The sequence below is a fragment of the Pseudofrankia saprophytica genome, from assembly GCF_000235425.2.
In the GTDB taxonomy this organism is placed as follows: Bacteria; Actinomycetota; Actinomycetes; order Frankiales; family Frankiaceae; genus Pseudofrankia; species Pseudofrankia saprophytica.
Window position 1 is genome coordinate 195,171 of sequence record NZ_KI912266.1, and the last position, 51,853, is coordinate 247,023.

The 51,853-nt window shown below is 73.1% G+C and carries 30 protein-coding genes and 2 pseudogenes; 23 read left to right on the forward strand and 9 right to left on the reverse strand.

Annotated features, from left to right (window positions below; translation table 11 throughout):
• Positions 1-1,528: WD40 repeat domain-containing protein (locus FRCN3DRAFT_RS42030; RefSeq protein WP_007517754.1), on the forward strand; the 1,528-nt coding region annotated here is incomplete at its 5' end.
• 680 nt (positions 1,529-2,208) lie between these two features.
• Positions 2,209-3,546 carry an HNH endonuclease signature motif containing protein gene (locus FRCN3DRAFT_RS42035; RefSeq protein WP_232793879.1) on the forward strand — a complete coding sequence of 446 codons (1,338 nt, stop codon included), beginning with the start codon at positions 2,209-2,211 and terminating at the stop codon, positions 3,544-3,546.
• 208 nt (positions 3,547-3,754) lie between these two features.
• On the opposite strand, the gene FRCN3DRAFT_RS56990 is transcribed toward FRCN3DRAFT_RS42035, so the two are convergent.
• Positions 3,755-6,181 carry a hypothetical protein gene (locus FRCN3DRAFT_RS56990; RefSeq protein ID WP_007517750.1) on the reverse strand — a complete coding sequence of 809 codons (2,427 nt, stop codon included), beginning with the start codon at positions 6,179-6,181 and terminating at the stop codon, positions 3,755-3,757.
• An 88-nt stretch (positions 6,182-6,269) separates the two neighbouring features.
• Positions 6,270-9,239 carry a hypothetical protein gene (locus tag FRCN3DRAFT_RS0200860; RefSeq protein ID WP_007517748.1) on the reverse strand — a complete coding sequence of 990 codons (2,970 nt, stop codon included), beginning with the start codon at positions 9,237-9,239 and terminating at the stop codon, positions 6,270-6,272.
• Positions 9,240-9,746: 507 nt separating this feature from the next.
• Here FRCN3DRAFT_RS0200860 and FRCN3DRAFT_RS0200865 point away from each other — a divergent pair.
• The 5 genes from FRCN3DRAFT_RS0200865 to FRCN3DRAFT_RS0200885 all read left to right on the forward strand — a co-directional run bounded on the left by FRCN3DRAFT_RS0200865 (position 9,747) and on the right by FRCN3DRAFT_RS0200885 (position 19,154).
• On the forward strand, positions 9,747-10,898 hold the full coding sequence (locus FRCN3DRAFT_RS0200865; protein WP_007517746.1) for an ABC transporter permease: 1,152 nt from the start codon (positions 9,747-9,749) through the stop codon (positions 10,896-10,898).
• Positions 10,898-12,220, forward strand: a complete 1,323-nt coding sequence (locus FRCN3DRAFT_RS0200870) for an ABC transporter ATP-binding protein (RefSeq protein WP_007517744.1) — start codon at positions 10,898-10,900, stop codon at positions 12,218-12,220. Before FRCN3DRAFT_RS0200865 ends, FRCN3DRAFT_RS0200870 begins: the two co-directional genes overlap by 1 nt.
• The gene (locus FRCN3DRAFT_RS0200875) at positions 12,217-13,884 is read left to right on the forward strand and encodes a glycosyltransferase (protein WP_007517742.1); all 1,668 of its coding nucleotides are present in this window, start codon (positions 12,217-12,219) and stop codon (positions 13,882-13,884) included. The genes FRCN3DRAFT_RS0200870 and FRCN3DRAFT_RS0200875 overlap by 4 nt, the downstream gene beginning before the upstream one ends.
• 2,444 nt (positions 13,885-16,328) lie before the next feature.
• Positions 16,329-17,900: a glycosyltransferase family 4 protein gene (locus FRCN3DRAFT_RS0200880; RefSeq protein WP_035925686.1), complete on the forward strand. Its 1,572-nt coding sequence runs from the start codon at positions 16,329-16,331 to the stop codon at positions 17,898-17,900.
• Positions 17,901-17,963: 63 nt separating this feature from the next.
• Positions 17,964-19,154 carry a glycosyltransferase family 4 protein gene (locus FRCN3DRAFT_RS0200885; protein ID WP_027140131.1) on the forward strand — a complete coding sequence of 397 codons (1,191 nt, stop codon included), beginning with the start codon at positions 17,964-17,966 and terminating at the stop codon, positions 19,152-19,154.
• A 77-nt stretch (positions 19,155-19,231) separates the two neighbouring features.
• On the opposite strand, the gene FRCN3DRAFT_RS0200890 is transcribed toward FRCN3DRAFT_RS0200885, so the two are convergent.
• Positions 19,232-21,103: an MFS transporter gene (locus tag FRCN3DRAFT_RS0200890; protein ID WP_007517736.1), complete on the reverse strand. Its 1,872-nt coding sequence runs from the start codon at positions 21,101-21,103 to the stop codon at positions 19,232-19,234.
• Positions 21,104-21,452: 349 nt separating this feature from the next.
• Between FRCN3DRAFT_RS0200890 and FRCN3DRAFT_RS0200895 the strand changes: the two genes are divergently transcribed.
• Positions 21,453-21,800 (forward strand): YciI family protein, encoded by a 348-nt coding sequence (locus FRCN3DRAFT_RS0200895; protein ID WP_007517734.1) that lies wholly within the window; start codon positions 21,453-21,455, stop codon positions 21,798-21,800.
• 54 nt (positions 21,801-21,854) lie between these two features.
• Positions 21,855-23,195: an RNA polymerase sigma factor gene (locus FRCN3DRAFT_RS0200900; RefSeq protein ID WP_007517732.1), complete on the forward strand. Its 1,341-nt coding sequence runs from the start codon at positions 21,855-21,857 to the stop codon at positions 23,193-23,195.
• Positions 23,196-23,251: 56 nt separating this feature from the next.
• Here FRCN3DRAFT_RS0200900 and FRCN3DRAFT_RS0200905 read toward each other — a convergent pair whose 3' ends face one another.
• Positions 23,252-23,845: a peroxiredoxin-like family protein gene (locus FRCN3DRAFT_RS0200905; protein WP_007517731.1), complete on the reverse strand. Its 594-nt coding sequence runs from the start codon at positions 23,843-23,845 to the stop codon at positions 23,252-23,254.
• Positions 23,846-23,973: 128 nt separating this feature from the next.
• Between FRCN3DRAFT_RS0200905 and FRCN3DRAFT_RS0200910 the strand changes: the two genes are divergently transcribed.
• Complete coding sequence (locus FRCN3DRAFT_RS0200910) at positions 23,974-24,606, forward strand: TetR/AcrR family transcriptional regulator (protein WP_007517729.1); 633 nt, start codon at positions 23,974-23,976, stop codon at positions 24,604-24,606.
• Here FRCN3DRAFT_RS0200910 and FRCN3DRAFT_RS0200915 read toward each other — a convergent pair.
• A complete protein-coding gene (locus FRCN3DRAFT_RS0200915) occupies positions 24,603-25,163 on the reverse strand; it encodes a DUF6578 domain-containing protein (protein WP_007517728.1) in 561 nt (186 codons plus the stop codon). The two genes, FRCN3DRAFT_RS0200910 and FRCN3DRAFT_RS0200915, sit on opposite strands and share 4 nt — an antisense overlap.
• Before the next feature lie 211 nt (positions 25,164-25,374).
• Here FRCN3DRAFT_RS0200915 and FRCN3DRAFT_RS0200920 point away from each other — a divergent pair.
• A pseudogene (locus FRCN3DRAFT_RS0200920) lies at positions 25,375-26,079 on the forward strand (SDR family NAD(P)-dependent oxidoreductase); the annotation flags it as partial.
• Here FRCN3DRAFT_RS0200920 and FRCN3DRAFT_RS58055 read toward each other — a convergent pair.
• The 3 genes from FRCN3DRAFT_RS58055 to FRCN3DRAFT_RS42050 form a co-directional block, all read right to left on the reverse strand.
• The gene (locus tag FRCN3DRAFT_RS58055) at positions 26,029-28,278 is read right to left on the reverse strand and encodes a DUF6541 family protein (RefSeq protein ID WP_007517723.1); all 2,250 of its coding nucleotides are present in this window, start codon (positions 28,276-28,278) and stop codon (positions 26,029-26,031) included. The pseudogene FRCN3DRAFT_RS0200920 and the gene FRCN3DRAFT_RS58055 overlap by 51 nt on opposite strands.
• 176 nt (positions 28,279-28,454) lie before the next feature.
• Positions 28,455-29,381, reverse strand: a complete 927-nt coding sequence (locus FRCN3DRAFT_RS0200930) for an NAD(P)-dependent oxidoreductase (RefSeq protein ID WP_007517722.1) — start codon at positions 29,379-29,381, stop codon at positions 28,455-28,457.
• 147 nt (positions 29,382-29,528) lie between these two features.
• Positions 29,529-31,160, reverse strand: coding sequence for a hypothetical protein (locus FRCN3DRAFT_RS42050; protein WP_232793880.1), 1,632 nt, complete (start codon positions 31,158-31,160; stop codon positions 29,529-29,531).
• Between the two features lie 373 nt (positions 31,161-31,533).
• Between FRCN3DRAFT_RS42050 and FRCN3DRAFT_RS0200940 the strand changes: the two genes are divergently transcribed.
• The 3 genes from FRCN3DRAFT_RS0200940 (at position 31,534) to FRCN3DRAFT_RS42060 (ending at position 35,941) form a co-directional block, all read left to right on the forward strand.
• Complete coding sequence (locus FRCN3DRAFT_RS0200940; protein ID WP_007517718.1) at positions 31,534-33,246, forward strand: MDR family MFS transporter; 1,713 nt, start codon at positions 31,534-31,536, stop codon at positions 33,244-33,246.
• 116 nt (positions 33,247-33,362) lie between these two features.
• Positions 33,363-34,055, forward strand: a complete 693-nt coding sequence (locus FRCN3DRAFT_RS42055) for a TetR/AcrR family transcriptional regulator (protein ID WP_007517716.1) — start codon at positions 33,363-33,365, stop codon at positions 34,053-34,055.
• Between the two features lie 155 nt (positions 34,056-34,210).
• The gene (locus tag FRCN3DRAFT_RS42060) at positions 34,211-35,941 is read left to right on the forward strand and encodes an MDR family MFS transporter (protein WP_007517715.1); all 1,731 of its coding nucleotides are present in this window, start codon (positions 34,211-34,213) and stop codon (positions 35,939-35,941) included.
• A 377-nt stretch (positions 35,942-36,318) separates the two neighbouring features.
• Here the strand turns inward: FRCN3DRAFT_RS42060 and FRCN3DRAFT_RS42065 are convergent, their stop codons facing one another.
• Positions 36,319-38,334, reverse strand: a complete 2,016-nt coding sequence (locus tag FRCN3DRAFT_RS42065; protein WP_335341669.1) for an ArnT family glycosyltransferase — start codon at positions 38,332-38,334, stop codon at positions 36,319-36,321.
• A gap of 382 nt (positions 38,335-38,716) precedes the next feature.
• On the opposite strand from FRCN3DRAFT_RS42065, the gene rfbD reads away from it, so the two are divergent.
• The 9 genes and pseudogenes from rfbD to FRCN3DRAFT_RS55750 all read left to right on the forward strand — a co-directional run.
• Positions 38,717-39,595: a dTDP-4-dehydrorhamnose reductase gene (gene rfbD, locus FRCN3DRAFT_RS0200960; RefSeq protein WP_007519636.1), complete on the forward strand. Its 879-nt coding sequence runs from the start codon at positions 38,717-38,719 to the stop codon at positions 39,593-39,595.
• Positions 39,596-39,692: 97 nt separating this feature from the next.
• The gene (gene metG, locus FRCN3DRAFT_RS0200965; RefSeq protein ID WP_007519634.1) at positions 39,693-41,399 is read left to right on the forward strand and encodes a methionine--tRNA ligase; all 1,707 of its coding nucleotides are present in this window, start codon (positions 39,693-39,695) and stop codon (positions 41,397-41,399) included.
• A 341-nt stretch (positions 41,400-41,740) separates the two neighbouring features.
• Entirely contained in the window at positions 41,741-43,306 is a 1,566-nt protein-coding gene (locus FRCN3DRAFT_RS0200970) for an LCP family protein (protein WP_007519633.1), read from the forward strand.
• A 584-nt stretch (positions 43,307-43,890) separates the two neighbouring features.
• Positions 43,891-45,441 carry an LCP family protein gene (locus FRCN3DRAFT_RS0200975; RefSeq protein ID WP_007519632.1) on the forward strand — a complete coding sequence of 517 codons (1,551 nt, stop codon included), beginning with the start codon at positions 43,891-43,893 and terminating at the stop codon, positions 45,439-45,441.
• Complete coding sequence (locus FRCN3DRAFT_RS0200980) at positions 45,441-46,391, forward strand: TIGR03089 family protein (RefSeq protein WP_007519630.1); 951 nt, start codon at positions 45,441-45,443, stop codon at positions 46,389-46,391. The genes FRCN3DRAFT_RS0200975 and FRCN3DRAFT_RS0200980 overlap by 1 nt, the downstream gene beginning before the upstream one ends.
• 302 nt (positions 46,392-46,693) lie before the next feature.
• The gene (locus FRCN3DRAFT_RS0200985) at positions 46,694-48,136 is read left to right on the forward strand and encodes a UDP-glucose dehydrogenase family protein (protein ID WP_007519628.1); all 1,443 of its coding nucleotides are present in this window, start codon (positions 46,694-46,696) and stop codon (positions 48,134-48,136) included.
• A gap of 526 nt (positions 48,137-48,662) precedes the next feature.
• Positions 48,663-49,163 (forward strand): GtrA family protein, encoded by a 501-nt coding sequence (locus FRCN3DRAFT_RS0200990; RefSeq protein WP_035924180.1) that lies wholly within the window; start codon positions 48,663-48,665, stop codon positions 49,161-49,163.
• A gap of 596 nt (positions 49,164-49,759) precedes the next feature.
• A complete protein-coding gene (locus tag FRCN3DRAFT_RS53800) occupies positions 49,760-51,085 on the forward strand; it encodes a hypothetical protein (RefSeq protein ID WP_007519623.1) in 1,326 nt (441 codons plus the stop codon).
• A 332-nt stretch (positions 51,086-51,417) separates the two neighbouring features.
• Positions 51,418-51,853 (forward strand): annotated as a pseudogene (locus FRCN3DRAFT_RS55750) (hypothetical protein); the annotation flags it as partial.

Below are 51,853 nucleotides of genomic sequence, written 5' to 3' on the forward strand. Positions count from 1 at the left end.
CGACGCGGCGAGCGGGCCGGCCGGCGCCGGCGGGCACGGTCCCGAGTCGGGAAGTGACGGACCGGCCGGAGCCGAAGCCCGCGGTGGGTATCCTGGGCCGGCCGCGCGGACCTGGCGAGACCGGCTGCGCCACGGCTCCCTGATGATCACGCCGCTGCTCGCACTGATGCTGATCGCCGTCCTGATCCCGGTGGTGCTCGGGCGCTCGCCCGCGCCAAGCCCGACGCCGGCCTCGCTTGCCACCGAGGTCGCCACGTCCGCCGACAAGATCCGTTCCACCGACGCGAAGGTCGCCGACGCGCTGAGCCTCGCCGCCTTCCGGATCAGCCCGGCGCCGGCCGCCCGGGCAAGCCTGCGCACCTCGTTCGCCGGCGCCGCGGCGACCCCGTTGCCCGGCCACACCGCGTCGGTGCTTGGCGTCGCCGTGAGCCTCGACGGCCGGCTCGCCGCCACCGCCTCCGCCGACGGCACCACCCGTCTCTGGGACCTCGCGGCCCTGACCGGCCAGGCCGGGGAAGTGGGCTCCCGGGAAGCCGGCTCCCGGGATCCCGCTTCCCAAGAGGCTCTGCCAGCGGAGCCGGCCGCCCCGGCGGGGACGGCGGGGACGGCGGGGACGGCGACGCCGCCCAGGCCGCTCGCGGTCCTGCGCGGTCACGACGGCTGGGTCACGGCCGCCGCCTTCAGCCCGGACGGGACCCTGCTCGCCACGGCGGGCTATGACCGCACCGTGCTCCTGTGGAACGTGAGCAACCCGGCCAACCCGGTGAGGGTCGCGACGCTGACCGGCCATGAGGGCTACGTGCTGTCCGTCGCCTTCAGCCCGGACGGCGGGCTGCTGGCGACGTCCGGGTACGACGACACCGCGCGGATCTGGGACGTCGCCGACCCGGCACACCCGACACAGCTGAGCGTCCTGACCGGCCATACCGGCTGGGTACGTCAGGTGGCGTTCAGCCCCGACGGCCGGCTGCTGGCGACGGCCAGCACGGACCGCACGGCCCGTCTCTGGGAGATCGGCGACCCGCGCCATCCCCGCCAGCTCGCCACGCTGTCCGGTCACACCGACTACGTGTGGGCGGTGGCGTTCAGCCCCGACGGCCGCCAGCTCGCCACCGCCGGCTACGACGGCGTCGCGCGTCTCTGGGACGTCACCGATCCGGGGCACCCGCGCCCCCTGGAGACGATCAGGGCGGATTCCCACTGGGTGCTCGCGCTGGCCTTCAGCCCCGACGGCCGCACCCTCGCCACCGCCGGCCGTGACGACACGGTCCATCTCTGGGACCTCACCACGAGCGGTCGGCCAGCCCCCGTCGGGCAGCTCTCCGGCCACACCGACTGGATCCAGGACCTGGCCTTCACCCCCGACGGCCGGTCGACCCTCACCGTCGCCGCGGACCACACGGCGCGGCTGACCCCGCTCGATGACGCCACCCTCCTGGCGACCGCCTGCCGCACCGGATCCAACCAGCTCGATGCCGTCCAGTGGCAGCACTACATTCCCACCGCCCCCTACCGTCCCGTCTGCTGACGGCGGCCCCGCAGGCACCGCGCACTAAGCTGGCACGACCGCCGCCGTTCTTTGCTCTATTTATGCACCGACTTTCGGGCCATGGTTCGTCACGGCTTACTTCGACTCGCTTCAGCGCGTCACGGCAGACGGTCAACCATCGACGCGACTACCGCGCCAGCCGAATCGGCCCTAATACTCGACCAGCCGATATTACAGCAAAGCTGGCCTCGATCGTCAAATGAGCGGACCGGGGGTGCATTCTGACTACCCCCTCCATTCAAGCTGGGGAGGGCAGCGGGAATGACCGGTCCGGCACGACTGAACGTACCCGGCCCGCATTCCGAACTGGTTGATTTTTCCCTTCCCCGAGTTATCATGAACACATGTTCGATACGCGTGACGGCCATGCTCCGTCGTCGCCCGACGCACCGGCGGTTTCCACGGATACCGCTCCACCGCGAAAGGGTGTCCGATCCGGGCCCCCCTCCCGGCCCACCGGTTCCAGACCATCCCCGTTCGGCTCCCCGGCCCCACGGCGGTCGTCGCCCCGATCGGTGGCGCGTCCCTCCCGCCCGATCGCCGCCGCCGCCCAGATGCCCGTCCCCGCGGCGGAAGAGCCGGACGCGATGTCTCTGGACGCGGGGTCTGCGATGTCTCTGGACGCGGGGTCTTCTGTCGCGGGGCCCGAAGGTGGACCGTTGAGGTGGCTCGCCCAGGCGGATACCGCCCTGGAGGCCGTACTGGCCGGGCTGGCTGGCTGCGCCGAGAGGGAGGCGTTTGACCTGGTGGCGGGGCTTGTCCGGCTGGCTTCCCGTCTGCAGGGGTTGACGATCCGGGCGCAGGTCCAGCTGGCGAGGCTGCGGCCGGCGCCTCCTGGCTGCGGCGATGAGGACGGTGGGCCCTACTCGGAGTTCCTTGCCGACGAGTTGGCCGCCGAGCTGGGTCAGTCGCCCCGCACCGCTTCCGACCGGCTCGCGCGGGCCTGGGATATCGCCCATCAGGTGCCCGACGCGCTCGACGCGTTGACGTCGGGCCAGCTGGACTACCCCCGGCTACTCGCGCTGCACGACGTCACCCAGGCACTGTCCGGCGGGCAACGAGCCACCGTCGAGACACAGATGCTGGCCGGCAGCCGGTTGAAGTCGCCGTCGCAGTGGCGCCGCAAGCTGCACCGGATGGTCGCTCGGATCGATCCGGACGCCGCCGCGCGGCGGCGCAGGGAAGCCCACGCCCAGCGCGGGGTCACCGTCCGGCCACTCGAAGACGGTATGGGCCTGCTGTCGGCGACGTTGACGGCCCAGGACGCACACGCGATCTTCGAGCGGATCGACCGGATCGCGAAAGCCGATGCCCGTGCCGACGGCGACAGACGGCCGATCGACGCCCGGCGCGCGGACGTTCTCGCGGCGCTGGTGCTGGGTAACCGCCGCGAGCTGGTGAAGGTCGAGATTCAGGTCATCGCCGCCGTCGGCACCCTCGCTGGGCTGGACGACAACCCCGCCGAACTCGTCGGACATGGCCCGATCCCGGCCACGGTCGGCCGGACGCTGGCCGCCGACGCGAACTGGCGCCGTGTCCTGACCGACCCGGAAACCGGCACGGTCCTGGACCTCGGACACCGACGGATCCCGACCCCGGCGCTTGCCCGGCTCATCCGACATCGAGACACCCGATGCGTCTTTCCCGGCTGCGGAATGCCCGCCACCTGCTGCGACATCGATCATACGGTCGCTCACGCCACGGGCGGTCGCACGGCGCTCGACAACCTTGGCCTGCTCTGCCGCCATCACCATTCGGCAAAACATCGAGGTGGCTGGACGTTGGGCCAACCAGAACCAGGAATCTTCATCTGGACCAGTCCAACTTCCCGGATCCACCGGGTCGACACCACCGCGAACGACGAGGAAGGCCTACTCCCTGACGAAGACACCAAGAACTGGACCACCAAACCCGCCGCCCCTTTGGCAAACTCACCGACCCGCCTCAGCGCCAGCGACAAGACTCGAACGCGCAGGGAAGCTCCCTGCCCCTTCTAGCTCCGTTTCTGTATAACCACTTTTCCGTCCAGCCCTGTTTCCGTGCGGCTCCGTTTCCGTCTAGCCCTGCGTCTTTGATGCGAAGCGCGGACACTCGCCACCCATGCCAGGTCCTCCCCTATAGCCGCCAACTGCCGCGACCGGACTAGCCACAGGTGCCGGAGACAGGTGCCAGCCACAGCTACCAGCAACAGGTACCGGAGACAGGTCAGGAGGGGCGGTCGGGTTTCTGGTTGCGGTCGGAGGCCTGACCACCGTTGCGGCCGGAGGCCCGGTGGCGGGGCTCGTGCCGGTCGGCGGCGAAGGCACCGCGGCGGCGGCGGGGGACGCCAGAGCGGTCGAACAGGGGTGGCTGGCCGGGTGCGCCGAGCTCGGCCGGTCGGCCGGAGTCCGGCGGATGGACCGACGCGCCTGGCGGGATGGACTGGCCGGCGGGAATCGGCCGACCCGGCTGGATCGGCGTCACCGACTGGGCCGGGCTCGACGGTCCCCCACCGGCCAGCGGCGGGGGAAACGGCGACGACACCGGCGACCGGACGGACGCGCCACCGGTCGAGGACGGGTCGAACAAGGCCGGGTCGAGCATGGACGGGGCGGCCAGGGGCGACAGCGGTGGCGACGACGGAAGCGGGGACGGCGAGGGAGGCGGTAGTGACGGAGCGGGTAGTGACGGAGTCGGTATCGGCGCCAGCGGCGACGGGGTCAGCAGGACGGCGCCGGCGCCCGCGCCCGGCGGGACCGACAGCGCGAGCGGCTCACCCGGAGGCGGCACGGGCGGAGGCGGTGGCACGGGCGGCACGGGCGGAGAGGGCGGCACGGACCACCCGGCGCGGGCCCGCCGCGGCGGGTCGGCGGCGGACTGGCCGGGGGTCCACAGCGAGGGTTCCTGGTGGCCTGGGCCGCTGGCGACGATGTCCGGCCCGTCGGCGTGGTGATGTGGCCGGTGACGGCCGCGAAGTCGCTCGTCGGCTTCCTGGCCGGCGCCGGGCCTCCGGCTGGCGGTGCCACCGGCCGCCGGACCGCCGCCGGTGGAGCCTGGCGGAAGGGCCAACGCCCGAGCCCCACCGTCACCGTCGCCGCTCATGCCGAGGTCGCCGCCGAGCGAGCCGTGGACGGCGCCGTCGGGGCCGTCGGCGCCCGGGCCGCTGCCGGGCGGCAGGGCCAGCCGGCCGAAGGCGCCGGCCGCGGCCGGGTCTGCGAGCTGGGTGCGGCGGCGTTCCTCCTCCTGGGCGAGCCGGGCCCTGGCCTGCTCGTAGCGGCTCGGGCCGCGGCGCAGCCTCGCCCGCAGCCGGGAGTCGGCGGAGCGGGCGGCGGCGACCAGGCGCGGTTCCTCCAGCCGGGCGCCCAGTGCCTCGGCGGCCATCGCCCGCTCGGCGGCGAGTTCCCGTTCGAGCTGGGCGATCCGGTCGGACTTCTCGATGTCGAGCGCGACGAGGCGCATGCGCTCGGCGTCGAGCTTCATCCATTCCTGCTGGTGCAGCTGGGCGGCGGCCATCGCATCGTCACGGGTAGCCACGGCCCGCAGGTACAGCTCGATCCGGTTGCGCTCCAGCCGGGCCAGCAGCGGGTTGGCCACCCAGGGCGACAGCAGCTCGGCGACCCTGGTCGCGAACGGTGCCCGCCGGTCGACGACGACCCCGAGGCCGAGGACCGGCGCGACGGTGAAGAACCGAAGCTCGGGGTGGCCGGCGACGAACTCCTCGACGGCGGTGCGCACCCCGTTGCGCGGCCCGCCCTCGGCGAGCGCCCACGCGTAGGCGCCGCCGCCGCGCATCCCGCGGCCCAGGACGGCGTCGGACGCGTCGAGCGTCACTCCGGCGTCCCAGGAGTGCGGCTGAAGGTCGGCGTCGGTGAGGCGGTCGGGGGCCCGGTACTGGTCGCGCCGGCCGGTGGGCCAGCCGACGTCGTGGACGATGACCAGCGGGAACGTGGTCCGGCCGAACTCGTGGACGGCGTCGTCGACCGCGCCGAGCGTGGCGGCGACGGTGGCGTAGTTCGCGTCGCCGTCGATCAGGTAGGCGTCGGTCGGGGTGTGCCCCTCGAGCCCGGCGGCGCCGTGGTCGCGTACCACCTCGATGTCCAGGCCGCGCCCGGCGCTCGGCACCCGGCCCGGCTCGAGGTCGACGACGAGGAGCCGGCCGCCGCCGCCGGCGCGGAGCAGGTCGACGAGCAGGCTGGTCGTCGAGCCGTTCTCGGCGCCGAGCAGGGTGATGCTGCGGGCGCCGGCCGCGCCCAGCAAGGGCAGCCACACCTCCCGCAGGTCGACGACCGACCGCAGCGGCATCGGCTGGCTACCGCCGCGGTTCGCGGCGCTCGGGTCGTAGCCCTGGACCGCGCCGCGGCCGCCCGGGCCGTACACGGCGATCTCGCCAGCACCGGGTGCACCGGGCGAACCAGCCGCACCGGCCGCGTCGACGGCCGCCGCCAGGTCGGCGAAGCTCGCCCGCAGGGCGCCTTCCCCGGGCCCGGCGCCGTCGGTACCGGGAAGGCGCAGGGGGCCGGTGTTCGCCGACGCGGTCGAACGGACGTAGGGGCGCGCGGTGTGGGAGATGGGCTGGTCGTCCAGGCCATCCGGCCCGTCGAGGCCGTCGGGGCCTGCCGGCTCGGCCGGGACAGTGTTCGGTGTGTCGTTCACCGCGGGCCTCCCAGCCGGCCGTCTCGACCTGTCCAGGCCCGGCGCCGGATCCCGCGAGGCGGGTCGCCCGCCCGGGGCCTTCCAGCTGTCACCGCAGGCCTCCCAGCTGTCGCATCACCCGGCGGGCAGCCCGGCGAGGCAGCTGCGGCCCGGAGGCCGAGCCCGCCGCGGCAGGCGCGGGAGCGGCCACTGGGTCCCCCCGGATCCCCATCCAACCAAAGGCGAACTCGACGTCAATTGCGTACGTGCCACCCAACTCTGGCATGCCGGGCAGATCCAGGTTGTAGACGAGTTGCGGGTCGTCGTCGAGGATTTCGACCAAGTTGGGCTGCAGTATTCGCAGTCCCACCAGGTTGAGAACAATGCCGCGCCTACGGTCCGCCAATCCGGCGCCGCCGACCGCCCGGGCGGGGATACTGCCTCCCACCACATCCGGAAGCGAACCCGGCCCGTCGAACGCGGTGATGGTGATCTGTCGAGGCTCACCCGAGCCGACGACATGGAAGCCGAGGGTGAGCCAGTCGAGCCGGAGCAGGCCCCGCCGGCCGGCGGGATCGACCCGGACGCGGCGCACGCCGACGGCGTCGACGACCCGCAGCCGCACCAGCGACAGCCCGTCCCGGCCGGCGTAGGGCACCGCGGTGGCCTTGGGGCCGCGGGCGAAGTCCGCGCCGGTGTCCACGTACACCTCGACGGGGCCGGCCGCGGCCGGCGCGGACAGCTCCCCTGGGTCGATCCCCGCGGCGGCCGCGAGCTCGGTGACGACCGCCAGCGGCCGGTTCGCGACGGCGGCGACGGCCGCGGGCCAGGTCGCCTCGCGCAGCGGCAGCTCCGCCAGGCCCGCCGGGCTCAGATAGGGCATCCGCCTGATCAGCTCGGCGGGCAGCAGGCCCCGGCCGTCGTGCTCGGCGGGTTGGGCTGGCTGGGCGGGCCCACGCCGGCCGGCGGGTGCCGGGGCACTCGACGCCTGGATGCCGATCGGCTCGTCGTCGTCGCCGTCATGGCGCCAGGAACCGAATGCGGCGGCCTCCGCCGCCGTCGGTCGGGCGACGAAGCGGGCCAGCATGCGCAGCAGCGCGAGCCGGGCGCTGTCACCGCCCAGCGACGGCAGCGCGCTGTCGGGGCTGTCCAGGCTCTCCGCGCGCCGGCAGCGCAACCACTCCTGCTGGAAGGCGCGGGCGCCGTCCTGGGCCGCCGCCCGCTGCGCGAGCTGGGTGCGGCTGGTCCGGGTGAGGCCCAGCAGCGGGGTGGACGTCTCGTCGAACGAGGCGAGCCGACCCGTGTCGGCCATGGCGACCTGCTCGACGACCGCCGGGGCGCGCAGCAGCTGCCCGGCGAGGCGCGCTGGCTGGCCGCCGGAGGCGAGGTAGCCCTCCATCCGGTGGCCGGCGAGCCGGTGCTCGAGCGCGACGGGACCGGTCGCCAGGTAGAGCCCGACGGGTTTGACCTCGCGGCCGGTGGCGGTGAGCAGCCGGGCGAGCAGCGCCTGGGTGGTCCCGTCCCAGCCGAGATCGACGAGCACCGCCGGGCCCCGCTCGGGCAGCCGTTCGTCCAGGTAGCGCAGGAACCGTTCGCGCAGCCGCTCGGCGGCCAGCACGATCTCGCCGCGGACGCGGTCGTCCCGGCTGAGCGTCTCCAGCAGCTCGTCGAGGATCTCGTCGAGCAGCCCGGCCGGCACGTCCAGCCGGCGGCCGGCGAGGGCGGAGATCCCGGGGGCGGCGGCGAGGTCGACCCGTAGCCGGCGCAGCAGCGCCCCGACGGTGCCCACCGCGCCCCCGGCGCCAGGAGCCGGGCCGGGGCCGGCGTGCGCGGGGCCGGTGCCGGCATGCCGCAGGAAGGCTCGCAGCTCCTCGGGTGAGGCCTCGAAGACGTTCGCCAGCGCGCACACCTCGCGCGACGCCCACAGCGGCCGGGCGGCGACGCCGGCGTCGCGCCCGGGGCCCTCCAGCAGGCTCGCGACGAACCGGCCGGAACGCATCAGGCAGAACGCCTCGTCGGCGCCCAGCTCCCGGGTGCGCTCGACGACCCACTCGGCGAAGCCGGTGAACACCGGGCCGAACACGGTCGCCCCGGTGTCCCAGAAGCGGCGCAGCGCCCGGGGGACGGCGGCGGCGTCGGCCCGGTGCAGGACGCGGGCGCGCAGCGCGGTCAGCCCGAAGTCGCCGTACTCGAGATCGACGGGGGAAGCGTCGTCCGGGTCGTCGAGCAGTCCCTCCATCGCGAGCGTCGCGCGCAGGTCGCGGGCGGGACCGCCCCTGCGCATGATCGTGACGCTCCGCCCACCGCGGCCGTCATGGGCACCCGAACCGCCCGAACCGCCCAGCCCACCCGAACCACCCGAACCACCCAGCGCGCCCTGCCCACCGATCGGGTCCTGGCCGGCCGAGCCGGTGTGCTCGCCGACCGGGTCGCCGGCCAGGTATAGCAGCCTCGACGCGGGGGCGCCGGTCGCCGCGAGCACGTGGCCGAGCAGGCCGTCGGCCGTCCCGACGCCGATGTCGGCCGAGGTGAACGGGCCGGCGAACGGGATGCCCACGAGCTCCGGACGGGCCAGCAGGCGTTCCAGCTGCGCCGCGGACAGGCAGGTGTCGGCGACGAGGTAGACCGGCAGGCCCAGCTTGAGCGCGGCGAGCTCGGCGAGCTCGGCGGCGGCGAGGTCGACGCGGTGGGCCGCCCGCAGCGCGGCGACCTCGGCCTCCACCAGCGGGGCGAGCTCACCAGCGCCCGGCAGCGCGGGCAGCAGCAGCGTCCAGATCTCGTCCAGCCGCGGCGGGGGGCCGTTGTCATCGCCGGCGACGGCCGCGCCCTCGCGGGTGGCCAGCGCCCGGCGGCCGGCCTGGCGCTCGGCGAGGATCCTCAGCTGGGCGAACTGCGCGGGGGTGACGCCGGCCGGCAGCCGGCCGGCGGCGGCGAGCCGCTCACCGAGCAGCAGGAACACGTGCGCCGGGCGCGGTGCCAGCCGCCACAGCAGCGTGTCGAAGACGTCGACGACCAGCGCGTCGGCCCCGCCCGAGTCGAGGTGCGACCAGGCATCCCCCAGCCTCGCGTCGGTGAACACCGCGGTCACCCCCGTTCCAACGTCGTCGGCCAGGTGACGGCGCGGGAGACGGCCGGTGGCATCCCGGAAAGCCCCAGATGTCCGCGCCGCCGCGTACGGTCGCCTCCGACAGGTCACGAGGGAGGAGCCGGCCACCCTACCTTCGGCGGGGTGGACTGCACCGTCACGCCTCCTTCGGCCAGGGCGGGGACAAGGCGCCGACCGGTGCCGGAGCAGGCTGGCCGATACTATGAACCGCTTCCCGGATAGCGGGCACCGGCGTCAACGGCGACGCGGACGGTGGGGTGGCCGTGCGCCCACCGTGCTCTTCCCGTGCGACGGTGGTGCCATCCGGGTGCGACATGAACGCAGGGCGCTACCGTCGCCAAATCCGGACCTCACCCGCCTCGGTGGGCACAACCGGGACCATGGCACGATCTGGACAACAACCGGGGCCGCGCCAAGGCGCGTGACGGTCCCGCGACGTCCAGGGTCCGGCGTCGTACAGGGTCGAGAAGGAGCCGAGGAGTGCAGCTCGCAGGTGCTGGCCCCGCCGCCGACCCGGGCGGCGCGGCAGGAGCGTCCCCGGCACCGTCGCCGTTGACCACCGCGACGCCGCCGCCCTCACCGTCCGCGTCGCCGACGCCGGACGAGTCGTCGCCGACGCCCGCGTTCTCGCCGACGCCGCGGCCGACGCCGACGCCGACGCCGACGCGCAGGTCCGGCGCCGGGCCACGGCACGCGGCCAGGAACTCCCCGCAGGCCTCCCGGTCGGCCTTCGCGGGTCCGGGAGAGACCCCGGGCCCCGACGGGACGGGTGGAGCCCCAGGGGCGCTGGCCAAGCGGTCGCGCGCGCAGAGCAGGGTCCGCTGGGAGCTGCTGCGCAACCTGATCCGCAAGGACATCAAGGTCAAGTACAAGGGCTCGACCCTCGGCTTCGCCTGGTCCCTGGCGAACCCGCTGCTGCTGCTCGTGGTGTACACGTTCGTCTTCCAGGTCGTGTTCAAGTCGGGCGTGCCGCGGTTCGGCATCTACTTCCTGTCCGGCCTGCTCATCTGGAACGCGTTCGCGGGCAGCGTGTCGACAGCCTGCGGCAGCGTCGTCGGCAACGCGAACCTGGTGAAGAAGGTCCGCTTCCCGCTGCAGGTACTACCGCTGTCCGCGGTCGGCTTCGCCGCGGTGCACTTCGTGCTGCAGCTGCTGGTACTGCTGGTGCTCACCCTGGCGCTCGGCTACCCGCTGATCGGTGGCGGGCTGCTGCTGCTCGTCCCGGCCGGCGCGGTCGCGCTGGTGTTCACCATCGGGATGTCGATGCTGGTCTCGGCGCTGTCGGTGCGGTTCAAGGACGTGCCGCACCTCGTCGAGGTGGCCCTGATGGCCTGGATCTGGCTGAACCCGATGGTCTACGCGTTCGGGCTGATCCAGCAACGGCTGCACGAGTACACCTGGATCTACGAGCTGAACCCGATGGCCGTGGTGGTCATGGCGTTCCAGCGGGCCATCTACGTCGACGCCACCGCCACCAAGCCCGACGGCAGCCAGCTGCAGGTCCTCGCCGACCCGGGGTACCTCTACTACCTTGAGCGCCTGGCCATGGCGGGGACGATCTCCCTGGGCGTGCTGGTGCTCGGCGTCTGGGTGTTCCGCAAGCTGCAGGCCGACTTCGCCGAGGACCTCTAGTGAGCCAGACCTCCCCACCCCTGCCCGTCGGCGCGGCCGCGACGTCGGCGCTCGCCCGGCCGGCCGGCGGTGGCGCGACCGCCAGCGTCAGCGCCGGGGTGCTGCCGACCGGGGGCGCGAGCGCCAGGGGCGGCCCCGCGGCCGGGGCCGGCCCGACCGTGATCCGCGCGACCGGCGTCAGCAAGAAGTTCGTCTCGTACCACAAGCGGGCGACCAGCCTGAAGGAGGCGTTCGTCCGCCGCGGCGGCCTGGCCGGCGAGGACTTCTGGGCGCTGCGCGACATCAACATCGAGATCGCTCGCGGCCAGACCGTCGGCCTCGCCGGCGCGAACGGCTCCGGCAAGTCGACGACGCTCAAGGTGCTCGCCGGGATCCTGCGCCCGACCAGCGGCAAGGTCGAGGTGCACGGCCGGATCGCCTCGCTGCTGGAGCTGGGCGCCGGGTTCAACGGCGAGCTGTCCGGCCGGGACAACGTCTACCTGAACGCCTCCCTGCTCGGCCTGTCCAAGCGTGAGATCGACAAGCTGTTCGACTCGATCGTCGACTTCGCCGAGCTGTCACACAAGATCGACGACGAGGTGAAGCACTACTCGTCCGGCCAGTACGTCCGGCTCGGCTTCGCCGTCGCCGTGCACGTCGACCCCGACATCCTGCTCGTCGACGAGGTGCTCGCCGTCGGTGACGAGGCGTTCCAGCGCAAGTGCCTCGCCAAGATCGACGAGTTCCGGAACCAGGGCCGCACGATCCTGTTCGTCACGCACTCCCTCGACCTCATCGAGAACATGTGCGACCGGGTGGTCGTGCTCGAGGCCGGCAAGGTGATCCACGACGGCGCCCCGGCGGTCGGCACGAAGCTGCTGCGCCAGCGGCTGGGCAGCTCGCCGACCGAGGGCGCCGGCGCCTACGGCACGGCGACGGTCCGGCCGGAGACCGTCACCTTCAGCTCGTCGCCGGGCGGGGCGCCGCAGATCTCCTTCGACCCGGGCGACCCGATGACGATGAGCGTCGGCATCGAGGTCACCGAGGGCGCGCCCGAGCGGGTCCGCGCGCGCTGCGTCATCGTCGGCCAGAACGAGATCCCGATCTGGGTGATGGAGACTCCGCCCGCGGGTATCCCGGTCAGCCAGGGCTTCACCATCCTCGACTTCACCATCGGCTCGATACCAGCGCTGCTCGGCGCGTTCGCGGTGCGGGTGGAGGTCGCCGACGCGGCGACCGGCACGCCCATCACCTCCCGCCGCTTCCACGAGCTGTTCGGGATCAACAGCTCGCACGCCGAGGGCCTGGTCCACGTCGACTACGAGGCAAGGCCGCGGACATGAGCCACATCGCCGACCTGACCACCAGCGACCCAACCAGCAGCGGCCTGACCGGCAGCGGCCTGGCGCACGGCGGCCGCCACGGCGGCGGCCTGACGACGGGTGCCGCGCTCGGCCCGGCCCCCGGGACGGTGGCCGCGGGTTCGCTGACCAAGGCCACGCCGGACGCCCCGAGCGCCGGCGGCGTCTCAGGTGCCCCCACGGGGGACGGCGCGATGCCCGCCGCCGGCCACCCCGACGGCGGCGGGTCCGGCGCCGGCTGGGGTGGGCGACCGGTGGCGACCATCGTCATCGTCAACTGGAACGGCGCGCACCTGCTACCGCCCTGCCTGGACGCGGTCGCCAAGCAGAACACCGCCTTCGGCTTCCAGACCTGGGTCGTCGACAACGCGTCCAGCGACCACTCGCGGGCGATGCTCGCCGAGCGCTACCCCTGGGTGCGGGTGATCGAGTCGCCGAAGAACCTCGGCTTCGCCGGCGGCAACAACCTGGCGCTGCGCCAGGTGAACACCGCCTACGCGGTGCTGCTGAACAACGACGCGGTCCCGGAGCCGGACTGGTTGGCCAACCTGCTGGCCCCGTTCGACCAGCCCGGCGGGGACAAGCTCGGCGCCGTCACCGGCAAGGTGGTGTTCCTGCCGCGGTTCCTGCGGCTGCGCCTGGAGACCGCGACCTTCTCGCCGGGCCCGCACGACTCGCGCTCGCTCGGCGTGCGAATCTCGTCGGTGACGGTCAACGGCCGCGACGTGCTACGCGAGGTCCTCTGGGAGAAGCTGACCTTCGGGGCCGAAGGGCCGCCCACCGCGCCGTTCTTCTGGACGCGCGGCACCGGCGAGCTGCTCGTGCCCGTGCCCGAGCGCGGGTCGGTCACGCTCGGGCTGGCCTGGGCGGCCGAGGCCGCGAAGACGGTCATGCTCAGCTGGGACGGGCACACCGGCCCGGCCGACGGCGGCCCCGGCTGGGCGGAGGCCGACGGCGGCGCCGCCCGCTTCGCCGCGCTGCCGGTCACCGGCACCGAGCCGAACGCCGTCTCGGTGACGATCGACGACACCGCGCCCCGCGTCGACGTCATCAACAACGTCGGCGGGATCGTGCTGCGCGACGGCTACGGCGCCGACCGCGGTTACCAGGAGGTCGACACCGGCCAGTTCGCCAACCCCGAGGAGGTCTTCACAGCCTGCGGGAACGGAATGGCGATGCGCGCGGCACTCGGCCACGACCTCGGCTGGTTCGACGACGACTTCTTCCTCTACTACGAGGACACGGACCTGTCCTGGCGGATCCGCTCGCGGGGATACAGCATCCGCTACGTCCCCGGTGCCGTGCTGCGGCACGTGCACTCGGCGTCGAGCGTCGAATGGTCGCCGCTGTTCGTCTTCCACACCGACCGCAACCGGCTGCTCATGCTGACCAAGGACGCGACGCTGCCGCTCGCCCTGTCCGCGGTCGCGCGCTACCCGGTGACCACCACGTCGATCGCCGTACGTACGCTGCGCCAGGCGTGGCGGGCGCGCAGCCGGCCGGCGGTGCGGCCCACGCTGCTGCGACTCAAGGTGATCGGGTCATACCTGCGACTGTTCCCGGCCATGCTCGGGAGGCGCCGGGAGATCGGGCGCACCGCGAGCGAACGGCGTCGATCGCTGCAGGACTGGCTGGTGTCACGATGACGGACCGCCCCGACGACAGCACCCGCAGAGACCGCCCCTTCGACGCGCGCGGCCGAGACGGCCGAGACGGCTTGGACGGCGGCTGGTCCGGTGAGGAATGGTCGGCACAGCGGCCCGACTCGCTCGCCGCACCGGCGTCGAGGGAGTCGGCACCGATCGACTTCGACCCACTCGACCCGCTGGGCCTGAGCCGGCTCGGACGGCTGGACCCGCCAAACCGTGTGGACCCGCTGGACCTGCCCACCCGCTACGACGAGAGCGCGCGGCCAGCCCCCCTCGGCTCGTCCTTCGACCCGCTGGACCGGCCGGGCATGCTGGAGCCCCTGCGCGGGCTGGAGCCGCTGCCGCCGCTGGGCGCTCCCATCCGGTCGGACGAGGGCACCAGGCCGGCACCGCCGCGGTCACGCCCGGACCCGTTCTCCTCGCTGGAACGCCTGTCGCCTTTGGAGTCCATGCCGTTGTCCGAGGCATGGTCGTCCCGCGAGCCGCTGACGTCGCCACGGGCCGCCGCACCGACGGAACCGACCGACTCCGACTCCGCCGGCCAGGAGCCGTTCGGCCCGTCCTCCGGCCTGGAACCGCTCACGGGTCGTGGTGGCGGCATGCCGCTGGAAGGACAGGTCATCGACCGGGCCACCGGTCGCCCGGTCGACATCGCCGCCCAGGACGCCCGTCTGGCCGGCGCGTCGTACTTCGGCTCGAGAGCGTCCGCCGACGATGACCCCGACGCCAGGCTGGGCACGGTCGCGGCGCCGGGCGGTCACGGCCCCGCCGACGACGGCGACGACGACCACGGCGGCGTGTTCTCCCGTGTGTCCCTCGGGCTGGACGACGAGGCGCGTCAGATATTCGATGGCGCGGTACTCGACGAGGCGGTTCTCGACGAGGCGGTTCTCGACGACTCGGTCCTCGACGCGGTGGTACTCGACGCGGATCAGGTGATCGACGTCGACCCGGTGCTCGACGTGGACCTGCGCGAGCCACTCGACGAGCTGCCCCGCTGGGACCCCCTCTCCGACGACCTGCCGGACGAGCTGGCCGCGGGCCTCACCGCCGAGCCGACGCCGGCCGACGACCTGCTGGCTGGCCAACCGCCCGCGGTCATCCCCGACCCGGACGCGGCCCCGATCGGGTTCGTCCCGGACGGCGGGTTCGTCCCAGACGGCGGGTTCGTGCCAGACGACGGGTTCGTCCCGGATCCTGGCGCCGCCTCCGGCGGTGGGCTGGTGTTCGACGATGGCCGGATCTTCGACGACGACCTCGCGGCCCCTTCCACCGCCTTCAGCGGCCCGATGTTCGACGACGGCCAGGTCTTCGACAGCGGCCAGGTCTTCGACAGCGGCCGGGTTCTCGACAGCGGCCGGGTTCTCGACAGCGGCCAGGTTCTCGACGATGGTCCGGCGTTCCCCGCGCCCGGCTCGTTCGACGACATCCCGGCGTTCCCGGCCCCCGGCTCGTTCGACGAGCGGCTTGGCTTCGTCGGTGCTCTGGGCGGCGACTACGGTGACGCGCTGCCCGCCGATGTCCTCGGCCCCGTGCTCGACGACGCTCGGCTCGAAGACGCTCGGCCGGCATCGGCCGGTAGCGACACTTACGAGCCCGCGATCGAGCTGCCCGACGCGGAGGCGGACGACATCGCCGACTCCGACCTCGAGAGCGCCGACAACGTCGACGCCCTCTCCGGCGTCGATCTCCCCATGGACAGAGGCGTCTTCGAGGCCGTCGACGAGCTTCCCGCGAGCGAGCTTCCCGTCGACGAGCTTCCCGTCGACGAGATTTCCGCGAGCGGGCCGGCACCGACGGGCGGGGATGGTGCCGCCGAGGTCGTCGAGGCCCCGGAGACTCCCGCGGCCGTCGCGGCCGTCGCGGCGGACGACGCGGTGCACATAGACGACGCGGTGCTCGTAGCCGACACGGGCCTCTCAGATCTCTCAGATCTCCCGGACGAAGCGGGCATCGACGAGACGGGTACCGACGGCGCCGGACCTCGCGGCGAGGACGACGCCGCGGAACCCCCCAACCCATCAGCGCCGGTGCATCCCGGCCAACCGACCGAGCGGGCGTTCATGCTGTACTCCGGTTTCTCCGGTGAGCGCCGGCACGTCGGTTTCCAGATCGGGACCCTGCCGGAGCCGGCGATCCCGGAGCGCGCGGTGCCGAACCTGGCCGTGCCGTCGCCCGTGGCCGCCGAGCCGAGCGCCGCGGCACCCGTCTCCAGCGGCGGCGCCGTCCCGCTGCGCGCACGGTTCGCGGGCGGGCTGGCGGCCGGTGACGACCTGGCCGACGCTTACCGGGTGGCCCAGGACGAGAACGTCCCGACGCGGCAGCCCGCCCAGACGAGCGCGGCCACGACGACGCCCGCTGACGCCGCCGGCACAGCGACGGGCGCCGGCACAGCGGGTGTCGGCACTCCCGTGGCGGGCGAGGCGGCGGCGACCGGATCGATGATCATCCCGGCGGGCCGGCGGGTGCGGGCGGCCGTCTACAACCGGTTCTGGCACTCGATGGGCGGCGGCGAGCGCCACAACGGCATGATCGCCCAGGTGATGGCCGCGGACGGCGTCGAGGTCGACATCCTCGGTCACTCGGACGTCAATCTCGCCGACCTCGGCGCGCACCTCGGCCTGGACCTTTCGGACTGCCGCTACGTCCGGATCCCGGACCGCGGCGAGGAGGACCTGTCGGTCCGGTCCGGTGAGTACGACCTGTTCATCAACGGCTCCTACATGAGCCGGCTGCCGACCCGGTCGCGCAAGGCCGCCTACCTGTGCTTCTTCCCGACGCCGTTCGACCACGACATGGCGGCCTGGCGCAAGGCGGCCGTGCGCTCGGCCGGGCCGTTGCTGCGCGGGGTACGCCCGGCGGTCGACTTCGGCGTCGGCTGGTACCCGCCGGAGGGCGGCCGGGTGCGCCAGTGGCGCTGGTCGTCCGGGAACGCGGTGCTCTCGATCTCCCCCGGCAGCGAGCGGGTGCTGCGCGGAGACTTCGGCCGGCCCGGCGCTCCGACCGGCACCTCGCTGCGGATCATCGACGCCGACGGTGAGACGCTCGCCAAGATCGACGTGGGTGCGGAGTTCGTCGCGCACGAGATCCCGCTGCCCGAGTCGCCGACCGGCACCGAGATCACCCTGGTCTGCGAGCCGTTCACCCCCGGCCCCGCCGACGTACGCGAGCTCGGCGTGGCCATCAGCCGGCCGCGGGTGACCGACGCGGACGAAAGCCCGCGCGCCAAGGTGGCGCTGCGCTTCCCCTGGCTGCTGCGCGACCCGCACGACCTGGCCTGGCTCGACCGCTACGACGCGGTGATGGCCAACTCCGACTACACCCGCGGCTGGATCCGGCGGATGTGGCGGCAGGAGGCCGACGTCCTCTACCCGCCGATCCAGGTCGAACGGCTGCACCCGGCGGCCACGCGGGAGAAGACCATCGTCACCGTCGGACGGTTCTTCGCACCCGGCCTCGGGCACGCGAAGCGCCAGCTGGAGATGGTCCAGTGGTTCGGCGAGCTGCATGCCAGTGGGACGATGCCCGGCTGGACGATGCACGTCGTCGGCGGCATGGAGGACTCGCAGAAGCCGTACGTCGAGCAGATCAAGAAGGCCGCGGTCGGTCTGCCGGTCGAGGTGCACCCGAACGCGGCCCGCGGCGACGTCGAGCGGCTCCTGTCCACGGGCTCGGTGTTCTGGTCGGCGACCGGGTGGGGCGAGGACGAGCGGCGCCGGCCGTGGACGGCCGAGCACTTCGGGATGACGACGGTCGAGGCGATGGCCGGCGGCTGCGTTCCGGTGGTCATCGACCGCGCCGGTCAGCGCGAGATCGTCCGGCACAGCATCGACGGCTTCCGCTGGACGGAGCCGGACCAGCTGCTGTCGTTCACCCGCCGGCTCGCCACCGAAGAGGATCTGCGTGCCCGGCTGGCCACCGAGGCGGCCGGGCGGGCCGGGCACTTCTCCGACGCGGCGTTCGCCGAGCGCTGGCGTTCGATCGCCGCGCACCACCACCTGTACGAAGGCTGACGGGCGCTGAAGACGAACGGCAGGGTGACGAGCGGCCAGGTGCCGCCGCTCCAGGTGCCGCCGCTGCGAGTCGTGCTCGACGGCACCCCCCTGCTGGGCCGGCGGACCGGTGTCGGGCGCTATGTCGAGAACCTGCTGGCCGGGCTGGCCGACCCCGCCCGCGACGAGCCGGCGACGCGTCCGCTGGAGCTCGCCGCCACGGCGTTCACCTGGCGGGGCCTCGACGGTCTCGCCGAGGCGCTGCCACCGGGCGTCGCCCCCGCGGCGCGGCGGGTGCCGGCCCGGCTGCTGCAGGAGATCTGGGCCGGCGGCGAGCGGCTGCCCATCGAGCTGCTCACCGGGCGGGCCGACGTCGTCCACGGCACGAACTTCGTGCTGCCGCCGCTGCGCGCCGCGCGCGGCGTGCTGACCATCCACGACCTGTCCTACCTGCGCACCCCGGACACGGTCAGCGCCGCCTCCGCCCGCTACACCACGCTGGTCCCGCGCGGGCTGCGCCGGGCCGCGGAGGTCATCACCCCGAGCCAGGCGGTCGCCGAGGAGGTGATCGCGGCCTACCGGATCGACCGCGACCGGGTCACCGCCACTCCCCTCGGGGTGGACGACGCCTGGTTCGACGCGGTGCCGCCCAAGCCTGGCTGGCTCGAGGAGCGCGGTCTCCCCGAGCGCTACCTGCTGTTCGTCGGCACCGCCGAGCCGCGCAAGAACCTTCGGGTGCTGCTGTCCGCGCTGCGCGGCCTGCACGGGACCTACCCGGACATCCCGCCGCTGGTGCTGGTCGGCCCGCCGGGCTGGGGGGCGGCGCTCGACACCGCGGGGCTGCCCGCCAGGGCGGTCATCAGTGCCGGCTACCTCGACGAGGCCGACCTGCGTACCGCCGTCGCCGGAGCGATCGCGCTGTGCTTCCCGTCCCGCTATGAGGGTTTCGGCCTGCCGCCGCTGGAGGCACTCGCCGCCGGGACACCTGTCATCGCCGCGGACATCCCGGCGGTCCGCGAGGTGACCGGGCCGGTCGTCGGCGCCGCGGTCCGCCTCATCCCGCCCGCGGACGTCGACCGGCTGGCCGACGCCCTGCTCGACGTGATCGACGGTGGTCACGGCGGTCTGGCCGACGGCTCGGCGCGGGCCGGCGGCGCCGCCGTGGCCGGCCCCGCGGACCCGCGCCGCGCCGGCCGCGAACACGCCCGCACCTTCACCTGGCGCCGCACCGCCGCGCTGACCGCCGAGGTCTACCGCCGAGCCGCCGGCTCCTGAGCCGCGCGGCGAGCCGCTCGCCCGAACCCGCCCGGCCTCGCCCGGCCTCGCCCGAGCCCGCCCGGACGGCCGGCCGGCTAGTCGCCGGGTCGGGCAGTGGACTCGGCGGTGGCGGCCAGGACCTCCGGGCCGTCGATGACGGCCACCGTGGGCAGGATGGACGTCGCGGGTACGGGCTCCGTGGGTGTGGTCGGACCGTCCGCGTGGATATAGCGGCCGCCGCGCAGGAGGGACGCGGCGGCGGCGATCAGCGTCATGACGATCGACATCGTGAAGACGATCGTCAGACCGTGGTGGAACGGGCCGGTGATCAGGGAGGGGAAGAACTCCTTGCCGGTCAGGGCCTGGGCATCGCCCGGTGGCAGGTTCGCGAGCGTGTCCTGGCCTACGAGGTGCTCGATGGGGTTGTAGCCGAGGAACGCGGCGAACAGGCTGCCGACCGGGGGCAGCGAGCCGACCTGGCCCGCCACGTCCGCGGGCACGCCGTGGGAGGTCAGACCGTCGGTCAGAGTCCTGGGCAGCACCGAGGCGAGGCCCGCGATCATCAGCGAGAAGAACACGCCGATGGACAGCACACTGCCGGAGTTCATGAACGTCGACCGCATGCCGGACCCGCTCCCGCGCAGGTCGGTCGGTATCGAGTTCATGATCGCCGCCGAGTTGGGCGCGGCGAACAGGCCGGAGCCTATGCCGTTCAGCAGCAACAGCAGCGCGAACGGCACGTAGTGGAAGTTCGTGGGTATCAGGAGCAGACCGACGAGCGAGCACGCGGACAGCACCAGCCCACCCGTGGAGAAGACCCGGGCGCCGAACCGGTCGGACAGCGCCCCGGACACCGGCCCCGCGACGAGGAAGCCGAGCGTCAGCGGCAGCATGTAGATGCCGGCCCACAGCGGGGTCTGCTCGTAGTCGTAGCCGTGTAGCGGCAGCCAGATCCCCTGCAGCCAGATGATCAGCATGAACTGCAGGCCGCCCCGGGCGATCGCGGTCAGCAGCAGGGCGATGTTGCCCGCCGCGAAGGAACGGATCCGGAACAGCTGCAGCCGGAACATCGGGTGCGCGACCCTCGTCTCGATGACGGCGAACGCCCAGAGCACGGCCACGCCGCCGATCAGCCCCGTGAGCACCTTGGGGTTCGTCCAGCCCATCAGGTGGCCGCCGTATGGCTGGATGCCGTAGGTAACGGCGGCGAGCAGCGCGGTCAGGCCGACGGCGAACGTCAGGTTGCCCAGCCAGTCGATCTTCGACGCGGTGCGGCGACCGTTGTCCCGCAGGCTGATGTAGGCCCACACGGTGCCTGCCAGGCCGATCGGGACGTTCACCCAGAAGATCGCCCGCCAGTTCCACTCCGACAGCACACCGCCCAGGACGAGGCCGAGGAAGGAGCCGGCGAGCGCGGCGACCTGGTTGATGCCGAGCGCCATGCCCCGCCGGTTCGCGGGGAACGCGTCGGTGATGATCGCCGCCGAGTTGGCCATCAGCATCGCGCCGCCGATCCCCTGGAGGATCCGCACCACGATCAGGAACATCGCGGCCTTCGAGCCCGTCCACGGGGTGAGCGCCAGGGCCGCGGACGTGACGGTGAAGACGGCGAAGCCGGCGTTGTAGATCCGTACCCGGCCGAACATGTCGCCGAGCCGCCCGAGCGTGACGACCAGCACCGCGACCGCGACCATGTATCCCATCAGCATCCAGAGCAGGTAGCTGATGTTGCCTGGTTCCAACGGGTCGAGACCGATTCCCCGGAAGATCGCCGGCAGAGAGATGATCACAATGGACGCGTCGATCGACGCCATCAACACGCCCACGGTCGTGTTCGACAGCGCGATCATGGCGTAGTGCCGCCCGCGGTCGGGTGACGCCGCGCCGCCACCCCCGGTGGAGTCGGCGTCGGCGGAGTTGGCGCCGGGGGCGGCCGGGCTGGCGGGTGAGGGCGGCCTCGCGGTCATCGTCGGTGCTGCTCCCCTCCGGGCCGGCATTCAGCGCCGTCAGAGGTGAACCCGCGGACGCGCGCCCCCGACCAGGCCCGGCGAGTCGGCGGCACATACTTGCTTAACACAAGCTAACGATCGACATGTCCTCCCGGCCAAAAATCTGACGTTCACGTAACTGATCGACTCCAGGGGCGTCACACCCGAGGTCACGCCGCGTCCGGTGGTGGGCACAGACGGGCGGTCGGACGGTCGGGCGGGGGCGGTCGGGCAGAATTTTCCCGGACGGTGTCGATCCGGCCAGAGGTCGTTCGTCGGATCGGTGAGCGGCCCGAGAGGCGGGCCGCGCGACAACTGGGGACGCGCGATGACACAGTACCTGATCCTGATCTACGAGGACGAGGCCGGCTACGTCGCCGGCGGCGAGGCCGCGAACGACCGGGCGATGCGCGAGCACACGGCGTTCGGGGAGAAGAACGGGGCGTCGCTGCGCGGCGGCAACGCCCTGCAGCCGGTCAGCACCGCGACGTCGGTCCGCGCGGACGGCGCCGGCGGGTTCACCGTCACCGACGGCCCGTTCGCCGAGACGAAGGAGGCCCTCGGCGGTTACTACCTCGTCGAGGCCGCCGACCTCGACGAGGCGATCGCGATCGCGAAGGAGGTCCCGGCGCCGTACGGCGGTGTCGAGGTCCGCCCGATCATGACCTTCGAGTAGGCCGGGAACACCTGGTGGGCGCGGACCTGTTCTGAGTGTTTCCGGAGGTCCGAGATGCGTTCCGCCGAGGTCGCGGCCGCGGTCGCCGACGCGCACCGGCGCGAGTGGGCGTACGTGCTCGCGGCGACCGTCCGCGTCACCCGCGACCTCGACCTCGCCGAGGAGTGCGTCCAGGAGGCCTACGCCCGAGCGCTGACGGCCTGGGCGGACGAGGGGATCCCCGCGCGGCCGGGCGGCTGGCTGACGACGGTCGCCCGGCGCCGCGCCATCGACCTGCTCCGCCGGGACGCGGCCCTGCGCCGCAGCCTGCCGCTGCTCATCGAGAACGAGGCCGCGCCAGGCCCGGAGGACGAGGTCGCCTCGCTCTCCGGGCCGCGTCCCCGGTCACGGCCCGGGATGCCGGCGCTGGACCTCACCGACCTGCCGGTGGTCGAGGGCGCCGCCGACGACCGGCTTCGGCTGATCTTCACCTGCTGCCACCCGGCGCTGGCGCCCGAGACGCGGGTGGCGCTCACCCTGCGGCTGCTGTGCGGGCTGACGACGGCCGAGGTGGCGCGGTCGTTCCTCGTCAGCGAGCCGACGATGGCCGCCCGGATCACCCGGGCCAAGAAGAAGATCACGGCGGCCCGGATCCCGTACCGGGTGCCGCCGCCGGCCGAGCTTCCCGAACGGGTCGACGCGGTGCTCGCCGTCGTCCACCTGCTCTTCACGACCGGCCACACCGCGCCCGCCGGTGCCGACCTGGTCCGCCGCGATCTCGTCGAGCGGGCGCTGGATCTGGCCAGGATGCTGCGGCTGCTCCTGCCCGACGACCCGGACGTCGCCGGCCTGCTCGCCCTGATCCTGCTCACCGATGCCCGGGCGGCCGGGAGGGTCGGCCCCGACGGGCGGCTGCTGCTGCTCGCCGAGCAGGACAGGGCTCAGTGGGATCGGGCCGCGATCGACGAGGGCGTCGCCCTGGTCCGCGAGGCGCTGCGTCGGCGCGGGCCGGGCCACGGCCCCGGCCGGCTACCCGGCCGGTACCCGCTGATGGCCGCGATCGCGGCGGTGCACTCCGGCTCGCCCAGCTGGGCCGACACCGACTGGCGGGAGATCGTCGGCCTGTACGGACTGCTGGCCGCGCGCTGGCCGTCGCCGGTGGTGGCTCTCAACCGGGCGGTCGCGGTCGGCTTCGCGGACGGGCCAGCCGCCGGCCTCGCCGCGCTGGACGACCTCGCCGCCGAACCCCAGCTCGCCGGCTACGGCTACCTCCCGGCCGCCCGCGCCGACTTCCTGCGCCAGCTCGGCCGCTCGAGCGAGGCCCGCCTCGCCTACGAGGAGGCTCTGGCCCTCACCGACAACGCCGTCGAACGCGACTTCCTCACCACCCGCCTCCACCAGCTCGACCGACCCTGAGGCCCGGGGCTCGAAGGGCGGGGGCAGAGGGCGGAGAGCGGAGGGCGGAGGAACCGTCAGCCGGCCTGGGCCAGCTCCCGTGGGGCGGCGGCCAGGGCGAGCAGCTCGTCGACGGACCACTGGTCGTAGGCGTGCTCGCCGTACTTGACGGCGAGCACCTTGCCGTCTGGCGTGATCAGGAAGTCGCCGGGCAGGCCGACGCGGCCGTGCGGCTGGCGCCGGGCCGGCGGGCGGTCCCGCCCCCGCAGGACTGCCCAGGTGCTACGGGCGACCCCGCCGATGACCGCCCCCCAGGCCCGCGGGTCGAGCAGCGCGCGGGCGGCCGACTCGACCCCGAAGTCGGCGTAGAGCCGCTTGTCCGGGTCGGCGACCAGCGTGAAGGGCAGCTCGTCGGCGTAACGGGCGAGCTCGGCCGCCGGCGAGTGGAAGACGACGACCTCCCGTACCCCGGCCTCTTCGATCTCCGCGATCCGCCGGGCGACCGAGCGAAGGTGCAGGTTGCAGATGGGACAGCCGGCGAACCGCCGGAACTGCAGGTGGACCAGCCGGCCAGCCGGGTCGGGCACGGGTACGGGCGGGCCGGCGACGGGCACAAGCTCGCGGGCGGCGACCAGGTCACCGGGCCGCACCGGGTTTCGCGGGGTGTACATCAGGTGCTCACTCCCACCGTAGGCGTACGGGGTACGCCTACCAGAGTAGGCGTACGTTGTACGCTGTCAACCCCAGCTCGGCGGCCGCCGACCGTCGAACCGCCCCGACTACCCGATGGACGGTCACGATGCCGCGCCGCCCCTCGCTCACCCACCTGCAGCTGGCGTCGGCGGCCCTCGACGTCGTCGACCGGGACGGCCTCGCCGGACTGACCATGCGAGCCGTCGCCACCCAGCTCGGCGTGAGCACGATGGGGCTCTACCGATACGTCCAGGACCGGGACGAGCTGGAAGCGCTGGTCGTCGAGACCGTCCTCGGCGAGATCGACACCGACCAGCCGGGGCCAGGCGACGCCGCGTCCTGGCAGGAGCAGCTCACGGTGATGGCCAGGCGGCTGCGCGCCGCGGTGGGCACCCACCCGTCGACCGTCCCACTGGCGCTCACCCGCCGGTACCGTTCGACGGCGATCATGCGCTGGTCGGAGACGGTGCTCGCCATCCTGGCCGGCGCCGGCATCGACGGCGAACGGCGCGTGATCGCGTTGCGCAGCCTCCTGGCCTACGCGATCGGCGCCATCCAGCTCGAGCACCTCGGCGGCCCATCCGGCCTCGACGCCCTGGCCACCGCCCCGATCCCCGGCCCCGTCGCCTCGTCGGAGTTTCCGTTCCTGGCAGACAGCGCGGCCGTGGCGGCCGCCGTCAGCCGCGACGACGAGTTCGTCGGCGGCGTGGCCCTTCTCCTGGACGGCCTGACTCCCTAGGAGGCGGGATCGGTTCCTACGTCGAGGTCGACGAGGATGCCGGTCTGCACCGTCCCTATCTGCCCTGGCCGCAGGGCGGTCTGGAACCGTTTCGGTGCGGTGGTCACGTCTTCGTAGGACGGCGGCTCGTCGGTGGGCTGCCAGCTTTTCGGCCCGACCTCGATCATGCGGCGAGTCTGGACCCGAATGCCGCGGATGGTGCCGTGGGTCTCCGGGAACGACTCCGGAACACCGGCGTGATGGTCCTCACCGATGTAGCCGGTAAGCCGGACCGGACCCGCCGTGGGCTGGCGCGCCACCCAGTAGAGCGACAGACCGTCGGCGACGTCCGGAGCTCCCAGCCAGGTGCCGTAGCGGGGACTGTTCGGCGGCATCGGCGCCGTCGGGGAGTCCAGGTGCGCGGCGACCAGGTCCAGCTCGACCAGCCCGGCCCCGTCGGAGCCGTTGCGCCCCGACTGTTCGGTGAACACGAGCTGCCATCTCACGCGGTCTCCCACCGAGAACGGGTCCATGCAGCACTCGATCTGCCAACTTTCGACGTGCACAGGCAGGCGCATGTCTACATGGTCCCGGGCTGATGGCCACGACATTCGGCATATCCCCTCAACAGCACGGTCGACTTTCGCGGGCCGACCGGGGCGGGGCGCGCCGCCTGTGCGTGTCTTGACGCGCGTCTTGCGGCCCAGGCGTCGTCCGGCGACGCTTCGAACCTGTCCTGGTTTGTTTCCCAGGGGATCCCACTCGAAGCGGATGTTGAGAGGCGTGAGCATGGCGACGGAAGGCAGCGGGTCCGCTGGTCCGTTAGCGGGCAAGGCCGCGATCGTGACCGGCGGGGGGCAGGGAGTCGGCCGTGGCATCGCGCTCGCGCTGGCAGCGGCCGGGGCGCGAGTGGTCGTCTGCGGCCGGACCGAGTCGACGCTCGATGACGTCCGCGAGGAGATCGGGGCGCGCGGCGGCACCGCCCGCTCCATCCGCTGCGACGTCACCGTGCCCACCGACCTCGACCGGCTCGTGGAGCTGACGGTCGCCGCGTTCGGGACCGTCGACATCCTCGTCAACAGCGCCATGATTGTGCCGCACGGAACGCTGCTGGACATCGGCGACGAGACGATCGCGGCCGGCTGGGAGTCGGGCCCGCTCGCCGCGCTCCGCCTGATGCGCCGGTGTCATCCGTACCTGCGTGGTGGCGGCGCGATCGTCAACGTCTCGTCCGGCGCCTCGATCGCGCCGATGACCCACCACCGGGCCGTCTACGCGGCGACGAAGGCCGCGCTGAACGCGATCTCACGCGGCGCGGCGGTCGAGTGGGGCCCAGACGGCATTCGCGTCAACACGATCATGCCGTTCGCGCACTCCCCCGCCCTCGACCGCTTCGCCGCCGACGAGCCTCAAGCCCTGGCGGACGTCCTCGCCGCCATCCCGCTACGGCGCACCGGCGACCCCGAGTCCGACATCGGCCAGGCCGCGGTCTTCCTCGCGAGTCCCGCGGCCGCCTACATCACCGGCGCCATCCTTCCGGTCGACGGCGGCGCGGCCTACGTGCGGTAGCCGCCCAGGCGACCGCGGGACGGGCCAGGTGGGGACGGCGGCGATGGACAGGGACCACATCGCGACGGTGAGGAGGGCCAGGCCGAGGAGCGCGACGAGGCCGAGGGTCCAGAGCGTGAAGGTGGGCTCCGGGACGCCACTGAGGACCAGCGCCGACCGGAGGCGTCCGACCGTGTCATAGAGGTGCAGCGCCGGGAGCTTGAAGGCGAGCTCTCGTGCTGTCATGACGCCGGCCGCGGTGGCGAGCGCGGCGACCGCGGCGACGGTGGGCAGGCCGCGGCGGGCGCCCGGCAGCGCGGCGAGGGCGGCGGCGAGGAGCAGGGCCCCGATCGGCACGGCCGGCAACAGGTAACGGGCGAACCAGGCGCCACCGGCGGCGACGTAACCGACGAGCGTGGCGGCCACGACCGCGACATGCAGCACGATCAACGCCCACGCGACCACGCCAGGGGCCCGGCGTCGCAGCCACGGGCGAGTCAGCCAGGGGCCAGGCGGCCACGAACCGAGGAGGCCCGTCGCCGCGCCGTCTCCCTTCCCGTCCAGCCCGGTGGCCCCGCGCGCGGCGCGCGGCCACCGGGCCGCGCACCAGCGCGCGGCGCGGCGCAGCGCGGCGAGCACGAGGCCCGTGACGAGCACCAGCAGCACCAGTTTCGTCCCGTCCGTCAGGTCACGTCCGTCGGCGAGCAGGCGCGGACGGCCGTAGAACCCCCGGTAGATGGCCCAGGCGAAGGTGCGCGAATGCAGGATCTCGTCGACCGTCATCGGCTTTTCCGAGATCGGAAACATCTTGGCGATCAGCCCGCTCGCCGTGGGATCGCCGTAGAGCTGGTCGTTCCGCCAGTAGAACCAGCCGATTCCCGCGCACACGCCCGCCGCGCCGCCCGCCACGGTGGCGATTCCGAGCCCGAGCCGGCGCCACCGCCCACCGGTGTGAAGAGCTACGGCGATCCCGGCGGCGGGCAGGAGCAGCCCCGCCACGAGCAGGCCGCTCGCCCGGGTCGCCGCCGCGGCGAGCACCACCACGGCCAGGCAGAACAGGCGCGGCGCGGACGGCCCGCGCCGTAACAGGGCGACCGTGGCCGCCAGGCCCGCGATGATCGTGGCGAGAGACAGCCCGTCGTTGTAGATCTGACCGCAGGAATTGATGAACATTCCGACGGTGCCCATGACCGCCGTGGCGCCCACGGCCAGGTCCGGGCGCGTGGGTAGGAGTTCGCGCACCAGCCAGGCGACCGCGGCCAGCGCCGCGATGCCCATGACGACGTTGAGAAGCCGGGCCGCGCGGAAGCCCGCGATCGGGTGGCCGCTGTGGATTCCGGCCTCGAGGGGCACCGACTCGATGGCGTAGAACAACGGCGGATGGTTGGCCGTGTAGGTGAGCTGGGTGTTGCTGTGGACTCCCCGCGGCCCGCGGGCGCAGGCGGGCATTCCGCCGGCCGACGCCATCTCCAGGGCCATCGACGGCGGACGGACGGTTCCAGCGCTGGCACCGGCGCCGGCGCCGGCGGCCGTCGGCCGGGCCGGGTCGGTCCTGTCGGCGACGGCCGAGGTGGTCGTTCGGGGCTGGCGGGACTCGACCGGACGAGGCTCCCCTCGCGATCCTTCCCCGAAGCCGGCGGCCGAGCCGGGACCGCGGCTGGCGTCGGCGTCGCGGGCGATCCGCGCGCGGGCCGCTTCGAGACCCAGCCTGACTTGTTCGGGGGTGACGACGCAGTCCGCCGGGATGCCGGGCATTCCAGGGAGGAGGGCCCGGACCGGGGTGTCGATCACCGGCAGGCTGCCGCCGCCGACGTCCAGTGCGTAGGAGGTGTGCTGGGCCTCGTCTGCGCTGGTGAAGGGCGGAATGGCAAGCGCTGTCAGCGTCGCGAGCGCGGCGAACACCAGACTCGCCCCGGCGACGCCGACGACCACCCACCGCCGCACCGCCGAGCGGCCATTGCCTCGGCCAGCAACGCCGATGGCGACGCCCACGCCGACACCGACACCGTCGACGCCCCCGGCTCCGGTGTCGTGATCATCCTTGTCATGGCCGTCGTCGCCGTGCTTGTCATGGCCGTCATCGCCGTGATCGATCTTGAGGTGGTCGTGAACGTGCTCCGACCGCCGCTCCCCCGCCGTCCCCACCTGGCATCCCGATCATCGCGGGTGGCCGGGCCTTCGTCGGCCAATGCGCCCAAAGAAGACGTTAGCGGTCCACTCCACAGACGACGCACGCACCCTGCGGAGTCGGGTAATCACGTCAGACCGGCACGACCTGGAACACCTCGCGCTGGAACACCTGGCGCTGGAACAGCTCGCGCTCAGGTCTGGGCGGCCGAGCCCTCGGGCGTCGAATAGGGGCGACGCGACGGGTCTGCGGCGCCGGGCTCGCCCGCGGCGGGCAGCGGGCGGAGGTCCGCGATGGCGGAGAAGTCGTCCTCCCCCTGGCCGCGGCGGGCGGCCTCGGCGGTGAGGCCGAGTACCGCCTGGGCGACGCCGAGGGGTCGCGGAGTCGCGCGGACGGCCAGCCGGACGTCCTTCGCGAGGGCCTCGACGGTGAACGCGGGCGGGGCGAAGGACCCGGACTCGATCATCGGCCGCTTGTAGCCGAGGACTCCGCCCAGGAACCCGCCGGCCAGCTCGTCGAGCACGACCCCGCGGTCGAGCCCCAGGTCGACGCCGAGCGCGACGGTCTCCGCGACCGCGGCCATCGCCTCGGCGAGGCTGAGGTTGACGACGAGCTTCAACGCGCTGCCCGCGCCCACCTCGCCCACCCGGACGATCCGCTCCGGGTCTCCGAACAGCTCCAGGGTCGGCCGAGCGGCGGCGAGGTCAGCCTCGCTCGCGCCCACGAGGATCTTCAGCTTGCCCTCGCGGGCCGGCGCGAGGGTGCCGACGACCGGCGCGTCCACATACCGCAGCCCGGCGCCGGCCGCGGCCCGGCCCAGCTCGCGAGCCGACTCCGGCCCAACCGTCGTCCCGTTGATCACCAACAGTCCGGCGGGCGCGGCGACGTGAACCGACTCCATCACCTCACCGGCCGACTCCGGCCCGAACAGCATCAGGACGGCCACATCGGCGTCCGCGACGGCGTCCGCGACGGAACCGGCCTCGCGGGCGCCGGCCGCGACCAGCTCGGGCGCCCGCCCGGGCGTCCGGTTCCAGACGGTCAGCTCATGCCCGCCAGTCAGCACCCGAGCCGCCATCAGCCGGCCCATCTTGCCCATCCCGAGAAATGCCACCCGCACGTTCGGCCTCCCATCGCCATGCGACTGCCGCCACGAACCATGGCCTACCCGGCTCAACCGGCCTCGCCCGCCAACCAGCACGGATCCAGGTCGTCATGGCACGGTCGCCAGGAGCGTTCTCGTCACGAACCACCTACGACGCCTGTCTCATCCCCGGACCACCCTGCCAGGCGCGGGAACGCCGGGTGAGGGAAGGCCGGGCGCGGGAATCTCGAGAACCGGCGCGGGGACGGTGGCGTCGGCGTCGGGCCGTGGCCGGGTCTGGACGGGGGCGTGCCGCAGGGCACGCGCGAGGCTCGCGGCGCCGAGGACGGCGCCGGCGCCGAGGATGCCGATGACGGACGAGAGGTAGCGGTAGTCGAAGCCGGCGGTCAGCGCGCTGATCGCGAGCACCGACAGGCCGCCGCCGCCCGCGAGCCAGTACATCGGCGGCGGGCCGGGCCGACGGCGCCGCCGGGCCACCGGGACGGCGATCAGCCCGGCGACGAGCCCCGCGCCGACCAGGGGCATCGGCGCGTAGCCGAGCCGCGAGTAGCCGGCCAGCCCCTGCGCGAGCCCGCTCCGCATCGACGTCACGACGTAGTAGCCGTCGGCCGAGCGCGGGTCGCTGTCCGGCAGGACGTTGGTGAGGGTGTCCGGCAGCTCCCAGGTGTCCGCGCGGGACGTCGTGGCGGTCTCGTGCCGTGCCGGCGAGAAGTAGCCGACCAGGTAGCCGCCCGACGTCCGGAGCACCATCCAGGGCTGCGCGCGGACGATGTCGTTCGCGAACTCGCCGGCGAGCTCCTCCCGGCCCTTGGGAATGCGGGTGTGGCCCTGGCGCAGCGGCGAGCTCGCCGGCCACAGGTAGGTGTCTGGCTGGGAGCGCTGCGCCACCGGCCGCCGGTCGCACAGGGTCCGCAGCACGGGACGGTCCTCGGGCAGCGCGGCGCAGTCGGCGAACGGCGCGACCCGGCCGTACAGGAAGAACCCGGAGTGCGCCGAGACGTTGAAGTGCCCGCCCTCCGCGAGGCTCCACCCGCTGTACGCGCACACCGGCGCCGCCACCGCCCCGGCGAACGAGGAGACCACGGCGAGCACCCGCAGGGCCCCGGGGAGCCTGCCCGTGCCGTGCTCGCGACGGGCGCGGACGGCGGCGGCCGTCGTGGTCACGAGCAGGACGACGAACGCGACCGCGAGCGGCCCATAGCCGACCGTCCGGACGGTGAGGCTCGCGCCGAGCAGCAGCCCGGCGAGCACCACGGCCCACATTCGTGGACGGCCGGGCATCGCGAGCAGCAACAGCCCGAGGCCCGTGAGCACGCTGAACAGCGCCTCCGCCAGCACGAACTGGCCGAGGTCGAGCACCCAGGGCGACAACAGCATCGGCGCGGCGCACAGCGTGGCCACCCACGTCCGCCGGGTCACCCGGAGGGCGACCGCGTACAGCCCGACGCCGACGGCGAAGGTCAACAGGTGCTGGATGATCACTAGCCGGGTGAGGTGGGCCTGGCCGTCGACCAGCCGCAGCAACATCGGGTAGCCGGACGGCCGCCAGTCCTCCGGCCACAGGCCGTGCCACGCCTGATCGAGGTAGGCGCCCGAGTCCCCCAGGTACATCAGCGCCGGCCGGTAGGTGGCCACGACGAGCGCCCTGACGGCGAGTGCCACCAGGGCGACCGCGCCGAACAGCGCGTGCCGCCGCGCCCACGCGCCCAGCCGCCGTCGCGTCTCCGGGGTCGCCGAACCCACGACCGGCTGGGTCGTCACGGTCGGGACCGGCTGGTCGAGCGGCGTGGCCATCGTCGTCAAGTGTCCCAGCCGATCCCACCGTGACCGCTCCGACCTCCCTGGTGTCTCGCCGTGTCTACGCCTCCCGGCGCGCGCGACCTGCGCCTCCGGTGGCACCAACCGGCCTCCGGGCCCACCCGCCCCTCTCGCCGCCCCGAGGTGACGCAGATCTCTGCAGTCTCGGAATTTTTGCGTTGACTGCAAACTTGTAGCAGAGGCAAAGTTGTAGTGCACGCACGATCGACCGGCCCGGCACCGCGTCCAGCACCGACGCGAGCCCTGACCCGTGGCCGAGGCCGGCGATCGCGCAGGGCCGCCGAAACGAGAGCGACGAGCCGCGAACCACGAGCCCAAGGCCCGGACGCGCACCTTTGGAGACACGTAGATGAACTCGCCACACAGCGCCGCCCGGGCCATGACCAAGCGGGCCACGAACGCCGGCGCCGCCGACAACGGCCGCCGGATCTGGCTGATCGTCGCCGCGCTCGGCACCGGCCTGCTGCTGGCCTCGCTCGACCAGACGATCGTGTCGACGGCACTGCCGACGATCGTCGGTGACCTGGGCGGCGCCACGCACCTGTCCTGGGTGGTCACCGCCTACCTGCTGGCCTCGACGGTCTCGACACCGATCTGGGGCAAGCTGGGCGATCTCTACGGCCGCAAGCGCTTCTTCCAGGCAGCCATCGTGATCTTCGTGGTCTCCTCCATGCTCGCGGGCCTGAGCCAGTCGATGATGGAGGTCATCGCGTTCCGCGCGCTGCAGGGCCTCGGTGGCGGTGGCCTCGTCGTCGGCGCGATGACGATCATCAGCGACCTGGTCTCCCCCCGGGAGCGGGGCCGCTACCAGGGCGTGTTCAGCGCCCTGTTCGCCGTCTCGTCGGTGCTCGGCCCGCTGCTGGGCGGCCTATTCGTCGACCACCTGTCCTGGCACTGGATCTTCTACATCAATGTTCCGGTCGGCGTGGCCGCGTTCGCCGTCGTCACCGTGGTGCTGCCCGCGATCCGCAACCGGGCGAAGGCCTCGATCGACTACCTGGGCGCCGCCGTCCTCGCGGCCGCCACGACCTGCCTGGTCCTGTTCACCAGCCTCGGCGGCTCCTCGATCGCGTGGAGCTCTGCGACGAGCATCGGCCTCGCGGTCGGCGGTGTGGCGCTGCTGGGCCTGTTCGCGCTGGTCGAGCGCCGGGCGGCCGAGCCGATCCTGCCGCCGCGGCTGTTCACACTCAAGGTGTTCAACGTTGCCAGCCTGATGAGCTTCGTGGTCGGCTTCGCGATGTTCGGCTCGATCATCTTCCTGCCGCTCTTCCTGCAGGTCGTCAAGGGCATCGACCCGACCGTGTCCGGCCTGCAGATGCTGCCGATGAGCCTCGGCCTGATGATCGCCTCGATGACGACTGGGCGCCTGATCTCCACCTTCGGCCGGTACAAGGCGTTCCCGATCATCGGTACCGGTCTGATGACGGTCGGGACGGCGCTGTTCTCGCTGCTCACCCCGGACGTCTCGACCCTGCGGCTCAGCCTGTCGATGTTCGTCTTCGGCGCCGGGATGGGCCTGGTCATGCCGGTGCTCACCCTGTCGGTGCAGAACGCGGTGGACCCGCGGGACCTGGGCGCGGCGACCTCGGGCGCGACGTTCTTCCGCTCGATCGGTGGTTCGTTCGGCACGGCGGTGTTCGGCACGATCTTCGCGAACGTGCTGGCCGGCAAGATGGCGCACCTGGTCGGTGGCGCCCCGCTGCCGGCCGGTGTCACCGGTTCGGACGTGAGCCCCAAGCTCATCGCCAGCCTGCCCGCCGCCCTGCGCACCGGGTTCATCCAGACCTACACCGACTCACTGCAGGTCGTCTTCCTGGTCGCGGTGCCGATCGCGTTCCTCGGCTTCCTGACCGCCTGGCTCCTCCCCGAGCTGCGCATGCGCCGCAGCAGCGGTCTCGACGCCCGCGCCGAGGCCGCCGCGACGGCTGGCGCCACCGCGGTCGGCGATGACGCGCCGCAGCTGTCCATTCCGGACACGATTCCGGTGGACCTGCTGCTCTCCGGCGATCCGGTCCCCGTCGGCCGCGCGCGCGGGCACGACGACTGGCGGCACGACAGCTAGTCCGGACCGGCAGCTGGCCCAAAGATTTCACTGGCTGCAAACTTGTATTGACGGCAAACTTGTAGGGCGCGCAAGATACGGAAGCAGGAGCGCGGAAGGGGAAGGAGGGACGCCCGATGGGAGTGAGTGCGGGCGTGGCCGAGCCCACCGAGCTCGGGCTGCGCGAGCGCAAGAAGCGCCAGACCCGCAACGCGATCCGGGAGGCCGCCGTCCACCTCGTCGCCGACCGTGGCCTCGAACGCGTGACCGTCGACGAGATCGCCCAGGCCGCGAACGTCTCCCCGCGCACGTTCTTCAACTACTTCCGGTCCAAGGAAGACGCCTTGGCCGGGATCGACAAGGACGACATCGAGGAGGCGTGCGCCGCGCTGCGCGCCCGGCCGGCCGACGAGCCGCCGCTGCGCGCCCTCGCCGCCGTCCTGACCAACCGGCTGGAACGCCAGACGGTCGACCCGCGGGCGAACCTGGCGCGGGCGCAGATGCACCAGAGCCACCCGCAGCTGTTCGGCGCGCACGCCGCCACCTGGCGCCGCTTCGAGCTCAGCCTGGCCGAGGTCATCGCCGAGCGCACCGGCCTGTCGGTCGACGAGCACCCGTACCCGACGACCGTGGTCGCCGTGGCGATGGCCGTCGTCCGGTCGACGATCTCGCACTGGCAACGGACCGAGAACCCCTCCGCCGCGGCGCTCTCGGAGAAGCTGCGAGCGGGGTTCGACAACGTCGAGCGCGGCCTCGCGCCACCCACGCCCGGCCAGCCGCTCGCCCCCGGCCAGGCGCCCACGCCCGGCTGGCCGGGCACGGCCCCATGAGCCCGCCGCCGGCCGTGCCGACGCTCGCGCCGCGGGCCGACGCCGCGCACGCCTGAGCCCACCGAGGAGCTCCACCCGCCCGAACGCGAGCCACGCCACGCCCAGCGCGCGCGAACCCGCCGACCATGCCCGCCCCGCCGCCGAGGGAGAACGTGATGGCGTCACCCAGCACAGCGAGCCGGTCCTCGGAGCCTGCCTCTCCCGTCACACCACCGACGGCGGACGTCCCGGTCGAACCCGGAGGGCACCGGGTCGGACTGATCCTTCTCGCCCTCGGTGTGGGCATGCTGCTCGCCGCGCTCGACCAGACGATCGTGTCGACGGCGCTGCCGACGATCGTCGGCGACCTCGGCGGCGCGGAGCACCTGTCCTGGATCGTCACCGCCTACCTGCTGGCCTCGACGGTGTCCACGCCGCTGTGGGGCAAGCTCGGCGACCTCTACGGCCGCAAGATCTTCTTCCAGGCGGCGATCGTCATCTTCCTGGTGGCGTCGGCGGTCGCCGGCCTCGCTCAGTCGATGGGCGAGCTCATCGCGTTCCGCGCGCTGCAGGGCCTGGGTGGCGGTGGCCTCATCATCGGCGCGCAGACGATCATCGGTGACGTGCTGTCGCCGCGAGAGCGGGGCCGGTACCAGGGAGTGTTCAGCGGCCTGTTCGGCTTCGCGTCCGTGGTCGGCCCGCTGCTCGGCGGTCTGTTCGTCGACCATCTGAACTGGCGGTGGGTCTTCTACATCAACCTGCCGCTCGGCGCGATCGCGCTGATCATCGTCGCCTCGGCGCTGCCGTCGACCCGCAACCGGGTGAAGCGATCGATCGACTACCTCGGCACGCTCGCGCTCGGCGGTGCCGCCACCTGCCTGGTGCTGTTCACCAGCCTCGGCGGCACGACGCTGGCCTGGAGCTCCCCGGCCAGCATCGGCCTGGTCATCGGCGGCGTGGTGCTGCTGGTCGCGTTCGGCTTCATCGAGCGGCGCGTGGCCGAGCCGGTGCTGCCGCCGAGGCTGTTCGCCAACCGGGTCTTCAACGTCTCCAACCTCATGGGCTTCGTGTGCGGCTTCTCGATGTTCGGGGCCATCACCTTCCTGCCGCTGTTCCTGCAGGTGGTTCAGGGCATCGAACCGACGATGTCCGGCCTGCATCTGATACCCGTCATGGGCGGCATGCTCGTTTCGTCGACCATCACGGGACGGCTCGTGAGCAGGACAGGCCAGTACCGGGTCTACCCGATCGTGGGCAGCGCGCTGGTGGCGATCGCGCTCGTGATGCTCGCCGCACGGATCACCCCGGACATCGGCGCGGCGGAGCTGATCATCTATATGTCGCTGCTGGGCCTTGGCCTGGGCGGTGTCATGCCGGTGCTGGTCGTGTCGGTGCAGAACGCCGTCGAGTTCCGTGACCTCGGGGCGGCGACATCTGGTTCGGCGTTCTTCCGCTCGATCGGCGGCTCGTTCGGCACGGCCATCCTCGGTGCGATCTTCGCGAACCAGCTGACCGCCAAGCTGGCGACGGACCTCCACGGTGCCTCGCTGCCGGCGGGCTTCAGCCCCTCGGAGGTAAGCCCGAAGCTGGTCATGAGCCTCCCGCCGGCGCTACGCCAGGGCTTCGAGGGGGCCTATACCGACGCGATCCAGGTCGCGTTCTGGGTCGCGGGCCCCGTCGCGACCATCGCCTTCGCCCTCGCCTGGCTGCTCCCGCAGCTGCAGATGCGTTCGACCAGGCACGTCGTGGAGAGTGCCCCGGCGGCGCAGACCGCCGTGCCGGGAGTCGCGACCACCGACTCCGCCCCGATCGACGCGGCGGTCCTGGCGGCCGGCGATGCCGCGAACGGCTCCGTCTCCGGCCTAGACGCGGCCGATACTGCGGGTACAAGATCGGCCACCAGGTAGCGCACAGAGAGCGAACAGTCAGACACGGCTGAACGGGCCTCTGGCAGCCGACCACAGCCCGCCGGACTGATCCCCCCGGGGATCCTCTGGGCCCACCCACCACCCCCAGAGACACCGCCCCGCCGGGCCTCCCTGGATGGTCGGACCGCGTCAGCTCAGCGTGTCCATAGACACCCTGAGCTGACACACCTCAAACGACCGGGGGTGAAGTGTGTCGGATCAGCTGCCCTATAGACGGGCTGAGGTGACACGGATTGGTCTTGGAGCTGGCCGCTAAGCCCGGGGGCGTCGTGGCGATCTCGACCGACATAGCGGGCATCTGTTAACAAAGCGTGCGGATGTGCAGCCTCGCCGCGACCCCCGCTGGGCGCCACCGGCTATCGGGAACCCACCGTGGCTTCTGGGCCGACGGCGTCAGCTGGCCGCAGGGGCGCGGGGCTCGCGGCGTCCGTGGTGGGCGCCGTCGAACCGTCGCCCACCACGGACGCCTCCGACGGCGGGTCCTGAAGGGATGAGTGGACGGCGACGACGAGCGCCGCAACCACGAGCGCGCCGGTGGCCGCGAGGATCGTCCAGGTGACGCCCACGGGGAACGGCGCCCAGCGGGCGATCGCGGCGGCGGCGTCCGGGATCCGCGCCGGGGTGAGGGCGACGCCGCGGCCGAGCCAGTAGTAGCTGCAGATGGCCAGCAGCGCGAACGCCTGCATGAGGACCGCACCGACGAGCATGACCACCGGGGTCCAGCGTGCGCGCCGGCCGAGCAGCCGGGCGAGACCCGCCGCGGCGACCACGGCGATGCCGACGACGCCGAGATAGAGGTAGCGGCCCTGGACGGCGATGCCGCGGGTGTAACGCTCGTAGTCGGCCCAGCTGCGCTGGCCGACCGTTATGTAGGCGAACACGGCCGGCAGCAGCAGGACTGCCGGAACCGCGGGCGTACGCAGCCGGCCCAGCCAGGCCCGCCAGCCCCGCCCGGCCGGTGACGGCGCCGTCGCCGTCGCCGCGTCGGCCGGCGCCTGCGCCGGGATCGCCACGACGATCGACTCCGCGGGCCCGCGACCACGCCCGCGTGAACCGGCGAGACCGGTCGCGAGCCCGACGAGGCCCACCGCCACCACGACGACGGTCGCGGAGACGATGGCGATCGGCGTCAGCTGAGGCGGTTCGAACATGCCCAACCCCGCCCAGAAGCGGTTGAACATGGTCTCGACGAAGTACCACAGCCAGGTCCAGAAGGAGTCGGGCAGCAGCAACGGCTCCCGCCGGGGCGGGTCGACGCCCCAGCCGTTCGGCTGGACCGCTCCGTAGAGCACGTAGTTACGCACCCACCACCAGCCGCCGCCGGCGAGCCCGACGCCGAGCGCGATCGCGGCCGGCCGCCAGGGCAGCGAGCCGAGCGCCGCCCGCCGGCGCGCCGCGCGCGGTTCCGCGGCGGCCGGCCGCGGGTCCCGAGTGCGCCACCAGCCGACGAGGTAGGCGGCGCCGACCATGAGCGGCAGCAGCAGGGCCGTCCCCTTGGTCAGCAGGGTCACGGCGAGCCACACCCCGGCCCAGATCGCGGTGCGCGCGCGCCGGTCGCCGAGCAGCACGCCGGCGAGGACGAACGTCAGGACGCTCGCGGACAGCATGAGGATGCCGTCGTTGTTGAACGACGAGCCGACCCGGGTGAGGCCGGGCACCGCCAGCGGCAGCACCGCGGCGCCCCGCGCCACCGTCTCGGCGAGGCCGAGGCGGCGCGCCGTGGCCCAGGCCAGCAGCGGCAGCGGCGCGACCAGCAGGATGTTGAGCAGCCGCAGGACGTAGACCTGCTTGTCGTAGGCCCAGTCGTCCGAGCCGGGCAGCGCGGACAGCACCGCCGCGCCGACGGCGTAGACCAGCGGCGGGTGCTGCACCATCTGGTTCGACAGCCGGCCGTCGGTGACGGGGTCCGGCCCGCCGAGCTCGTCGAACGAACCGCGGTCGGGGCGGGGCGTCGGGGTGATCTCGGCGAACGACGGTGCGCCGCGGCGCTTGCCGCCGGACTGGAACATGTCGGCGTAGTCGCCCCGGTCGAAGTCGTCCGAGGTCGCCGCGACCCCCTTGGAGATCATCTTGTCGCCCGGGCCGGGCCAGCCGGAGCCGTGCTGGAGCCCGTAGACCATGTCGACGTGCTGCGCCTCGTCGTAGCCGGCCCAGGTCGGGTAGATCACCGAGTAGGTGGCGAGCAGCGCGACGTGCAGCGCGGTGATCAGCAGCACGACCTTCGGCACCCGCCGGGCCAGCGCCCCGCCGGCCCGGACCGCCTTCCCGAGAGCCAGCGGCGGGCGCGGCGAGTGCCACGGGCGCCGCGGACGGCCTGGCGCGCCGACGGCGGCCGGGTCGGGCGCGGTCGGGTCGGCGGCCGGGTCTGGCACGGTCGGCTGAGAGGGGATCTCCGTGCTGCCCGCCCCGGGCGTGAGCGCCGGGGGCGGGGTGTCGGTGCGCTCGCTGATCGTCGGCTCCGTGGTCGCTTCATCGCGGGCGCGTCGCGCGCCCTCCTCCGGCTCTGCCGGTGCGAGCCCGGCTCCGCCGGCTCCGTGCCCGTTCTGGCCGAACCGTCCCCGCTCGGGGGCCGTGGCTCATCGGGGCTCGGCCTGGTATGGTCCGTCGCCCGTCGGTCCAGCCTAGACGACCCGGTTGCGGCACCCGGTGGCCCGGTGCGTCGGGCACCTGCCCGGGAAGGCGCGGCATGCGCATACTTAACGTTGCTGCCGGGTTGTTCGTCGGTCTGCCAGACTGCGAACCGTGCGCGTACTCGTGATCGGTACTGGTGGCCAGGTCGGCTCCGACCTGTGCCGGCTGCTCGCCGCTGATCCCCGGCTGCCGGCCTCCGCCGGGCTGACCAGGGCGGAGTGTGACATCACCGATCCGGCCAGGGTCCGGGCGGTGATCCGCGACCAGGCCAGGCCGGCGAAGATCCAGGGTGGGCTCACCGTCGTGAACACCGCTGCCTGGACCGACGTCGACGGCGCGGAGACCGACGAGGCTGGTGCCTACGCGGCCAACGCCGCCGGGCCCGCGCACCTGGCCGCGGCCTGCGCCGAGGCCGGCGCGACGCTCGTCCATCTCTCCACCGACTACGTCTTCGACGGCACCGCCGACAAGCCGTACGAGGTGGACGACCAGACCGCCCCGGTCTCCGCCTACGGGCGGACCAAGCTGGCCGGTGAGCAGGCCGTGCTCGCGCTGTGCCCGTCGGCTTACGTGATCCGTACAGCCTGGGTGTACGGCGCGGTCGGGGCGAACTTCGTCAAGACGATGGCGCGGCTGGCCCGGGAGCGCGACCAGCTCACGGTCGTCGACGACCAGCGCGGCTCGCCCACCTGGTCGGCCGATCTCGCCGCCGCGATCATCGAGCTGGCGCTCTCGGGTGTCTCGCCGGGGCTGTACCACTACACGGACGCCGGCGACACCACCTGGTTCCGCTTCGCCCAGGCGATCATGGAGGAGCTCGGGCACGACCCGGCCAAGGTCGCCCCGACGACCACGGCGGCGTTCCCGCGCCCCGCGCCCCGGCCCGCCTACTCGGTGCTGTCCGCCCGCCGCTGGATCGACGCCGGCCTGACCCCGCCACGGCACTGGCGGGACGCCCTCGCCGCCGCCTTCGCGGCCCACCCCGCCGAGCTGCGCGGCTGACGCCGCCGCGGGCGGTTGACGAGAACGAGGGCCAGCCGCGCCGTTGGCCCGTTGTCGCGGTGAGAATCGGTTACCCCCCGGGGGGTAACGTGAAGCCGTGACCGCGCAGATCAGCCCGCCCGTACCGCCGGGGGCCAACCGCGGGCCCGCGGGCCGTCCCACCCTGGTGGCGGTCGCCTGGCCCTACGCCAACGGCGCACCGCACCTTGGGCACATCGCCGGCGCCTACCTGCCGGCCGACATCTTCGCGCGGTTCCAGCGGATGGTGGGCAACCGCGTGCTGATGGTGTCCGGGTCGGACACGCACGGCACGCCGATCACGGTGCGCGCCGAGGAGGAGGGCATCACCCCGCAGGAGGTCGTCGACCGTTACCACCCGATGTTCCTGGACATCTGGGAGCGGCTCGGCATCTCCTTCGACCTGTTCACCTCCACCCGGACGGACAACCACACCCGGGTCACCCAGGACGTGTTCACCAGGCTGCGCGACGCCGGCTACATCTCCGTCGAGGAGACGACGCAGTTCTACGACCCCCAGGCGGGGCGGTTCCTGCCCGACCGTTACGTGCTGGGTACCTGCCCCTACTGCTCCTACCCGAGCGCGCGCGGCGACCAGTGCGAGAACTGCGGCCGCACCCTCGACCCGGACCAGCTCATCGACCCGCGCAGCAAGATGACCGGCGCGGTGCCCGAGCAGCGCCGGACGTCGCATTTCTTCCTGCGGCTGTCGGCGCTGTCCGACGAGCTGCTGGCGTGGCTGCAGAGCAGGCAGGGCTGGCGCCGGCATGTGATCAACTGGTCGGTCCAGTTCGTCAAGGACGGCCTGCACGACCGGGCGATCACCCGCGACCTCGAGTGGGGCGTGCCGCTGCCGACCGACGAGCTCGGCCCGGGCAAGCGGATCTACGTCTGGTTCGAGGCAGTGATCGGCTACCTGTCGGCGAGCAAGGAGTGGGCGGCGACCGTCGCCGGCGACCCGGAGGCGTGGCGCGCCTGGTGGGAGAACCCGGACGCGGCCGCGTACTACTTCGTCGGCAAGGACAACATCCCGTTCCACACGGTGATCTGGCCGGCGATGCTGCTCGGCTACGGCGGCCTGAACCTGCCGACCGACGTCCCGGCGAACCAGTACGTCACCTTCGGCGGGGCGAAGGCCTCGAAGTCGGCCGGCATCGGACGGACGGTCCCGGACTATCTGGACGTCCTCCAGCCGGACGCACTGCGGTACGCGGTCTCGACCGTGCTGCCCGAGCAGAACGACACCGAGATCACCGACGCGGACATCATCCGCCGGGTCAACGACGAGCTGATCGCCAACTGGGGCAACCTCGTCAACCGGGTGATGGCGCAGATCAACAAGTTCTTCGACGGGGTCCTGCCGGCCGTCCCCGACCCCGCGGAGCTGGGCGGCCAGCACGCCGAGCTGCTGGCGAAGGTCGACGACGGCCTGGTCCGGGTCGCCGAGCTGCTGGACAAGGTCGAGCTGCGGGCCGCGCTGCGAGCCGCGATGGAGATCTCCGGCGAGGTGAACCAGTACCTCTACCGCGAGGAGCCCTGGAAGACCGTGAAGGTCGACCGGGAGGCCGCCGCGGCCAGTCTTGCCACATCGGTGCAGGCGATCGCCGGTATCGCCGTCGCGCTGGCCCCGTTCCTGCCGTTCAGCTCCGAGCGGCTGGCGTCCGTGCTCGGCGTCGACCTGAGCGTGTGGCGGCGCCAGACGGTCCCGGCCGGCCGCCGCCTCGAGTGGTCGGGCGCGCTGTTCACCAAGTTGGACCCCAAGGCTCTGGACGTCCCGGCGGTCTGAACCTCCGGATCCGCGCGGACGGCGCGGCCGCCCTCCGGGGTGGCCGCGCCGATCTCGTTCGGGCCGGCCGCGACCGGCGCCGCGCGGGTGAGCAGATAAGGGTGAGCAGGCGAGCTGTCCGCCCTCTCCAGGTGACTCTCCCTCGGGTGACTGTCCCCCCGAGCGAGGTGAACCGTCTCACGGCTCACCGGCGATCATCACTCAAAGCATCAATAACAACGTCATGCGTACGGGAGACGGGTATCGATGGCCGGCAGCGGGTACTTTAAGTATCAAGACATGTTCGGAGAGTATCTGCCTGCCGGGTAATCACCCGGGCGGGGGTGGGAGGTGCTGGCCCGGTGACCGAAGCACCGCCCAAACCCCCGACAGACGCCTCCCTCGTTCTTCCCCCTGAGCTCGACCCCCGCCGCCGGCCGCGGCCGCGGGGCGTCGACGTGCCGCACGGGCGAGCCCGCCGCGCGCTGGTGACGCTGGTCGCGGTGCTGTCCTGCCTGGTCTTCGTCGCCGCCGTCGGCGGCTACACGGTCTACCGCTACTTCGACGGGCAGATCTCCCGCATCAAACTCAACCTCGGCGGCGACCGCCCGACGGGAAACCCGGGCGGCGCGGTGAACTTCCTGCTCGTCGGCTCGGACAACCGGGAGGGCACGGGCAACGAGTTCGAGAGCGAAGGCGCGGTCGACGGCGAGCGCTCCGACACGACCATGATCGCCAATCTGGCGCCGAACGGCACGACCACGCTGGTCTCGTTCCCCAGGGACACGCTGGTCGCCATCCCGGGCCACGGCAGGGGCAAGCTGAACTCCGCGATCACCATCGGCGGCCCGTCCCTGCTGATCAAGACGGTCGAGCGGATGACCCAGATCCGCATCGACCACTACGTCTCGGTCGACCTGGATGGCTTCCGCCGGATGACGAACGCGATCGGCGGGGTGACGGTGTGCCTGCGGCCGCTGCCCGACGGCTCCACGGCGAACCTGCGTGACCCGTGGTCACAGTGGCGCGGGGTGGTCGGAGCCAACCACATCGACGGCGAGCAGGCACTGGCGTTCGTCCGCCAGCGCCACGGGCTGCCGGGTGGCGACTTCGACCGGATCCACCGCCAGCAGCAGTTCATCGGCGCCGTGTTCGAGAAGGCGACGAGCACCGGCGTGCTGGCCAACCCGGCCCGCCTGGAGGGGCTGCTGCAGGCGGCGCTCAGCTCGCTGACCGTCGACGACTCCACCAAGATCGACGATCTGCAGCGGCTCGCCATCCGGCTGCGCGGCCTCTCCGCCGACCAGATCCGCTTCGAGACCATCCCGGTCCGGCCACCGACGCCGGCGGAGGGCGCGAACGCCCTCGGCGAGCTCCCGGTCTACGGGTCCGTGCAGATCTACGACCAGAGGTCTCTCGCCGCGTTCCTCGCCCCGCTACGGGGCGAACGACCCCCGACCGGCTCTTCCGCCGCGACCGCCGGCCCCGGCGGCGTGCCCGCGGGGCCCGTCTCGCGGCGCTCCGCCGTGCGGGTGGACGTCTACAACGGCACCGGCGTCGCCGGCACGGGTGACACGACCACGAGTTCGCTGTCGACCGCCGGCTTCAGGACCGGCGCCGCGCACACCTGGACCGGCGAGTCCCCGGCGGCGAGCGAGATCCGGTACGCCCCCGGGCGTGAGGCGGACGCGCGGGCGGTCGCGGCGGTCGTCCCCGACGCGCGCCTGGCCGTGGACCCGGCGCTGCGCGCCGGGACGGTCACGCTGATCCTCGGCACCGGCTTCACCGGCCTCGACCGCGCCGCCGCGGGCACGAGCTCCGGGGCGTCGTCGCCCACCGCCGCCGGCACGGGCACAGGCACCAGTGCCCCGGCGACCCCGCCCCCGCCGCGGACGGCCGCGGATCTCACCTCCAGCTGCACGTACTGACGCCGCGGCGGCGGCCCCGGGCGTCCTGGCCGCGGCCCGTGGCCCGTGCCCGCGGCCGATACCATCGCCACAAGGCTAGGTAAACACCGCGGAAACTCCAAAAAGACAACAGATCGGGCGGCCGACCAGCCTGTGCCAACGGTCTCCGGACCGCGCGTCAGCGGCCCGCGGGCCCCCGACGCGGACCCAGCCGTGACGCCGTGGTGAATCTCACGACCGATGCCTTCGGTCGGATGCGGCACCGGCCGGCGGACCTGCGCGGCTGCCCGCCTGCGCGCCAGACCGCCCACGCACCAGCCCAAGCACCCCACTGCCGTGACGTTCTGTGACAACAACGTCACACTCGTCTGTTGTCTCTAAGCTCGCATGGCCGGATGGCAACGTCCAAGCGAAGCGATGCGTCCTAACTCGGGACAACGACACTGGTCTGGGATCGTTCCGCCCACGGCGCGCCGGAGCGGTGGCCGCGACGCGCGCGGGGGGACGCGGGCCAGCGGACACGTCCCGTCGGCCCAGCCGACGGGACCGTCCCAGCCGTCCGGTCTGTCTGGTTGTCCGACCCGCCGAGGAGGGCCGCACCGCCGGTGAGCCACGCAACCCTGCCGCGCCCGGCTCTGCCGCCGGAGCTCAACCCCCGAGCCCCCCGCCGCCGCCGCTCCTCGCTGCGGCGACTCTCCCTGGTCAGTTGCTCCCTGCTGTCGACCCTCGTGCTCGCGCTGAGCGGGGTCGGCTGGTTCCTCTACAACCAGTTCGACAGGAACCTCACCCGCAACAGCGCCTGGAACGTCGGCGGGGACAGGCCGGCGGAGGTACCGGGCAGCGTCAACATCCTGCTGCTCGGCGACGACAGCCGCGACGGCACGGGCAACGAGTACGGCGGCGAGGCCGTCGAGGGCAACCGGTCAGACACGACGATCATCGCCCACTTCGACAAGGACGGCACCGCGACGCTGCTCTCGTTCCCCCGCGACGAGCTGGTCAAGGTGGTCGTCCCGACGTCCGCGGCGAAGGACGTACCGCGGGACGGCAAGGACAAGCTCACCAACGTCATGACCTACGGCGGCGTGCCCGGTCTGATCACCACCCTCGAGGCGCTGACGGACCTGCACATCGACCACACCATCAAGATCGACCTGGCCGGCTTCAAGCAGATAACGGACGCGATCGGTGGTGTTACCGTCTGTGTCACACGGATGCCAAACGGCAGCACCACGAATCTGAACGACAACTTTTCGCAGTGGCACGGCCAGCTGGGGGAGAACCACCTGAACGGGGACCAGGCGTTGGCCTTCGTCCGGACCAGGCACGCCCTGGGTGACGAACGGTTGCGGATCCTGCGGCAGCAGCAGTTCCTGTCCAAGCTGCTGACGCAGGCGACCAGCACCGGCGTGCTCACGAACCCGGCGAAGATCACCGCGCTGCTCGGTGCCGTAGGCGGCGCGATCGAGATGGACTCGGGCCTCGGCCAGACGGAGCTGATCAAGCTCGCCGACCGGGTCAGCAAGCTCGGCTCCGGCAAGGTCAAGTTCGTCACCGTGCCGACGCACGTCCCGCTGGAGAGCGAGGGCGCCTCGGACATGTACGGCACCTATGGCGTCCACGGGGCCGTGTTGTTCATCAACACCGAGGAGTTCGAGCAGATCCTGGCGCCGCTGCGCCCCGCGTCGCCGCAGGACGCGGCGATCGCCAGCGCCCCGCCGGTGGCGCCCGCCCAGGTCATCGTCGCCTCGATCGCCAACGCGTCGGGCCGCACGGGGCTCGCCGCCGCCACGTCGGCCGACCTGCGGGCGCTCGGGTTCGGCGGTTTCATGGCCGCCACGACGGCCACGGCCGACCAGAGCGCGACCGAGGTCCGCTACGCGCCAGGCCAGGAGGGCGCCGCCAAGACCCTCGTCGCCAGGATCCCGGGCGCGCGGGCGGTGGCCGATGCCACGCTCACCGGCAGCGGCCTCGAGCTCGTGCTCGGCTCGTCGTTCACCGGTGTCGCGGGCGGCGCCGGGCCGACGGGCGCCAGCGCCGCCACCGGCGCGGCTCCCGCGGCCGGCGCGGCGGGGACGGCTGCGACGGTCGCGCCGACGACCACCGCGCCGCTGGGGTCCGGCGGCATCCCGGCCGACACCTCGTGCACGCCGTGATGGACGACGCGCCCCGGCTCATCCCGGTCGAAGCGCTGCTCGACCTGGCGGGGCCGGGCGGCGGGGCCGCCGCGAGCGGCGCGGCACCGTTCCCGGGGGTGGCGGCGGCGCTGGCGGCCCGGCTGCGGGCCGACGGGGCGAGCCCGATGGTCACGTTCTACGACGACGCCACCGGCGAGCGGGTCGAGCTCTCGGGCGTGACCCTGGACAACTGGGTGGCCAAGACGGCGAACCTGCTGGTCGACACCCTCGGCCTCGGACCGGGCGACCGCGTCGGCGTGGACCTGCCGGCCCACTGGCTCGCCGTCGTCATCCTGCTGGCCGCCTGGTCGGCCGGTCTCGAGGTCCTCGTCGCCCCCGACTCCGCGGGCGCGGAGACCGGGCCGCTGGCGGACGGAACAGAAGCAGCGGACGAGGCCGGCCAGGTGGCTGGGGGTGATGTCCAGGCCTTCTTCGTCGCCGAGAGCCGGGTCGACGCCGCGCTGGCGCTCGGCGCGGACGAGGTCGTCGCGCTGTCGCTGCGCCCGTTCGGCGCCCGGATGGCCCACCCGGTGGCCGGGGTGCTCGACTTCGCCGCGGAGGTGCCCGCGCACGGCGACCGGTTCGCCGCGCCCGCGCCACCCCCGGCCCAGACGGCCCTGCTCGCCCGCGCCGCCTCGGCGGCGGGGTTCGCCGGCCTCGGACCTGGCGACCGGCTGCTGGCCGCCGCGGGGCCCGGCGACGCCGAGGGCCTGCTGGCCGCGGTGCTCGCGCCGCTCGTGACCGGCGCGTCGGTGGTGCTGTGCCGCCACCTCGACACTCACCTCGACGACGGCGCGCTCGCGCGCCGGATCGCGACGGAGCGGGTGACGGCCGTCTGTGGCACGCGCCGTCCGCTGCCCGCCGGCGTGCGCCAGCTGTCTCTGGCGGAAGCGGCGACGCCGCCGGGGCGCGCGCCGGATACGGACTGAGCGACGGCCCCGGAAGGTGGCGAACGCTCCAGGTGGGTATTTCACAGCGTGACCATCAGCCAGCCTCCGCGCCCGGATGATCCCGATTCGGGTGCCGAGGTCGTCGCGGACGAACGCCTCCGCAACGCGGGGTTACCACCAGCGGGCAGGTTGGCGGACGGCGCAAACCGGCCCAACCGGACTCGGTGGCGCCGGTTACCGTCGGCTGGCTGGCCGGGCCGGCCGGGCCGGGCCGAACCGCCAGCCGCGCAGGCATCGGTGCCGGCACAGACATCGGTGATGACACAGAGAGGCAGCGAACCGTGAGCTGGTCGAGCGTGGGCACGTCGAGCACGTCCGAGCGGGCCACGGCGCCGCCCGGAGCCGAGTCCGGGCCGCGGGTCGCCGTGCTCGGCACCGGCTACCTCGGCGCGACCCACGCCGTGTGCATGGCGGAGCTGGGCTTCACCGTGATCGGTTACGACGTCGACGCGGCGAAGGTGGCGCGGCTGTCGATCGGGGAGGTGCCGTTCTTCGAGCCGGGCCTCGAGGAGCTGCTGCGCAAGAACCTCGAGTCGGGACGGCTGTCGTTCACCGCCGGGATCGGGGACGTCGCCAGCTGGGCCGACGTGCACTTCATCTGCGTCGGCACCCCGCAACGCGCCAGCGACGGCGGCGCCGACCTGACCTACGTCGACGCGGCCGTGGACGCACTGATCGACGTGGGCCTCGCGCCCGGCGCGCTGGTCGTCGGCAAGTCGACCGTGCCCGCCGGGACGGCGGCGACGCTGGCCGCCAGGATCCATGCCGCCGCGCCCGACGTCGAGCTCGCCTGGAACCCGGAGTTCCTGCGGGAGGGCTTCGCCGTCAACGACACGCTGCGCCCCGACCGGCTGGTGTTCGGCGTCGCGCCAGGCGGCGCCGCCGAGGCTCGTCTGCGCACGGTGTACGCCCAGACGATCGAGGCGGGCACACCGGTGGTGGTCACCGACTACGCCACCGCCGAGCTGGTCAAGGTCGCCGCGAACGCCTTCCTTGCCACCAAGATCTCGTTCATCAACGCGATGGCGGAGATCTGCGACGTGGCCGGCGCCGACGTGTTGGAGCTGGCCACCAGCATCGGCTACGACGCCCGGATCGGCAGCCGCTTCCTGCGCCCCGGCATCGGTTTCGGCGGCGGTTGCCTGCCCAAGGACATCCGCGCGTTCCAGACCAGGGCGACCGAGCTGGGCGCGACGGACTCGCTGGCCTTCCTGGCCGAGGTCGACGCGGTGAACCTGCGGGCGCGCGAGCGGGCGGTGACGCTGACCCGGTCGGCACTCGGCGGCGCCGTCGACGGCCGGCGCCTGGGCGTGCTTGGCGCCGCGTTCAAGCCGAACTCCGATGACATCCGCGACTCGCCGGCGCTCGACATCGCCGCGGCGCTCGCCGTCGAAGGCGCGCTGGTGACCGTGTACGACCCGGCGGCGGTGCCGAACGCGCGGCTGCGCTACCCGTCGCTGGACTACGCGTCCTCGGTGCGCGAGGCGGTCACCGGCGCCGACGCGGTGCTGGTACTGACCGAATGGGGCGAGTTCCGCGAGCTCGACCCGGCCGCGTTGCTGTCCTACGTGGCCGGCGCAGTGGTGGTCGACGGCAGGCACGCCCTCGACGCGGGCCGCTGGCGTGCCGCGGGCTGGGCGTACCACAGCCTCGGCCGCCCGAGCGACGCTCGGGTGCCGGCGCCGACCGACGAGAGGTCGGCCGGCCAGGGACACGGCGGCTAGCCTGCGGCCGGGTCACGTCGTCCGACCAGACCCGGCCCGGCCCGGCCCGGCGCGTCCCGGCCTGCCCACCCAGCCCGGCCCAGCCCGGCTACGGCCGTATGCCCGGGAGGGCACTCGGCGTCCCGGGGGGCGGCGGATGATCCGACTCGGGCTCCACAGGAAACTTTCCCCGGGTCGAAAGTGGGGTGCCCGCCGGTGCCGGGGGCGTCGCCCCGGGTGTCGGACTCGCCCCGCGCGGGCGCCCTCTACAGTGAAGAGACCGACGAGGTGCCCGACCTACAGGACATCTGGCCGCCCGCTGGTTGGGGACAAGGGGAACGGTGTCACCGACAGCAAACGAGGGCAGACCGTCTGTCGACGAAGTACACCCACCCCTCAAGGAGGATCTTTGCCTTCCGTCGTTGATCCGGCCGCGTCCGTATCGACCCGCCGCCGCGCCCAGCGGATCGGGCGGGGGCGGTCGAAGGGCCGCCGGGTGGCGTCGGTAGTCTCGGAGGGTGGCAGAAATCAGCCTGAGTTGTCTGTCGTGAAGCACCGGGCACGGCCATCACGGCTGGCGCTGCTCATCCGCGAGTTGAGCAAGTTCGGTGCGGTCGGCGCGGTCGCGTACGTGGTCGACGTACTCGTCTCCAACCTGTGTCACTCGCAGCTCCACATGGAGCAGCTGACTGCGAAGACCGTTTCCACGATCGTGGCGGCGACGATCGCCTACATCGGAAACCGGACCTGGTCGTTCACCCACCGCGCACGCACCGGCGTGCGGCGTGAGTACACGTTGTTCATCGTTCTGAACGCGATCGGCCTTGGTATCGCCTTGGCCTGTCTGGGCTTTGGCAAGTACGTGTTGGGACTGCAGGGCGCGCTCGCGTTCAACCTGTTCGGCAACGTGCTCGGCACCGGCCTTGGTACGGTCTTCCGCTTCTGGGCGTACAAGCGCTGGGTGTTCCTGCACCCGGACCACCCGCGCGCCGTCTCCGGCCCCGCCAACGAGCGGGCGGCCCGCGTGCCCGAGCCAGCCGGGCGCTGAACGAAACACCGGAGCAACTCCGGGTACCGCCACTCCGCTCGAGTCGGGTATCCAGTGGTAACCACGAGTAGCCGAACACAGTCACCGGCCGACCGGGGTAGTCGATACGAGAGCCACGCCCGCGTTCCGCCGATGCCGTCGATCTCGTAATCCCCCCGTGAGAAGCGCCGCCCATGCCCGCCGTAAGCCGCGGCCGGATGGCTGGAGCGCGAATTCCTGTGGTCCTCTTCCCGGCTAGCTGGACACAGGGTCCGTCTCGGAAATAAGCAACGGATGCACAATATTGCCGCTCGTTTGCCAACCCTGAAGCGGTCGCAGATGCCGCGGCGGGCTCTGCCCTGACGAAGCCGTAACCGCTCTCATACGCCGGTCGGCCGGCATTTCCCCCGTCGGCGCCTACTCGGCGAGGCGGCCAGCGCGGCCCACCAACCGGTCTTCATCGGCCCGCCGGCACGACATCGTCATGTCGTACGCGCGACGTCCGATGTCCGACAACCGACCGCGAGATGCCGCAAGACGGCACGACCTCCTAACATCGGACACCGGCCCTGGGGATGGAGCGTGGGGCACCCGGGGACCCTTTGGGAGGGAAAGTCATGCAGCCAACAGGCCACGAGCCGGACAACTCGGACGCCGAGACCCAGCTCGTCGGTGGGTCCGGGGCGGCGCCGGGCCGGTCGCCCTACGGGCAGGGCCCATCCGCGCCCGGCGCAGGCGGCCAGCCGGCGGACGACTCGGACGCCGTGACCCGGATGGTCGGCGGCGGCACCGCCGACCCGTACCGGGCGAACACGCCGGGGGCGACGCCGCCCGGCGCCGCGCCCGGCGGAACACCGGGCTACCAGCCGACCACGCCCTACCCGCAGCAGGGCGGTTACCCCCCGCCGGGTGGGTACCCGCCGCCGCAGCAGACGCCCGCGCCGGGTGGTTACCCCGCGGCGCCGCAGACGCCCGCGCCGGGTGGTTACCCGCCGCCGCAGACACCCGCCCCAGGCGGATACCCGGGCCAGACGCCGGCTCCGCAGGGGTACGACCAGCAGGGCTACCCCCAGCAGGGTTACGGAGCCACGCAGGGCTACCAGCAGCCGGACTATGGTCAGCAGCCCGCGGGCTACGACTACGGCCAGCAGACCCAGCAGGGCTACGGCGGCTACCAGCAACCGGGTTACGGTCAGCAGCCCGCGGGCTACGACTACGGCCAGCAGGGCTACGCGCAGCAGCAGGGCTATGGCGGCGCCGGCTACCCCGGCGGCGGCCAGCCGCAGCCGCCGCGCAACAACAACCGCCGCAACCTGATCATCGGCGGGGTCGCGGCCGGCGTCGTGCTGATCATCCTCATCGTGGTGCTGGGGGTAACCCTGGCCGGTGGCGACGACAAGCCGAAGCCGGTGGCGTCGGGCACGCCGACCACGCAGCCAACGGTCTCCGCGTCCGCGACGACGAGCCCCACGCTGCCGCCGACCACCACCCCGGCCCCGTCGCCCACGGCTTCCGGCGCGCTCAGCCTGGCCGAGCAAGCACTGGTGTCCCAGCTGGACCCGGACGCCGTCTCGGACTGCGAGGCAGCGTCCGACCAGGAGGACAGCGACGTCCAGGCGGCGGTGCTGTGCTCGGCCACCGATGACGGCCGCGGCATCTTCGCGTTCAGCTTCTTCGACGCGGACGCGCTGAAGCGCGACACGGACGCGCGCAGCAAGACGATCAACGACGCGGGTGACTGCAAGGACGGCAAGGACCAGGTCGGCACGTGGAACTTCACGGACAGTGAGGTCGACGAGGGCGCGCTGCTCTGCGGGCACACCGACGACGGCTCGTTCTACATGCACTGGACCTACGACGACGACCTGCTCGCCTTCTTCGCCACCGACAAGGACGGGGTCGCCCTCTACCAGTGGTGGACCGACTTCGACCCGCTCGCCTGATCCATCCCCACCGATCGTCCGGCCGGGGGCCGACGCGGGACGGGCGGCGGCCGACGCGCCTCCCGCCGCTCGGCCGCCGGCCGGCTCGGTCACCCTTGGCCACAGTCGGTCGCCGATCTCCTGGCCTGCCGGACGTCTCGGGCGGGTTCTCGGACCAATCGCCTCGTTCCAGCCATAGGCCGCCAGTGGTCGAAAACCGACGGCCGCGCAACAATGGTCAAACCCACGGCCGAGGCCTGCCAACGGATATGTGATCGGGCCGGCCAGCTGGGTCCGGTGTCAGATCGTGTCCAGACCGCGCGTGGCCGCGGGCGCAACCCGCGGGAGGAACGGTGGCAGGCCCATCCGATGACCGGCCGCCGGGACCCGACGGCCTGGCGCCCACCAGCGCCGCCGGCCCCGCCGGGCACCCGCCGGCGTCTTCCGAGTCGGACACGTTTCCCGGTCAGGCCGCGCCCGCCTGGGGCGAGGCACCGGACGAGGACGCCCGCTGGACGTCGCTCGCCGGCTGGGCCGACGTCACCCCCACCAGCCTGCGCCTCGAGGACATCGACCCCGACACCACGCCTCGCGGCAGTCTGCGCCTGGCTCCCCTCGCTCCGCCGGCCGCACACCCTCCGCCGGCGCCCCTCGGCCCGCCGGCACGTCCCGCGGGCACCGCCCGTCCCGCGGCCGCCGCCCCTCCCGCGGTCCCGGCACCGGCACCGGTCCCACCCCGGCTCCCACGGCCCGCGCCTCCGGCGCCAGCCCCGTATTCACGGCCGGTCG

Coding starts and splice junctions, on each gene's coding strand:
- FRCN3DRAFT_RS0200875 (WP_007517742.1), top strand. CDS start 12,217: ATGAGCCACATCGCCGACCTGACCACCAGCGACCCAACCAGCAGCGGC.
- FRCN3DRAFT_RS0200880 (WP_035925686.1), top strand. CDS start 16,329: ATGATCATCCCGGCGGGCCGGCGGGTGCGGGCGGCCGTCTACAACCGG.
- FRCN3DRAFT_RS0200890 (WP_007517736.1), bottom strand. CDS start 21,103: ATGACCGCGAGGCCGCCCTCACCCGCCAGCCCGGCCGCCCCCGGCGCC.
- FRCN3DRAFT_RS0200895 (WP_007517734.1), top strand. CDS start 21,453: ATGACACAGTACCTGATCCTGATCTACGAGGACGAGGCCGGCTACGTC.
- FRCN3DRAFT_RS0200900 (WP_007517732.1), top strand. CDS start 21,855: ATGCGTTCCGCCGAGGTCGCGGCCGCGGTCGCCGACGCGCACCGGCGC.
- FRCN3DRAFT_RS0200905 (WP_007517731.1), bottom strand. CDS start 23,845: ATGTACACCCCGCGAAACCCGGTGCGGCCCGGTGACCTGGTCGCCGCC.
- FRCN3DRAFT_RS0200910 (WP_007517729.1), top strand. CDS start 23,974: ATGCCGCGCCGCCCCTCGCTCACCCACCTGCAGCTGGCGTCGGCGGCC.
- FRCN3DRAFT_RS0200915 (WP_007517728.1), bottom strand. CDS start 25,163: ATGCGCCTGCCTGTGCACGTCGAAAGTTGGCAGATCGAGTGCTGCATG.
- FRCN3DRAFT_RS42050 (WP_232793880.1), bottom strand. CDS start 31,160: ATGGCCACGCCGCTCGACCAGCCGGTCCCGACCGTGACGACCCAGCCG.
- FRCN3DRAFT_RS0200940 (WP_007517718.1), top strand. CDS start 31,534: ATGAACTCGCCACACAGCGCCGCCCGGGCCATGACCAAGCGGGCCACG.
- FRCN3DRAFT_RS42055 (WP_007517716.1), top strand. CDS start 33,363: ATGGGAGTGAGTGCGGGCGTGGCCGAGCCCACCGAGCTCGGGCTGCGC.
- FRCN3DRAFT_RS42060 (WP_007517715.1), top strand. CDS start 34,211: ATGGCGTCACCCAGCACAGCGAGCCGGTCCTCGGAGCCTGCCTCTCCC.
- FRCN3DRAFT_RS0200980 (WP_007519630.1), top strand. CDS start 45,441: ATGGACGACGCGCCCCGGCTCATCCCGGTCGAAGCGCTGCTCGACCTG.
- FRCN3DRAFT_RS53800 (WP_007519623.1), top strand. CDS start 49,760: ATGCAGCCAACAGGCCACGAGCCGGACAACTCGGACGCCGAGACCCAG.